A 57,339-nucleotide genomic window follows, 5' to 3' on the forward strand; every position below is an offset into this window, starting at 1 on the left:
TCGAACCCGCGACCCCCGGCGTGACAGGCCGGTATTCTAACCAACTGAACTACCGCTCCGCAGTGTCCAAAACAGGCCAAATGGTAAGGTGGCCTGCAGTGCGGTGCGAATATTACGAGCGCGCCTGATTGCCGTCAACCTTTTTTTGCAGTATTTACTTCGTTTGCTTGAATTGTGAACAAAAGGCTACTGCCAAAGTGCTTGTTGGATGATTTTCAAGCGTTCGGCATGGGCTTGCTGCTCTTGGTCATCGGCCCGAATAACGCGTAATGTGGGCTTCTGAGTGATAGGTGTCCAACCGTTATGGCTGGCGCCGCTTTGATTGGCGCTGTGACTGGCTAACGCTAACTTGGTTTGGCCACCAGTCATAGCTAAATACACATCGGCTAATAATTCAGCATCGAGTAATGCACCGTGAAAATTACGGTTAGAGTTATCAATTCCGAATGCTCGACACAAGGCGTCGAGGTTATTTTTTTGCCCTGGGCGCAGGTCCCGCGCTAGTTTCAAGGTATCGAGTACCTTGCATATCTCGTGGGTCAGCGCCGCATCGGCTCGCCAGCGCTTGAACTCATGGTCCATAAAACCCACGTCAAACGCGGCATTGTGAATGACTAATTCGGCGCCTTCGATAAAATCGATGAATTTATCAGCCACTTGAGCAAATACCGGCTTGTCTTGCAAAAACTCGTTACTGATACCATGCACCGCAATGGCTTCTTGCTCGACCAAACGCTGCGGGTTCAAGTACACATGAAAGGTATTGCCGGTTAACTTGCGCCCAATCAGCTCCACCGCACCAATTTCAATGATGCGATGCCCTTGCGCCGGGTCTAATCCGGTGGTTTCAGTATCAAGTACAATTTGACGATGTTGATTCATGGGACATTGTTCGACTGGCTGCGATGGTGTAGCTTATCTTCACCGATCAGGTCAGATGATTCAACGGATACTGCAGTCAAATGTCAGAGAAAGTCGTACATATTTATACCGATGGTTCATGCCTTGGTAATCCTGGGCCAGGTGGCTATGGGGTCATTATTGAATATGGCAGCGTGCATAAAGAGCTGTCAGCTGGATTTCGCTTAACCACGAATAATCGCATGGAGCTGCTAGCGGTTATTGTCGGCTTAGAGGCGCTGAAACGCCCATGCAGCGTAGTGGTGACCTCAGATAGTGAATATATGCGCCAAGGCATCACCAGCTGGATCAAAGGCTGGCAACGCAATGGCTGGCGTACTGCAGCAAAAAAGCCGGTTAAAAATGCTGACTTATGGCAGCGCTTGTTGGCCGCAACCACACCCCATAGTATTCGCTGGGATTGGGTTAAAGGACATGCCGGGCACCCGCAAAACGAGCGCTGTGATGTGCTAGCGCGGCAAGCCGCAGAGCAATCACCAGCTACCGTCGACCAAGGCTATCAGGCTGAGAGTTAGTCCAGCCCTACCCCGTGGCTACTCGCTACCGGTAGCGTGGCACTATGATTGGTTTTCAGCGCACGACGCTGGCGCACCACGGTTAACGGATACTGGCGCTTACGCGCCACCAATACGTACATGCTACCGAGCTGCGGTAACAGCCGGTTTATCCGCGTCAGCCCCGCACTAGGGTTGGGTAGCGCATCAATCAGTAAACTTGGCGCGATATATTCGCTAGCAATCAGTTGGTAATTTAACAGTGATAACCAATCGCTAACTCGGGCGCGGGTAAAATAGCGCCCATTCCAAGGGTAGCTATCAATACGGCCTGGCCAAATACCAGTCAGCAACGCTGGGCTGATGGGGTTCATACCCACCACCAACAAATAACCATCGGCAATCAAACTGTGCGTGGCTTCACGTAATAATTGGTGTGGGTCGGTATCGAATTCAAGTTGATTGACCAGTAACACGGCGTCCAGACTGTGCTCGGCAAATGGCCAATGGTGCAAATCAGTGATAACCTCGGCAGGTGCTTGCGAATTGATACTAAACTGGTGTTTAACCCGCAATTCAGGCAAGGTTAAATCGGCTGCCAACGCCCCTACACGGGCCAAGTGATAGCCAAAAATTTTACTACAATGTGGCGCCAGGGCTTGGCTCACTTGCTGTCGTAGCCAGTGACCGTGAGGCAGCTGGCTCCAGTGTTGCGGTGCAGCAGGAATCAACTGCCGAAGCGCCGGTTTAATCATCATAATAACGAACAACTCACTCAGTGGTTGAGAACGCCAAGGGGCCTTATGCGTATAACTGCAATAGCTGCATTCGATGATAACTACATTTGGGCTATTCAGCCAGCGAAGCATCCGCACCAGGTGGTGTTAGTTGACCCAGGTGCTGCAGCCCCTTGTCAACAGTGGCTGGCACAGCAGCAGTGCCAACTGGCGGCGATACTGGTGACGCATCATCATTGGGATCACACCGATGGCATTGCCGAGTTGGTAGCGCAATGGCAATGCCCCGTTTATGGCCCAGCAACATCGCCATTTAGCGGTATCACCGAGCCGCTCCAGCATGGCGATACCCTTCGCTTAGGTGAACTGGATATACAGTTGCAGGTGTTAGCAACACCGGGTCATACCTTAGATCACATTAGTTATGTTGGGCATGATGCGTTGTTTTGTGGTGACACGCTCTTTCTCGCCGGCTGCGGGCGGATGTTTGAAGGCAGCCCGGAACAATTTCATCAGTCTTTACGTTTATTCACTGAACTCCCAGCCGCGACCAGCGTCTATGCAGCACATGAATATAGTTTAGCCAATTTACGTTTTGCCGCAGCAGCTATGCCGGATAACCAAGCGGTACGTGACGCCCAGCAACGAGTGCAGCAGTTACGCGAGCAAGGGTTGCCGTCGTTACCCAGTCGTTTGGCCGATGAACTTGCCATTAATCCGTTCTTACGAGCGCAATCAGTGGCGGAGTTCCGCCGCTTGCGAGAGTGGAAAGACCGCTTTTAAACACGTAAACTGCGCGAATAATTACCGCTAACATGATGTAGCTCATAGGAATGAATAGATGATTCGATGGTTTATTGTCGCCACCAGCGCTGTACTGTTATCAGCCTGCCAACTCACTCAGCCGCACAGCGCCGAGAGCGAAAGCGCTCACCCGGAGGCCAAAGTAGTGGCTGATTTAGGTAACGCAGAGAATAACGACAGTCTAACCGGGGAGACTGATGACACTGAACTGACCGTCACAGCGCCCGAATTAGTGGCCGCGTTGGGCGCAGAGCTACAACCCGAATTAGCAGCTCTCACTCCGCAACAAGAAGCCGACTTATGGGTCCGTATTCAGCGGCAACTAACCTTTGATGCGCCCGAACAACAACGGCTTATTTCACAACGTGATTGGTACTTGCGTAATCCGGCCTACATGGAACGCGTGGCCAAACGTGCGGCGCCGTTTATGCATTTAATTGTGGAAGAAATTGAACGGCGTAACATGCCACTAGAATTGGCCTTATTGCCTATTGTCGAAAGTGCCTTCGACCCGTTTGCCTATTCTCACGGTCGCGCCGCCGGTATTTGGCAATTTATTCCGGGTACAGCGCGGCATTATGGTCTTGATATTAATTGGTGGTATGACGGGCGCCGCGATGTACTCGCTAGCACCCATGCCGCCTTAGATTATCTCGATGCGCTGCAAAAGCGTTTTGACGGTGACTGGCTGCACGCACTAGCCGCCTACAATTCCGGTGAAGGCCGTGTAGAACGCGCTATTCGCGCCAATGCTCGGGCTGGCAAGCCAACCGATTTCTGGTCCTTAAGCTTGCCTCGCGAAACCCGCGCTTATGTGCCGAAGTTGCTCGCTTTGGCCGATATTTTGAAGCACCATGAGCAGTATCAATACAGCTGGACCGCCATTGACAACAAACCCTACTTGGCGGTGATAGAAGTGGCAAGCCAAATTGATTTAGCCACTGCCGCCGAACATGCCGGGCTGACTTTAAAACAGCTACACCATTACAACTCTGGCTACAACCGCTGGGCTACAGATCCCGAAGGTCCGCATCGCTTGCTATTACCGCTCGCTAACGCTGAGCAGTTACAACAATGGCTAAGTACCGCCGATCAGCGTGAATTTGTGCAATGGACACGGCACAAGGTGAAATCGGGTGAGAGTTTATTGGTGATTGCGAAACAATATCACACTACGGTTGATGCCATTCGCAGCGCCAATGCCATTAGCGGTAATTTAATTCGCGCCGGCGACTTTCTGCTGATCCCTGTCGCGACCCGCGATTTAGATGACTACAGCCTATCAGCAGACCAGCGCTTGGCGACCACCCAGGCCACCGAACGCGGCCAGTTCAAAATAGAGCATAAGGTAGTATCCGGCGACACACTGTGGGATATCAGCCGCAAATACAATGTCAATCTGCGTTCACTGGCGAGCTGGAATGGCATGGCACCGACCGACCCACTGCGGCCCGGCAAGCAGTTAGTGGTTTGGTTACCGCAACAGCGCACAGAAGGCGCAGTAATGCGCAGCATCCAGTATCAAGTGCGTGCTGGCGACTCACTGGCACGCATTGCCAGCCGCTATAATGTCACCATCACCGATATTGAAAAGTGGAATCAAATCAGTCGCAATAATTACTTGCAGCCGGGTCAGCGGCTGAAGTTATACATCGACGTGACCCGCATCAATTCGCAGAGTTAATACGCGAGAGTTAATCGGCGATAAGACGCGCCAAATCATCCTCGCTGAGAACCGCTACGCCGAGTTGCTCAGCTTTGGCCAGTTTTGAGCCGGCATTGTCGCCGGCAATCACCGCCGTGGTCTTAGCCGATACACTACCCGCCACTTTCGCGCCGCGTGCTTGCAGCGCTTGTTTAGCTTCATCACGCGTCATGCTCAGCAAAGTACCGGTGAGCACGTAAGTGTGCCCCGCAAGGGTTGCGGTTTGCGCACTGGCGGCAATAATTTCTGGCCACTCGATACCTAATTCCAGTAGCTCGGCAATGATCTGTTGATTGTGTGGTTCACGGAAAAATTGGTAAATATGGCTGGCCACCACCTGGCCAACATCTGGCACCTGTTCTAACTGCGCCATATCTGCCTGCTGTAAAGCCGGCAAATTGGTGAAGTGTTGCGCTAAATTGAGTGCCGTGGCCTCGCCAACTTCACGAATACCCAGGGCGTATAAAAATCGTGGCAAGGTGGTTTGCTTGCTGTTGGCGATAGCAGCAACAATGTTATCTGCTGATTTTTGTCCCATCCGCGGCAAATAGGCAAGTTCGCGGGCAGTCAACCGATACAGATCAGCCGGTGACTTCAGCCATTGCTTATCGACCAATTGCTCAATTAATTTGTCGCCTAGACCGTCGATATCCATCGCCTTACGCGCGGCAAAATGTTTTAACGCCTCTTTGCGTTGCGCGGCGCAAATTAAGCCGCCGGTACAGCGAGCCACTGCCTCGCCCTCAGCCCGCTCAACATGCGAGCCACACTCAGGGCAATGGCTAGGAAACTCAATAGCACTGGCATCATCAGGGCGGCGCTCTAGCACCACACTTACCACCTGGGGGATCACATCACCAGCCCGACGTATCACCACGGTGTCGCCAATTTTAACCTGCAGCCGGGCAATTTCATCGGCATTATGCAAGGTGGCATTTGCGACCACTACGCCTGCCACGGCCACCGGCGCCAGCCGTGCTACGGGAGTAATGGCACCGGTACGACCGACTTGAAAATCAACTCCGAGCAACTGTGTCAGTTCTTCTTGGGCTGGGAATTTCCAAGCGATTGCCCAGCGCGGCGCCCGCGCAACGAAACCTAAATCAGCCTGTAATTTCAGCGCATCGACTTTTAACACCACGCCATCAATTTCATAGCGTAGCTGCTGACGACGGTCGAGAATATCGCGATAGTAGCCCTGGCATTCGCTGGCTGATGCCACCCGCTGCACTTCATCACTGATCGGCAAACCCCACTGCTTGAGTTGTTGCAAACGTTGGTAATGGCTGTCAGCTAATTGTGCATCGGCACTGACACTTCCCATGCCATAGGCATAAAAATGCAGCGGCCGCTTGGCGGTAATGCTGGAATCGAGTTGTCGTAAACTACCGGCGGCAGCATTGCGTGGGTTCGCGAACACTTTGTCACCGTTTGCCAGAGCTTGCTCATTGTATTGGTTAAACGCGTGCACTGGCATAAACACTTCACCACGCACTTCAAGGCGTTGTGGAAAATCGCCCTGCAATTGCAGCGGTAAATTGCGAATAGTACGCACATTTTCAGTGATATCTTCGCCGGTTTGACCGTCGCCACGCGTCGCCCCACGAACCAATTCACCGCGCTCGTATAGCAAACTCACCGCGGCACCGTCGAGCTTCGGCTCGCAGCAAAAGGCGATAGCTTGATCAGTATCTAAACGACTACCAATACGTTCAACAAATGCGTCAAATTCGCTGTCGGCAAAGGCATTATCGAGCGACAACATCGGCGTTTCATGCTCAACTTGGGTGAATGCGCTCAGCGCTTTACCACCTACTTTTTGCGTTGGTGAACTATGACTACGCAATGACGGATGCTGTTGTTCCAGCTGCTGTAACTCGCGAAACAACCGATCATACTCAGCATCGGGTACCGAGGGTTGGTCCAGCTCGTAGTATTCTTGATTGTAACGGGTGAGCAATTCGCGCAGCTCAGCCACCCTTGCTGCGACAAATAAATCAGACATCGTGACGACAACTCCACTAAGAATGGCGAATCAAACGCTTGCGTTCATACTCGCGAATACGTTGATGAATATGCTGCAGCGCTTGGCGGGTCAAGGGGTTGCGATGTTCATCCAACACCTGCCCTTTTCCAATGGCATTGCTAAGCTTCACCGCGGCATTGTGCATCATGGTGAAGGCTTGTAATGAATTACTCTTGATCGGTAAGGCTAAAAACAGTGCAACACCATCGGTTTGAAAGGTTTCAATCTGTTCTATATCAAAACTGCCGGGGTTGAACATATTGGCTAAACTAAATAGCACCGGGCCGTTTCCGGCGGTATCAACATGGCGGTGGAAGATATCAAACTCACCAAACTTGAAGCCTAGCTCGGTCATTTGCTGCAGCAGAATAGTGCCTTGGAGCTCACCGACCACATGCAGCACGATCACTTCATCAGGGGCGTCATTGAGCAGCGGCTCATCGGCGCCCCGCTCAACCGGTAAATCCATACTTTGTTGTGCCGGTGGCGCCTGCTCGGCTTTACTTGCTGCCTTGTCGGCCTTACTCGGCGCTGTGTTCGATACTGTGTTCGATACTGTGTTAGATATTGTGTTCGGCTTAGTTTCAGGGCTAATGGTTCGACGCTCATCCGCGGGTACACTCATGGAGGGCACCTCCAGCTCAGCGCTATCGGCGTCAATCTTGACCGCTATTGGATCAGCCTCTGCAGCCTGACTAGGGGTTGCTGACGTTCGTTTGGCAATCACCCGTACTTCACCCACGCCGTCATCTAAACTGGTGACCTGCTGGCGTTTTAATTCCATATCTTTGGCGCGTTGGCGCTGCCGCTGTTCGTTCTTGCGTAACGTCCACATGCCATGGCCGACAATTGCCACGATTGCAACAAAACCGATGATACTGAACACTATTTGCATCGTACTCATGTGAGGCTATCCATTGTTTTAGGACGCTTCGGTCAGCGCCACAGCTGCATCGATATCAACGGCAACTAACCGCGACACCCCAGGTTCTTGCATGGTTACACCGGCCAAATGAGAGGCCATCTCCATGGCCACTTTGTTATGACTAATGTAGATGAATTGCACGCTTGCCGACATTTCTTCAACCAACCGGCAAAAACGCCCGACGTTGGCGTCATCCAGTGGCGCATCCACTTCATCTAACAAACAAAATGGTGCCGGATTTAAGCGAAAAATTGCAAACACCAATGATAAAGCGGTCAACGCCTTTTCACCACCAGAAAGCAAATGAATTGTACTATTTTTCTTACCGGGTGGCCGCGCCATAATAGTGACACCGGTTTCGAGCAAATCTGTATCGGTTAAATCTAAATAAGCGCTGCCGCCGCCAAACACTTTTGGAAATAGCTCCTGCAAGCCCTCATTTACCGCGTCAAAGGTAGTTTTGAAGCGCTGCCGAGTTTCTTTATCGATGGTCCGAATCGCGCTTTCGAGGGTTTCTAAAGAAGCCGATAAATCAGTATGTTGCTGATCAAGGTAATCTTTGCGCTCAGCCAATACGTCAGCTTCGTCAATCGCTGCCAAGTTAATCGCCCCCAGCCGAGAAATCGCCCCTTGTAAGCGCTCAAGCTCCACCTGCCAAGCCTTCTCATTGGCCGCTTCGGGCAAACTCTCGAGTACCGGCTTGAGCGGCTGCTGCATGTCCTGCAGCACCGCCAACACAGTGCGGCTGCGCTCCTGTAGCGCCGCCAATTCTAACTGTACACTCTGCACCTTGTTGCGCGCTCGCTCGAGCTGACTATCCACCGATTGCGCACCACTACTCAAGTCACGCAACTGCTGCTCCAGTTCACTGACCTGATTGCTCAAACTGCGCCGTAGTTCGTCTACCTCGGCGCGCTGTTCTATATGTTCGTGTAGTTGCAGCGCGGTAAGTTCCTGCTGTTCCTGTAATTCGACGTCAGGTTGGCGTAATTGTTCAAGTTGTTGGGTTAATTGCTGCGCTTGTTGCTGACTGCGTTGCTGTAACACCTGCAGTTGTTGTATTTGCGCCTGCCGCTGCTGACGCAATTGCTGCAATTGTTGCAGCTGCTGTTGCTGCAGTTGCTGCTGCTCGCGCAGGCGCTGACGTTGCTGCTGTAGTTCAGTGCGACGCTGCTGCCAACTGCCATCATCAATATATTGGTCAAGCTGGTGTTGCGCCTCCGTTAGCTGCTGCTGCGAAGCCTCCAGCTGGTCATTGAGTTGCGTTTGCTGCTGCAGCAGCTGCTGCTGACGCTGTTGCAACTGTTCAACCCGCTGCTGCAGCTGCTGGTGTTGCTGTAACTGCCATTGTTGCTGTTGCAATAACACGCGGTGCTGGGCCTGTTGCTCATGCAATTGTGGCCGTTGCTCGGCCAGTTGTTGCTGGCACTGCTGACATTGCTGCCGCAACTGCTGGTGCTGCTGGTCTAGCTGCGCCAGGGTTTGACTCACTTGTTCCAGCTCTGATTGGCAGTGCTGCAAACTTTGTTGCTGCTGTAATTCACTATCGGCAGCTGCAATCGCTGCGGCTTGATAGCCGGCCGCCGACCATAGCTGACCTTGCGGCGTTAATACCAAGTGCCATTGACCACTGGCAAGCAGCTGCTGAGCCTGCTGCTGGCAAGCGGCTAAGCCAATCTGTTGTAGCAACGGCCACTGTTGCAATGGCGCCGCAACCTGCTCAGCTAATGAACCTTGTGGCGCTGGCTGTGACTGCAACAGCACCAACCGTGCGCCCAGTTGCAATGGCCAGTCGGTTGGCGGCTCCGCCAGTACCCACGCCGACAGCCACGGCGCCAAAATTTGCTCTGCGGCCAATTGCCAAGCCGTGTTGATCTGCAACAAGTGCCGCACTTGACCACTACTTTTCAGCCCTTGTTGGGCTAACCACGTAGCTACTGCTTCAGGCCAGCTGGCGGCCTGACTGGCGGCTAATAGTTGTTGCAGCGAACTGATACGGCCCTGCAGTTGCTGACGCTCGGTTTGTTGTTCATCACGTTGTTGTTGCAGCTGTTCGCTGTGCTGTTGCCAGTCATGTAATTGCTGTTGTTGCTGCTCAAATTGTTGTTCAGTGTGCGCTAATGCCGCTTCACTGGAACTCACTTGGGCGGCAAAATCGCTGTTATCCAGCTGCATGAGTTGCTGTTGCAGTTGCTCCAATTCGTGGCTTAGGGAATCCTGCTCGTGATCACATTGGCGCAATTGCAAACCAAGCTGTTGTTGCTGTAATTGCACCTGTTGCACGCCCTGCTGAGCCTGCTGTTGCAGCTGTAAAAATTGCTGATAATCATCTTGCCAAGCAAGGTATTCCTGCTCGACCTGTTCCACTTGCTCAGCCACCAACAGTGCTTGCTGCTCAGCCTCGTGGTAATCGGGCTGCAATTGCTGCTGTTGCCACTCCAATTCTTCGGCTTGCTGTTGGTCCTGCTGCTGCGTCTGCGCCAGTTGTTCAAGCTCATGCTGAACTTGCTGCAAGCGCTGTTGGCGTTGGCTCAATTGCTGCTGCCCCTGCTGCAGTTGCGCTTCAAAGCGGGTGATTTGGTTACCCAGTTGGTAATACTGCTGTTGTACCTGGTCAAGTTGTTGCTTAGCAGTAGCCACTTGCTCACGCAGTTCAATGCTGCCGCGCTCGCTTCCCCGCTGCTGCGCTTGCCACTTTTCCAATTCATTCTGGTGCTCAGCCAGCTGACTTCGCAGTTGCTGCGCATGTTGTTCATGAGCTAGCCAGCGCAACGCTTGCAATTGCGCCTTATACTGGCGCTCCTGGGCCTTCAGTTCTTTGTAACGCCGCGCTGCGGCAGCTTGGCGCAGCAGTTTATCCAGTTGGCTGCCTAACTCTTGACGCACATCGTTCAGCCGATCCAGGTTATCGCGGGTATGCTGCATACGGGTTTCAGTCTCGCGTCGCCGCTCTTTATATTTCGAAATACCCGCAGCTTCTTCAATAAAAACCCGCAATTCTTGCGGCTTAGACTCAATCAGACGCGAAATCATGCCCTGTTCAATAATGGCGTAACTACGCGGACCAAGACCGGTTCCAAGAAACAAATCGGTGATATCGCGGCGCCGACATTTACTATTATTGAGGAAATAGTTGGACTGGCCGTCACGGGTTACCTGGCGTTTGACCGAGATTTCGGCATAATCGGCAAACTCACCTTGAATACGCCCGGCGCTGTTGTCAAAGACCAGCTCGACACTAGCCTGCGACACCGGTTTACGCGCGCTGGAGCCGTTGAAAATAACATCAGTCATGGCATCGCCACGGAGGTTTTTGGCCGAACTCTCGCCCAATACCCAACGTACCGCGTCAATGACGTTGGATTTGCCACAGCCATTCGGCCCAACAACGCAGGTCATTTGATGTGGAAATGGTACTTTGGTTGGGTCAACAAAAGATTTAAAGCCGACCAACTTGATGTATTTTAAGCGCATAACAGAATTGTACGATCGCTAGTTGTCATCGTTATAATGCTTGCCACAATAACAGATAATGCAGGAATGTGAATATGCCTACCACCACCTCGCAAAGTAACTTTGCTCCAGATTATCTGATCTATGGTTGGCACATCATGTGGCAAAAAGGTCTTCGCCGTTACGCCCTGATGCCATTACTGATTAACTTAGTGCTATTTAGTGCTGGTGTGGTTTGGGTTGTGCAATCAGCGCCTGAATGGGTCGCTGCTATCATGACCATGTTGCCGAGCTATTTGCAGTTCTTAGAATGGCTGCTGTGGCCGCTGCTGGTGATCACTATTATTCTGGTGTTTGCACTGAGCTTTACCACCCTCGCTACTATTATTGCCGCACCATTTAATAGTCTGTTAGCCGAGCAAGTGGTGTTTCGTCGCAGTGGCCTACCACCGCGAGCTATGACGGCGCTCGGGTTACTGAAAGAATTACCGCGGGTACTTAGCCGTGAATTGCAAAAGCTGCTGTATTTACTGCCGCGGCTACTCATTGTCGGGCTGTTGGCATTGCTGCTGCCAGTGGTCGGGCAAGTACTATGGTTGCTCTTCAGCGGCTGGATGATGACCATTCAATATCTCGACTATCCATTTGATAACCAACATATTTCATTTCGACAAATGCGGCGTTCATTGGCCCAACAACGCGGTAAAAGCCTGACCTTTGGCTTAACCATTGCGCTCCTCGCCAGTCTGCCCTTAGTGAACCTATTAATTATGCCGGTGGCGGTATGCGGAGCCAGTGCGTTATGGGTAGATCATTTTCATCAACCCCGTTATGCTAATTCAACGCCGATAAAATAATCGCTTGGAGCGTTAGGGATGATGCTGAATACCCTTACCACAGTCATAACACTGGCCTTCGCCAATATCTCACAAGTCAGTCAAGCTGAAACAAAGACGGTACTGTGGGCTCTCAATGAAGCACCGCCTTTTCATATGGCCGCTGGGCCTGAGCGTGGTCAAGGCTTCTGCGAAAAATTAGTCGCCGCTGCCATTCGAGCGACGCCAGAATTAACCCATGAGGTACAATATTTACCCAACTTGCGGGTTGAAATGCTCTGGCAGAATAATCAAAACTTGTGCTTCCCCTGCATGATTCATAGCAAGCAACCGCAATCAGAAATCATTCATACCAAGATTACGCATAATTATCCTCCCCATGGCATTATCACGCGCTCAACAACAGCCGCTAGTATGATTGCTGAATTTGGCAATCCGCTCAATTTAGCCGCCTTGAGTCAAGCCGCTAAGTACCGTTTTGTGCAACCAGCCGGTCGCGGCTATGGCATCTTACAGCCGTTGGTTACCGAACATGTTCTTAGTGATTTAAATACCACGGTATTGACCGGTGACCACGGTACCGCCAGCATGTTCGCCATGATTGCTAGCGGACGCGTTGATTACACCATCGATTATCCGTTTGTCATGGATTACTTTGCCGCTGCCCATCAAGGCGAATTTCAATTTGTCCCGATTGAACAAAATTATCAGCAGCAGCTGGCGGGCGCGATGGCATGCACCGATAACCCGTGGGGGCGTCAAGTAATCGGCTTACTCAACCAACGTATTGATGAAATTCGCTATGATCCCGAGTTTATTCATGCGCTTGATCGGTGGTTACCAACCCGACCAAAACTCACCGAAACACAGGAGTAATTGCCGCGCCCTAGCGAGCAGCGCTATACTATGCAGCCTTAAGCCCTTTTTACTGATCTGATTGAGTGCATGCATGAGCGTAGAGACCTACCAACCGAATCCAACCAGCCCTGAAAGCAGCCATCGTATTGGCTTTGTTAGCCTGGGTTGCCCTAAAAACCTAGTGGATTCAGAACGGATCTTGACCCAGTTGCGCACCGAAGGGTACGAAATATCCAATAGTTACGATAATGCTGACATGGTCATCGTCAATACCTGCGGCTTTATTGATAGCGCCGTGCAAGAGTCACTGGATGCCATTGGTGAGGCCTTAGCTGAAAACGGCAAAGTGATTGTCACTGGCTGCTTGGGCGCAAAAGATAACGAGATCAGAGAAGTGCACCCGAATGTACTGGCGATTACTGGCCCGCATTCGTACGAAGCGGTTATGGGGCATGTGCATGAGCATTTACCTAAGCCGGCATCAATTCCGTTTACCAATTTGGTACCCGATACCGGCGTTAAACTGACACCGCGGCACTTTGCCTACCTGAAAATCTCCGAAGGCTGCAACCACCGCTGCACCTTTTGTATCATTCCATCAATGCGCGGTGACTTAGATAGCCGCCCTATTGGCAACGTCATTGATGAAGCGCGCCGCCTCGTCAACGCGGGGGTTAAAGAGTTATTAGTGATTTCACAAGATACCAGTGCTTATGGCGTTGATGTGAAACATAAACTCGGTTTCAGCGACGGTAAACCGGTTAAAACCAGTATGCTGGGCCTGTGTGAAGCACTGGGCGAGCTCGGGGTTTGGGTGCGCTTACACTATGTTTACCCGTATCCATCAGTCGATGATGTGATTCCGTTGATGGCGGCAGGTAAGATCCTGCCCTACCTCGATATCCCCATGCAGCATGCCAATAAGCGCATTTTGCGATTGATGAAACGCCCAGGCTCAGCCGAGCGTACCCTTGAGCGCATCCGTAGCTGGCGGTCTATTTGCCCCGATTTGACTATTCGCAGCACCTTTATTGTCGGCTTCCCCGGTGAAACTGAGGAAGAATTTGAGGAATTGCTGCAATTCTTGCGTGATGCAGAGCTCGATCGGGTCGGTTGCTTTGCCTACTCGCCGGTTGACGGTGCCGCCGCCAATGAATTACCTGACCCGGTACCAGAAGCCGTTAAACAACAACGCTACGAACGCTTCATGCAAGTGCAGCAAGAAATCAGCGCCAAACGCTTGCAAGCCAAAGTGGGTCGTACCCTGCAGGTATTGATTGATGAAGTCGATGAAGAAGGAGCGATTGGCCGCAGTTATGCTGATGCACCAGAAATTGACGGTTTAGTCTACTTAAACGGTGAAACCGCCGTTAAACCAGGTGACCAAGTGATGGTGCAGATTGAACACGCAGACGAATATGATTTGTGGGGTTCAGTGGTTCGCACCAGTTAGTTGCCAACCGTATCACTGTCGGCGTCGTCGCTATCGTCGTTGTCATCGTGCAGTAATTTGGGGTCAATGCGTTTTGCCGCTTGCACCCCGAGTTTGCGGAAGTTCTCAACCCGCGTCACCAAATTGCCCTTACCGGTCGATAACTTATTCAATGCGCCGTCATAGTGCTTGCGCGCGCCATCAAGGGCATTACCGACCTTCTGCAAGTCATCTAAAAAGCCAACAAACTTATCGTAGAGCTTAGCCGCATCTGAGGCGATACGTTGGGCATTTTGATTCTGATATTCGTACTGCCAAATATTATATACCGTGCGCAGCGCCACCATTAAGTTGGTCGGGCTCACTAACATGATGTTGTTATCAAGCGCTAAACCAATCAGTTCTGGGTCACGGTCAACCGCCAACAAAAAGGCCGGCTCAATAGGAATAAATAGCAGCACATAATCGAGGGTGCGCACACTATCTAGTTGCTGATAGTTCTTTTTGCCTAAGCCTTTAATGTGATTACGCAGCGATAGCACATGTTCAGCCAGCGCTTGTTCGCGTTGCTCATCATCACTGCTATTAAAATAACGCTCGTACGCCACCAACGACACTTTCGAATCCACTACGACGTCTTTATCGTGAGGTAGATGCACGATGACGTCAGGCTTGAAGGCTTTACCGTCTTCATCACGATGATGACTTTGGGTGTCGTACTCATAGCCCTCGCGCAGCCCCGACTGGGTCAGAATACGTTCAAGCACCACTTCACCCCAGTTGCCCTGCGCTTTGGTATCGCCTTTTAAGGCGCGCGTCAGAGCTTCCGCTTCAGCAGCCATTTGCTTATTCAAATCGCGCAGCATCGACACTTGTGTGTTGAGCTGCTCACGCTGCTTCAGTTCTTCAGTATGTTGCTGGGTGACTTGTAACTTAAAGGCATCAAGCTGTTGTTTAAACGGCGCCAGGGTATGCTCCAAACTTTGCTTACTGGCTTGCTGTAAGCGCTCTGATTTTTGCTCAAAAATTTGCTGCGCTAAGCGCTCAAACTCTTGCTTCAGGCGCTCTTCACTGGCGACTAAGATGGCTTGCTTCTCATCGGCTGCTTTGAGGCTTTCACGTAGGGTAACTTGTGCTTCGGTGTAGCTATTTTGCAGCTGCTGATAGCGGCTTTGCAGGTCGGTGAGGGCCTGTTCGCTCTGCAGCAAACGCTGCTCGAGTTGCTGCCGAGCGGACAGCTGATGTTGTTCGGCTTGCGCCTGTAGTTGCTGTTGCTGGCGACCACCAAGGCGCAGACCCAGCAGCAAGCCAATCACCGCACCAAGCGCTAAGCTTATGCTCAGCCCGATTGCAATCTGCCATAGCGCAAGTGACATCAGCGTTCCCTCTTCTAGTACTGGTTTACGTTAGCCGTTTAGCTTAACTTTCCAAATAGCCGGGCCAATTTCATGCGCATTGGCACCGCTGCTATCCACCGCAACGGTAACCGGCATGTCTTCCACCTCAAACTCATAAATAGCTTCCATACCAAGGTCCGCAAAGCCCACTACTTTGGCTTTCTTGATGGCTTTGGCGACCAAATAGGCAGCTCCACCCACCGCCATCAGATACACTGCTTTATGCTGCTTGATACTGGCAACCGTGGCTGGGCCGCGCTCGGCTTTACCGATCATGCCGAGAATCCCGGTTTGGTCCAACATCATATCAGTGAACTTGTCCATGCGTGTCGCAGTGGTTGGCCCAGCTGGTCCTACCACCTCATCACCGACCGGGTCGACCGGGCCCACGTAATAAATAAACTTGTTGCGAAAATCCACTGGCAGCTCTTGGCCGGCATCGAGCATGTCTTTAATGCGTTTGTGTGCGGCGTCACGACCGGTCAATAACTTACCATTCAACAGCACCGTTTCACCGGTTTTCCACGTTTCAATGTCGGCTTGGGTAATGGTATCGAGGTTCACCCGGCGCACGTTGTCACCGAGTTCAAAGGTGATATCCGGCCAGTCTTCTAACTTCGGTGGCTGCAGATCAGCAGGGCCACTGCCATCAAGGTGGAAATGCACGTGGCGAGTGGCGGCACAGTTCGGGATCAAGGTCACCGGCTTCGACGCTGCGTGGGTCGGGACTGACTTGATTTTGACATCCATCACCGTGGTAACACCACCGAGGCCTTGAGCGCCAATACCTAGTTTATTGACCCGCTCATAAATTTCTAAGCGTAGTTTTTCTTCCGCCGTTTCTGCACCACGGGCAATCAGCTCATGAATATCTACTGGGTCCATCAGTGACTCTTTGGCTAATACTGCAGATTTTTCAGCAGTGCCACCAATACCCAAACCAATCATGCCTGGCGGACACCAGCCAGCGCCCAACTTCGGCATGGTTTCAACCACCCAATCAGCAATGTTATCGCTGGGGTTAAGCATCACCATTTTCGATTTATTCTCGGAGCCGCCGCCCTTGGCCGCAATCATCACTTCAACATGGTCACCTGGCACCATATCGATATGGACTACTGCTGGGGTATTATCGCCAGTGTTTTTGCGACTACCCGCCGGATCAGCCACAATTGAGGCGCGCAACGGGTTATCGGCATTCAGATAGGCGCGACGAGTGCCCTCATCAACCATTTGTTGCACCGTCATATCGGTTTTGTCCCATTGCACCGCCATACCAATTTTAACGAAACAGGTGACTATGCCGGTATCTTGGCAGATCGGTCGATGCCCTTGGGCCGACATGCGCGAGTTGGTCAGCACTTGCGCAATCGCATTCTTAGCGGCCTCACTTTGTTCTAGGTGATAGGCTTTTTCCAGCGCTTGCACAAAATCCAGCGGATGGTAATAAGAAATGTACTGCAACGCGTCTTCAATACTGGCGATAAAGTCAGCCTGACGGATAATGGCCATAGTTACCTCAAAAATTGGTTGGACAATTGAACAAACAATTGAACGGACAATTGAATTGACTCAGTGCCGCTATGATAACGGTTTGCACCTTCACTGACCAGTTATGCTATGCTTCTGGCACGTTGTTTTTAGAAGTTTTGGCTGAGGAATTGCGGTGACTCTAACTGCCATTGAAATCCCCTTGCATAGCCCTTTTGCTGAGCTGTTTGCGCGTTGCGCACAGGAGCCCTGGGCATTGCTGCTGGATAGCTGTGACCATCCGCATGGTCGCTATGATTTTATCTTTCGTCAACCGGTTGCCGTGATCACCCAAAGTCAGGCCTGGCCACAGCAGCTGCAGGCTGCTCTAGCAGGCGTTCCCAGCTATCAAGGCCCTGCCGAGGTTCCGTTTCAAGGTGGCCTCGCTGGTGCCTTTAGTTACGATGCTGGGCGTGCCCTGGAGCAGTTACCAAGCCATGCACAAGCCGATATTGAGCTGCCCGATTTAGCCGTTGGGGTTTATCATCAAGCATTGATTCGTCGGCGTCAGGACGGCGTGACTTGGCTGTTAGCAGAGACTGAGCAATTGCCCGAGCTCGAACAGTTTTGGTTAAGCCCCGCCAGCACCAACCATCAGCTGGAATTCACCCTTACTAGTGCTTGGCAAAGTAACCTTTCGGCGACCGATTACCAGCAACGTTTTGCGCGAATTCAAGCCTATTTACAGGCTGGCGACTGCTATCAAATTAATCTGGCGCAACGATTTTCCGCCAGCTATCGTGGCGACCCATGGCAGGCTTACTTGCGCTTACGGCAACATAACAACGCCCCGTTCTCAGGGTTTTTCCGCCTCGATCACGGCGCTCTGCTGTCCCATTCACCGGAGCGCTTTTTACACGTATCGGCCATTGGACTGGTCGAGACCAAGCCGATTAAAGGCACCCGTCCGCGCAGCAGCGACCCTCAGCAAGACCAAGCCAATGCCGAACAATTGGCGCATTCCAGTAAAGATCGCGCCGAAAATGTGATGATTGTGGATCTATTGCGCAATGATTTAAGCCGCTGTTGCCAACCTGGCAGTGTCACGGTACCCAAGTTGTTTGCCATCGAAAGTTATCCGGCGGTGCATCACTTAGTCAGCACGGTAACCGGGCAATTGACCCCACAACACAATGCCCTTGATTTAATCGCGGCGTGCTTTCCCGGTGGCTCCATTACTGGCGCGCCAAAGATCCGCGCCATGGAAATTATTGATGAACTCGAACCACATCGGCGCAGTTATTATTGCGGCAGTTTGGCCTACTTTTCCAAGCATGGTGCGGCCGACAGCAGCATCGCCATTCGTACCCTCGTCGCGCAACAACAACAGTTGTACTGCTGGGCTGGCGGTGGCATTGTGGCTGACTCTGAGGGCGCCAGCGAGTATCAGGAAACCCTCGACAAAGTCGCCAAAATAGTCCCCTTATTGGCCGAGCTATCATGACCCGTGATGAATTTATTCGGCGCTTTCATTTTCATCAGCGCCCTTTAGTGACCCGCCCGCTGCTCAAACGCATGCGTCCAGCTGCGGTGCTGATCGCCTTGCTGGAGCAAGACGGTGAGCTGCAGGTGATTTTGACTCAACGCCAAGCTGGCCTGCGCCACCATGCTGGGCAAATTAGCTTTCCTGGCGGCAGCCAAGAGCCAGATGATCACGACTTGCTACACACCGCATTGCGCGAAGCTCAAGAAGAAATTGGTCTAAACCCTGCTGACGTGCAACTGATCGGCCAGCTACAAGACTACCCAGTAATCAGTAATTTCATCGTCCGGCCCTTTGTGGCACTGGTCACACCACGCGCGCCGCTGCGACCGCAGCAGTCTGAAGTTGCTGAAATATTTACAGTTCCGTTGAAACATGTATTGCATCAGCGCCATCACTACGCGTATAAGCTACAGCGTTTTATCTACGATCGGGTATACTTCATACCCTATCAGCAACGCAATATTTGGGGCGCAACCGCAGGCATGCTGCGTGAATTAGCCGACCATATCCATCCCGAATATTGCCGGTTCTATCAGCCACTAAATGAATGAGTCGCTATGATCAGTGTTTTTGACATATTTAAAGTAGGTATTGGCCCATCCAGTTCCCACACAGTAGGCCCTATGCGTGCCGCCAAGGAATTTTTACTCGCCGCTGACAAGGCTATTGCCCTAACCAGCATTGATGCCATTGAAGTTGAGCTATTTGGCTCACTTGGCCAGACCGGTAAAGGCCATGGTACCGGTAAAGCAGTGATTCTCGGGTTAGCCGGTGAAAGCCCAGAGACCGTTGATACCACGATGGTCGATCAATTTCTGCAAAGCACACATGATAGCGAGCAATTAGCCTTATTAGGGCAATACAATGTGCCCTTCCCGCGGGAAGGCGCGATTATCTTCCATCGTCGTAAAACTATGCCACGCCATGCCAACGCTATGGAGCTGCGGCTGCTGCGCCAAGGAGAGGTAGTCTACCGCGACCTGTACTACTCGATTGGTGGCGGTTTTATCGTGCGCGATGCTGATTTCGATGACAACCTCGAAGAAGCTATTGAGCAGTCGAGCAAGCCCATTCCGTTCCCATTTGATAGCTGCAATGACTTACTCAAACACTGTAAAGAGCACGGTAAACGCATGAGCTCAGTGATGCTCGCCAACGAAAAAGTGTTTCGTAGTGAAGCTGAGATCCGCAGTGGTCTGATGCATATTTGGAACACCATGGATAGCTGCATCAGCCGTGGTATCGCTACCGAAGGTATATTGCCGGGTGGTTTACGCGTACAGCGCCGCGCCCCAGGGTTATATCAGCGCTTACGCAATGAAAAAACCAGTGACCCAATGCAGGCTATGGACTGGGTCAATTTATTTGCCCTAGCGGTGAACGAAGAAAACGCCGCAGGCGGCCGTGTGGTCACTGCACCAACCAACGGTGCGGCGGGTATTATTCCGGCGGTGATGAAATATGCCGACCGTTATATTGCGCCGCTCGACGAAGAAGCGGTAGTGCGGTTTTTACTGACCGCTGCAGCAATAGGCATTTTGTATAAGAAAAACGCCTCCATATCTGGCGCTGAAGTAGGTTGCCAAGGTGAAGTTGGCGTAGCCTGTTCGATGGCCGCCGGTGCTCTGGCTGAATTGATGGGAGGCAGCGCCAGCCACGTTGAAAATGCTGCCGAAATCGGTATGGAACACAATCTGGGCCTTACCTGTGACCCAGTTGGTGGCTTGGTTCAAGTGCCCTGTATCGAGCGTAATGCCATGGGTGCCATTAAAGCAATTAATGCTGCACGGCTCGCTTTACGTGGTTCTGGTGATCACAAAGTGTCGCTCGACAAAGTCATCAAAACCATGTGGGATACCGGTAATGATATGAAAAGTAAATATAAAGAGACCGCTCGTGGCGGTCTCGCGGTGAACATTATCGAATGTTAAGGGTTACCACAGTGGTAAGTCGATGCCCTTAAACAGGGCATCGACATCATCTTGAGTACGACATGCCATCGCTTGCTCCACCCGTGAGCGGGTCAAATGCGGCGCAAATCCTTCAATAAAATCATACATATAACTACGTAAAAACGAGCCTTTGCGGAAGCCTATCTTGGTCGTGCTGGCAGCAAATAAGTGCTCAGCAGGTATCGCTACTAAGTCAGCATCACTAACTTGGTCGTAAGCCATCGTCGCAATCACGCCTACCCCTAAGCCCATTTTGACATAGGTTTTAATGACATCGGCATCAGTGGCGGTGAACACCACATTGGGTTTGAGGCCGGCGCGATTAAAAGCCTTATCCAGCTCTGAGCGGCCGGTAAAACCATGAACATAGGTCACGATAGGATGTTTCGCTAAGTCGGCGATGGTTATTTTGGCGGCACTCGCTAAGGGGTGACCCCGTGGCACAATGATCGAACGATTCCAGTGATAACACGGCAACATCACTAAGTCTTGGTACAAATGCAAGGCTTCGGTGGCTATGGCAAAGTCGGCGCGGCCTTTGGCGGTAGCTTCACTAATATGTTCAGGCGAGCCTTGATGCATATGTAAAGTAACTTTCGGATAGCGCTGCTTAAACGCGGTAATAACGGTTGGTAACACGTATCGCGCTTGGGTGTGTGTGGTGGCAATACTGAGCCGCCCTTGCTCGGGTTGATTGTACTCAGCCGCTACCGCTTTGATGGCATCCACTTGCGCTAAAATTTGATTGGCAATGGCAATGACCTCTTCACCAGCTGGCGTCACTTGGGTTAAGTGCTTACCACTGCGAGCAAAAATCTGCACCCCAAGCTCGTCTTCAAGCATCCGCACTTGCTTGCTGATACCAGGCTGTGAGGTAAATAGACTCTCAGCGGTCGATGAGACATTTAAATTGTGATTTAATACTTCAACGATGTAACGCAACTGCTGTAATTTCATAGGGCGACCTTTGCGGAATTACTTATAAGAAAAATATATAACACGATCCCTATTTATTCCAAGTTTAAAATTGAGGTTGCGGTGAGTGACTTATTTGAACAGTTAAAAAATCTCGGCTTTAATCGCCTACCCGATAGCGAGCAAGCAGCGCCTGAACAACAGCCGTTGAGTATTGATACCTCGCAGCCGGTGAAGATTCAGCGCCAAACTAAAGGGCGCAATGGCAAGGGCGTGACGGTGATCATGCAACTCCCTGACAACGTCGAGTTACTGGAAAATTACGCCAAACAATTGCGTAAACAGTTAAGCGTTGGTGGTGCAGTAAAAGATGGCACTATTGAACTGCAAGGCGACCAGCGTCAAGCAGCCAAGTCATGGCTTGAGCAGCAGGGGTTTAGGGTAAAATTAGCTGGCGGTTAAAGCTGATAAATAAAGTTGATCTGGCGGCCATTTTGTTGCCATTGCACTTGTTTGGTCAGCTGCTTCAATAGGTCTAAACCACGACCATGAGGGTGTGCTGTACGACTGCCGCGTGCACTTGTGGTAAAGCCGTCGCCACTATCGGTGATGGTAAATTCGAGCTGCTGCTGCTGGTCGTCGTAACTCACCTCTATAGTAATTTCGCCGCGAGCTAATTGCGCCAAGCGCTGGCTGCGCAATAAGTAATACTGGGCGAAGCCATCAGGGCTATCTTTTAAACTTGAATCGAGTTTTAACAAACCGTGCTCTAGCGCATTGTTGTAAGCTTCAGCCAATAACAGATAAATAGTGGTACGGTGGGCTCGTAAACGCGGTAACTGGCTCACCGCGTTTAATACATAACTTATTGGATCAATAGTTTGCAATTGTTCTACCCGTAAGCAGGTAGAAAAGCGAAATGCCATACCGCGATCATCAGCAACTGCCTTTGCTTCGTTAAGTTCGGTGGGTCGACAACGAAGCAAAGCTAGCGATAGGTCATCATGCAATGGTTGTTCGCCGCGAAATAATTCCAGTTCTTCCACTAAGGCTGGAAATTCAGCGTCGGTGGGGTGACGGCGCAACAAGGCTTCTAAGGCATCAATGCCCAAAAATTCGAGTTTGGAACCTAGTAATTCAATGACCCCATCGGTATAGGTCACCACAAAACTCTCAGGCGGTACCCGCAATGTTGTCACTCGGCTATCAAAATCATCATCATCAAGCACACCAAGTGCCATGTGCTGTGCCGTTAAACGCTTAATGATTTGACCGCTAGCGTCACACACCAAAGCCGGCGGCATTCCGCCATTCCAAAAGGTGATACGTTCGCCATTGGCGGATAGCTCTAGCAGCAAACCAGCACAGAACATATCATCAGGTAATAAGCGATTAAGGCGGAAATTAAACTCGGTGACCATTTCCGCGATTGAAACACCACGGTCGGCCATGGCAAAAAATGCCTGTGATAACGGCAAGGCACCGGTTGCTGGGGCTAAGCCGTGCCCGGTAAAATCGGCCATCAATAAGTACACATTACCCAGCGGCCCCGGTGCCACCAAACATAAATCACCATTAAACTTAGAGACTGGCGTTAAATAAGTTTGGATATTCGGATAATCGAGAAAGTTGCGGCTTAGGGCATTACGAAAAATATGCTCTACCAGCTGGTGTTCGCGGTCATTACGGGTATCGTGCCATACCAAGGCATCACGTACACGCGCTAATTCAGAACGACACCAATACCAATGTTGTAACAACCGAATGCGCGTGGCGAGCATCTCAAGCGGCTGTGGCCATAGCAGCACATCATCAAATTGCTCGGCACAGCCGTCCAAAATGTCGGCGTTATCGGTAATCAATAACACAAACGCAGGCGGACCTGACGTGGGCATAACACGCTGATGTAGTTGCGGTAATAAGCTGGTTAACGCGTCTTTGTTGGTGGCAATCAGCAACCATAATGGAATGACTTTGAGGTCAGCAGGAAGCTTGTGAATTAATTCAACGACGTGCTCAGCCAGCGCCGAATCGTCGTGAATAACCTGCAATAGCGCTTCGGCTGCTGCTCTGGGCATATCACTCGATCACAAACAATTTATCAAAACGCGAGATGTCAAGAATGCCACGCACTTCGGGACGGCAGTTAATGATGTGAATAGCGCGCACCGCCTTGCCCAATGATTTGCGCATATTGAGCAACATACCGAGTGCCGAACTATCGAGATATTCGGTTTCGCGCAGGTCGACAAACACCGTTGGCTGCTGATCGCCCACATCACTGTAGGCCTGGCGGAATTCTTGCACCAACGAAAAGTCAAACTTACCTTTGATTGCAATAATCAGCTCTTTTCCGTCATTGGAGAATTGTCGATGTAGCGGCATAGCGTACCTGCGTAGTGATCCTGTTTACTGGCATTGATAGTGCCAAGAGCTGAGTCATTAGACAACAGTTTGTTTGTAATTTGTAATACTTTGAAACAACAAAAAGCCGAGTTGTTGTCCAACTCGGCTTTTTTAACAGACTTCAGGTGTGGTCGTTACGGTTTTTGCCGATACTTCTGATACAACTGGTTATGGCGGTTGTTCAGATCAACGAGGCGACCATCAATAAATAACCATGTTACTTTTTGTCCTAATTGATCCATTAGGTCACCATTCGATACTACCAACGAGGCTTGCTTACCCACCTCAAGTGAGCCGAGTTTATCGTCAACGCCCATCACTTGTGCCGGTTTCAGTGTGATAGCAGCTAACGCTTGATCGCGATCAAGGCCGTAGGCAACGGCATTACCCGCAGCAAAGGCTAGGTTACGGATGTCCCAATAACCCGGGTAGCTGATGGCGAAATTAACGCCGGCAGCAGCCAGTTGGCTTGGTGTGGCATAGGCTTGATCATAGGGCTCATCCAGACGACTTGGTAAGCCATACGGCGCGCCGTAAACAACGGTAATGTTCTGCGCGGCTAAACGCTCAGCAATACGCCAGGCATCGCGCGCGCCCATTAGTACCATATCGAAGCCATACTCGGCGGAAAAGTCGATGGCTTGCTCAATTTGGCGTTGATCATCAGCATGAATAAACAACTTGCTGGTTTGATCAAACAGTCCCAGCATAGCTTCCCAGCGTTGATCCGTTGCCGTTAACACGCCTGCTTGCTTGGCATCGTAATAGGCTTTAGCCTGCACAAAGGCACGCTCCAGATTGTTCCGAGCTTCGGCATTGGCCTTACGCTGCTCAGCCGGACTGCGGCGCTCCCACCATGCGTTATTCAAGCCAACCCGCGGCCAACTGACATGCACGCCAACATTCAATGCTTCAGCGCCATCTTCAAAGGTCCACGAATCGGTCTTCAGTAAGCTTGAACGGCCACGTATCAAATTACCTTGGGGCACAATTTGCGCGTGAGTGATACCGTTGAAACGTACCGTTGGGATGATTTCCGAATCTGGATTGAAGCCAATATGACCACTCACTTCTGGCGTGATCATACCGGTTTCTTGTTGGTCATCGGTAGCGCGAACAGCTTCAATTTCTACCAATCCCAAGGTCGTGTCTAAGGCGATTAGGCCTGGGTAAACATGCTGACCTGAAATATCCAGAACTTCAGTATTAGGCGGTAACGGAATATTGTTGCCAATAGCAATAATCTGACCATTTTCGAACAACAGGTCGGTATTGGCTAAGGTGCCATTAGTGACCGTGTGTAAAGTGCCACCTTGCAATAAAATTGGTTGGCTTTGCGGTGCGCCGGGCACCATGTCATGCGCTGCGGCCGATAGCGACAGGGCAGCCGTAAAAACGGCAGTCATTAATCGTTTCATTAGTGCTGTCCTCCATGTTGTGCATGGCTATGATCGCTATAAACCTGCCACCAAACATCGTGGTTATCCTCACAATGCCAAGTCGGCTGTTGTTTCTTATAGGCCTGCTCGGCGCCCATACGGTCGCCTTCTGGTGCCGCTAATAGCTTCTGCATTAAAGCCTGCTTTTCAGCTTCTACGGCCACTCGCATTTGTTGATCGAGCTCGCGGTCAAAGTATTTACGGCCGTTGATCCAAGTTTGTTGTGGTTGCGCATACGCACTCAGCGGATTGCTATTCCACAATACAAAGTCAGCATGCTTACCAGCACTGATGCTACCGACATATTGTTCTACTTTGAGCTGCTTCGCTGGATTCAAGGTGACCATTTTCAGTGCTTCATGTGGGTCCATCCCACAGTAAGTCACCGACTTGGCCGCTTCAGTATTAAGGCGACGTTGTAGGTCGTTACTATCCGAGTTGATACTGGTTAAAACGCCCTTCTCTGCCATTAAACAGGCATTTTGCGGAATCGCATCATAGACCTCGAACTTGTAAGCCCACCAATCGGCAAACGATGACGCACCAGCTCCGTGTTTAGCCATTTCTGAGGCCACTTTGTAGCCCTCTAAAATGTGCGTAAACGCAGTGATGGTGAAATCAAATTCCTCAGCCAAGCGTAACAGCATCAGAATTTCTGATTGCACGTACGAATGTGCGTGAACAAAACGCTTCGAATCAAGGATTTCGAGTAAGGTATTGAGGCGGTAATCAGGCCGCGGCGGTGCCACTTTAGCCTTCTCTGAGCGGCTTAGTTTGTTGTAAGCGGCTAACCGTTGTTGATACTCGATGGCGGCAGTAAAGCCATCACGCATGACGGTTTCGACACCCATCCGTGTTTGCGGATAACGAATGCTAAAGTTACTTCCCCAATTACTTTGTTTGACGTTTTCGCCGAGCGCAAATTTGATGCTCGGCGGTGCAGCATCAAATTTCAGCTCACTACCGGTAGCGCCCCAGCGCAATTTAATCACTTGCGCTTGGCCGCCGATCGGGTTGGCTGAACCGTGCAGCAATTGCGCAATGGTGGTACCGCCAGCAAGCGAACGATAAATATGGATATCATCGGGGTTAATGACGTCACCAATACGAACTTCAGCGGTAATCGCCTCTGAACCCTCGTTAACACCGCGATCAATGGCAATGTGCGAGTGTTCATCGATTAAGCCCGGTGTGACATGCAGCCCCGTCGCATCGATCACTTCATAACCTGATGGCGTACGTAAATCGGTACCGATCCGCTCAAAATTACCATTACGCACCAAGATATCAGCGTTTTCTAAAATACCTTGCTCATCGGCAGTCCAAATAGTCGCATTTTTAATATGAAGGTTTTGCCGCGCCGGCAATCCATCCAAGCCAAAGGCAACGTTCGGGAAAGTAACTTTACTGACATACTCAACTGTCGGTAATGGCTTATCCTTGCGTTCAGCTGGTTTCGTCATAGTAGCGCTAAACGCCAGCTGCTGACCATTCGGTGCCACAGCAACCCCGGCATAACCCTCTACTGTTTGTTGCTGCAGCCGCATGCGCCAGGCACCAGCGACACCATTAAAGTCGCCATCAACAACGAATTGTAAGGTTTCGTCATCACGCTGGGCATCACGAATTTTGGCGCTCTGCTCGCCCCGTTTTAGTTCACCACTAATACGTTTACCATCATTGATGGTCAATACCGCCTCTTGCTCAGCAATAGTCACGGTAAATTGGCCATCAAATGCCGCCCGACGCAATGGTTCAAGCTCAACCTCTTGGCCCTGTAACCAAACCGACTTGATGCGGCCATTGGTAAACAGATCACCGTCCGCAATGACAAAGTCAGCCATGAAACCTGGAGCAATTTTACCAGCCCGATCGGCCACACCAGCAATACTTGCAGGCACAGTAGTCAGTGCTGCTAGTGCACGGTCTTTATCTAAACCATGTTGAATAGCTTTACGAAGGTTGGGCCAAAACTCCTCGGCCTTTTTCAACTCATGCAAGGTAAACGAGAAATCTATATCTGCGCTGGCTAATGCTGCGGCATTACCTGGAGCACGCTCCCAATGGCGCAAATCAGCTAAACTGACATCAAGATGGTCATCGATACCGGCAACCTCAGGTGCAGCTGGAAAATTCAAGGGTAAGATCACGCGCGATTGCGTCGCCTTGATAGCATCTAGACGGGAATATTCATAACCTGACCCAACATAAGTCACTGGCACATCGAAAGCGCTAAAAACATCATGAGCGCGCAGCAATGACTTGTCATCAGTCACTTTAAACACCACCCCTTCTTGCTCAATAGAGCTCAAGTTGGCCAATGCCGCATTATACTCTACCGGACCATTATGGGCCTCTTTGCCAAAGGCCTGCTGATACCAATTAGCATCCGACAGGGTTTGCCGAATTAGCGCAATAGAACCCATCAGCGACGACGGGTACTGTTGTACCGAACTGCCTTTGTCAAACGAGCCAAAATGCCGCGCTTGGGCATTGTAGACGGTGTCATTAGCAATTCTATCAGCCAGCGATACGGTGACTGCCTGACCTTGAAAGATGCCATCTAAACGCGCACTTTGTACGGCTGTAAAACCCTGACTGATATAATCGCGCGCAGCTTTAGCATCGGTAGCGAGAGTGTCTACCCAATGGCGTTGTGCATGAATTGCGTCATTAGCGGCATTGCCACCTTCACGCTTATTGTTGTACACCGGTGGTGCGCTGCGTGGGCCACGACGAGCACCCTCAGCCGCTGCGGTGACGCCATAATTACTATAGGCATCAATAAAGCCCGGATAGATTACATGGCCACTCACATCAATAACCCGCGCACCCTCGGGGGCTTGGTTGTTGCGCTCAATGGCAACAATGCGCCCATTGCGAATGACTAATGTTGCGTTATTCAATTGTTTGCCAGGCTCGGTCACGATAGTTGCATTCTGTAACGCCACAAATGTGGACGAATTATCCTGCAACCCTTGCACTGGCGTAGTTTGCGACGCCATAACGGCTGCCGGTAAGGCAGCGGCGAGCGCTAACGCCAACTTGCTGAGGCGATTGCTACGGTTCATCTGGTTCCCCTTGTCAGGTTTAGCTTTTAGAATTAATACCCGTTATCATCGACTACAGTAAAGCCAGATGGCGCTTCGGTGCAATCTGTTTGGGGATGAAAAGCGTATTGCAATCGGTAAATAGCGTAAAACCTCTTTTTTCAGCAGGAGAAACGGAATGAAACAACACAAAATGGTGGTTATTGCAGCTGCGGTCAGTGTTTTAGTGAGTGCCGCAGTGTCTGCACAGAATGCCTTTAATGATGCCGATAAAGCGGTTGAATATCGGCAAAAAGCATTTTCGGTGATGCAAAATAACTTTGCTGCAATGGGTGATATGGTGCGCGGCGATGCCCCTTTCGATGCGGCAATTTTCGCGGCTCGGGCTGCCGATTTCGCCGCTATGACAACAATTCCATGGCCAGCATTTGATACTGCCGGTGCGCAACCAGGCAATAATTCTGACGCGCTGGCAGCCATTTGGTCCAATCGAGACGATTTTAATCAGCGTGCCGTAAAACTGCAGGCCGATGCCAAGGCTTTAGCTGAAATAGCTGCCGCGGGGGTCGAAGCCGATTCACGTAAAGCCTTTATGACGGCTGCGCGCAACTGCAAAGCCTGTCATGACCAATATAAAGATTAATTAATCCAGATAAATAATGCGTAGGCAGCTACGGCTGCCAACGCTATTCCAAGTAAACCATGGCGTAACTTGACCGAGCTAACGTCATGTCTGTAGCCATGAATCATAGTGCCGACTAAGGCAATACCGCGAAGTCGATACAGCACAATAGCCAACAGGTGAATCGCCACAGCTATCACTAACAGCTCAAAAATGAGTTCATGCACATCAACCATTTGCTCGGCGACATCACTACCCACAAGCGCTGCTAAGGGGCCAGCATAAAAGAACCCATCAGACGCCAGTAAACCACTTACAAACTGCGCCAACACTAGCAGCAACAGGATGACAACCGCCCAACCGCCTGCGGGATTATGACCGTTGCTGGCCTGATAGTGACCGCTCCGAAGTTCTTTTAAGTGCGCCATAACTGCTTTCGGGCCACGCACAAAGTGGCGAAAACGAGCCGACTCACTACCGAACACCCCCCACAAAATACGGCTGATCACTAAACCACCAAGTACCGGTGCCAAGCGCAGATGCCACTCCATGTAGTCGTTTTCAGCGGTCCACCACATGGCGACTAATAAAATCACCATCAGCCAATGGCTTAACCGCACAAAACCATCCCAAATTTTCACGCGTTGCATGCTTTCTCCGCTTTTGTTAGGGTGTCGTCGATAGCATAGACGAGGTCGCTAGCATGACTCAAGCGCAAGCCAACATTCTCATTGTCGAAGATGATTTTATCTCGCGCGAGGTACTTAAGGCGATGTTAACCTGCTATGAGGTTACCGTTCATTGTGCTGAAAACGCCCATCAAGCCATAACCATGGCTGCACAGCAGCAATTTGCCTTAGCGCTACTCGATCATGAACTCCCTGATAGCACAGGTATTGCTTTGTACCAACAACTGACGACCTATCAACCAGGTCTAGTGGCCGCGCTAGTTAGTTCGCACCCAGCGGAGCAACTGGCTCATGCAGCCACCGCGGTGGGTATCACCAAGGTACTCAGTAAGCCCCTCGACCCGCAGCAGTTAGCTGATTTGCTTGGCGTCGCCGGCTGCATCTAATAGACGCTGGGAATCTTCGAGGAAACGCTGGGAAAAATCGCCGAAATAGGCTTTAACTTCAGCGAACTTCGCAATAAATGCCGATTTATCGCCCGCTTGTAGTCGGCTCAAAATAGTTTCGAAACTACGTACATAGTCATTCATCATGGCAAAGGTATGCGGCTGCGATAAAATAATGTCGGCATAGAGCTCTGGATTTTGTGCAAATAAGCGCCCAACCATCATCAACTCTAAGCGATAAATAGGCGAACTTAAGCTCACTAACTGGGCCAAATCGACCTGTTGTTCGGCCAAATGTGCGCCATATACAAAGGTCGACAAGTGCCGCAGTACTTGAATAAAGCCCATAGCTTCATCATGTTCCGTGGCCGATATGTCACGAATATGTGCACCCCAACGAATGATACTATCAAGCAACCATTGATACTGCTCACGTTGACGGCCATGGCAGACAATCACTAATTGTTTCGCTAAGGTGGCTTGTTGTGGTCCAAACATTGGATGTAAACCAACCACTGGACCATTATGCTTGGCCAACATGGCCGCTAAAGGCTGCCCTTTGATACTGGTCAAGTCAGCGAGGATACAGTGCGCGGGTAACGCCGGCAGCCGTTCAATGAGAGCCACTGTAAGAGTAATAGGTACGGCAAACAGCACTAAATCAGCATCAGCACAGATAGTCTCAGCCTGATCCCAATCATTACGATCTAAACTCTGTACCTTGGCACCTGCTGATGAAAATAGTCGTACAAATAACCGTCCTAGGGCTCCTTCACCACCCACCACAACGATATTTTTGTGCTGTAAATGAACATCGGCAGCCTGCTGTTGCTGATAGGATTCACGGATCACTCGGCGCAACACATCTTCAATCAAATCCGCCGATAAACCAGCCTGTTGGGCTTGCTGGCGACGTAATTCAAGCATCTGCTGTTCACGCTCAGGCACGTACAGCGGCTGTCCGGCAGCACGTTTGATCACACCGACTTGTGCCACTAACTCACGTCGCCGTAACAGTAATTGCACCAGCTCACTATCAGCAGCATCGATTTGCTGCCGCAACTGTTGCAACTGCTCGCTTAACTGCGCCATACCCACTCCTCAAAACCGCCGCGTAAAGTGCTATTGTGCCTGAATTTTGCCATAAAAAAACCCGCCACATAATGAGGCGGGTTTTGCTGTAGCTTATGGCGAGATAATCGCTTTGGCTTACGACAACTTCTCGCGGATACGCGCAGATTTGCCTGAACGCTCGCGCAGGTAGTAAAGCTTGGCTTTACGTACGTCACCTTTGCGTTTCACAACGATGCTTTCAATAATTGGGCTGTGCACTTGGAATGAGCGCTCAACGCCTTCACCGTTAGAAATTTTACGTACCGTTACTGCTGAGTGCAGGCCACGGTTGCGCTTGCCAATAACCACGCCTTCAAATGCCTGAACGCGCTCGCGGTTACCTTCTTTAACCTTAACATTTACGACCACTGTATCGCCCGGAGCATAAGCCGGAAGGTCGGTTTTTAATTGCTCGTCTTCGATCGCTTTGATCAAATTTTGACTTACTTTTGCCATAATAGCCTCACTAATCTAGATTAACTGCCCGAGTCTGAATCAGCGGCGTGATACTGGGCGATAAACTCGCTTAACAAACGCTGCTGCTCGTCAGTCAGAGCTAGCTGATTTAACAATTCGGGGCGTCGTAGCCAGGTTCGACCTAACGACTGTTGTAACCGCCACCGACGTATTTGTTCATGGTTACCACTCAGTAATACCGGTGGCACCGCCTCACCATCTAAAACTTCTGGTCGTGTGTAGTGTGGACAATCCAATAAACCGCTAGCAAAAGAATCTTCACTGGCTGAATCTTGGTGCCCGAGAACCCCGGGTATTAATCGTGCTACTGCATCAATCAACACCATAGCAGGTAACTCACCGCCACTTAACACGTAATCACCTATCGACCATTCCTCATCAACGTGGCGTTTAATGACGCGTTCATCGATGCCTTCATAGCGACCGGCGATTAAGATCAAGCGCTCATGCTGCGCTAAATAAGCCGCTCCAGCATGGTCTAACTGGCGCCCTTGCGGTGATAAATAAATCACCTTGGTCTGTTGCCCGAGCTGTTGCTTGGCGGCGGCAATCGCATCAGTAAGCGGTTGCACCATCATCAACATTCCCGGACCACCACCATAGGGGCGATCATCCACAGTGCGATGGCGATCATGGGTAAAGTCGCGCGGGTTGGTTACCTGAATCGATAACAGCCCATCACGAACCGCCCTGCCTGTCACACCGTTGTCGGTAATTGCTTGGAACATCTCAGGAAAAAGGCTTATCACCCCAACCTGTAGCTGCTTAGCCATTAAAAATCCGACGGCCAGTCAACAGTGATACGTTTTGCTGCGCGGTCAACTGCAACCACATACAGACTTTGGATAAACGGAACTAACCGCTCCGAACGCCCAAACGCATCATTGCTATTCGCTTTCACTACCATCACATCATTCGATGCTGTGGCCATTAATTGGTCAACCACCCCCATGTCATAACCTTCGGTATTCACCACGGTCATGCCAATCAGGTCGCGCCAATAAAATTCATCCGCTGGCAATTCAGGTAGTTGGTCAGCGGCAATCACAATATCAGCACCAGTCATTAACTGAGCTTGGTCACGATCATCCACACCAACTAACTTCACAATCAGGCTTTTATTATGTCGACGCCATTCCTCGACTTGCGCTGTTTGTGCTTTACCCTGTCTTACGACATGCCACGGTTGATAATTAAAAATGGCGTCCGCATCATCGGTGTAACTTTGCACTTTCAACCAGCCTTTCACCCCATAAACAGCGCCAATTTGGCCTAATATGACGGTTTCAGATGTTGTTGTGCTCATTGCCACCACGTGCGTCTCGATAAAATCTATTAAGCCGCGCTGCGCGCGTCTTTAACTAGCTTAGCTACACGCTCAGACAGACCAGCGCCGTTAGCCACCCAGTGGTCAACACGGTCTAAATCAACACGTAACTTTTCTTCCTGGCCGCGAGCGACTGGGTTGAAGAAGCCTACATTTTCAATAAAACGACCATCGCGGGCATTGCGACTGTCGGTCACTACCATCTGGTAGAAGGGGCGTTTTTTCGCGCCACCACGTTGTAAACGAATGGTTACCATTACGTTCCTCGATACAGTTTTTAATGTTAAGTAAATAAAAATGCCTCCGACTAGACGACGTCTGAGCCAGAGAGCCCGGCAATTCTACTGATTTTTCGCTTGAATGCAAGTAAATCCTAGCGTTTCGGGAACATCCCAGGCGGCATTTTGCCACCCATGCCACCGAGGCTGCGCAGCATTTTTGCCATCCCGCCGCCCTTCATTTTTTTCATCATTTTTTGCATTTGCATAAATTGCTTAAGCAACTTATTAACATCTTGCACTTGCGTGCCTGAACCCGCAGCAATGCGCCGCTTACGCGAACCTTTAATTAAATCAGGGTGGCTACGCTCTTTCATGGTCATTGAGCTTATGATGGCTTCCATACGCACGGTCATTTTGTCGTCCATTTGGCCTTTCATCTGGCCACTCATTTGGCTCATGCCAGGGAGTTTATCCATTAGCCCCATCATGCCGCCCATAGAGCGCATTTGGGCTAATTGGTCACGAAAGTCATCGAGCGAAAACTGGCCATCTTTCATCACTCGTTTGGCGACTTGCTCGGCTTTTTGCCGGTCAATCTTACTTTCGAGTTCATCAATTAACGACAGTACATCACCCATACCGAGGATACGGGAAGCAATTCGCTCGGGATGAAATGGCTCCAACGCGGTGGTCTTTTCACCTACCCCAAGAAACTTAATCGGTTGACCGGTAATATGACGAATCGACAGCGCTGCACCACCCCGCGCATCACCATCGGTCTTGGTCAGAATTACCCCGGTTAACGGCAATGCTTCACTGAATGCCTTGGCGGTGTTTGCGGCATCTTGGCCGGTCATGGCATCGACCACAAACAGTGTTTCAATTGGCTTCACCGCCGCATGCAGCTGTTTGATTTCGGCCATCATTTGGTCATCAATGGCGGTACGGCCAGCGGTATCCACCAGCACCACGTCAAAGAATTTCTTGCGGGCAAAATCGATTGCTGCATTAGCTATGGCGACCGGTTGTTGTTCGGTAGACGACGGGAAGAATTCAACCTCAACTTCAGCAGCAAGGGTTTGCAACTGCTTAATAGCGGCCGGACGATACACGTCGGCGCTCACCACTAAGACCTTTTTCTTTAATTTCTCGCGCAAGTAGCGCGCCAACTTAGCTACGCTGGTGGTTTTACCCGCACCTTGTAAACCCGCCATCAGTACCACGGCCGGTGGTTGGGTGGATAAATTAATCGGTACATTGGCCGCGCCCATGGCTTGCTCGAGCTCTTGCTGAACAATTTTCACGAACACTTGACCCGGCGTTAGACTCTTATTAACTTCAGCCCCGACCGCTCGGGTTTTGACCCGCTCAATAAATTCACGCACCACAGGTAAGGCGACGTCAGCCTCAAGCAGGGCCATCCGCACTTCACGTAAGGTATCTTTAATATTTTCTTCGGTTAAGCGACCGCGACCACCAATATTACGGAGCGACTGCGTCAGCCGTTGGCTTAGATTTTCGAACATGCAATGACTCTCATTGACTGCAATTAAGTAATTTAATGGTGCCGAGTATATCGCAATTCAAGCAAAGTTTCCTGTTGCTATTGGGTTTAGCGTGAATCCTGCATATACTGCATGCATGCAATAATAAAGGTGTTCTCATGCTTAGCTTGCTTGTTCTCACTGTTGCGCTTTATGGCGCTAGCTCAGTGTTGTTATGGCGTCAGTTACGACAGCCGAAAGTAGCGCCTACGCTGCTTTGGGTATTACCAGCTATGGCCCTGGCTGGGCATGCGTATCTGTTGTGGAATCACCTCGAACTCGACCACTTTGATCATTTTAATATCACCACCAGTCTGAGTACTGTTGCCTTTATGGTGGCCTTACTATCCTTGCTGCGTAGCGGTCGCAGCGGTGGTTTATTATTACGCCCTGTGATTTATATTTTTGCCGCCGCCAGTGTGGTGTTGATGTACTACAGCCCAACCAACTGGGGCGCACAAGTCAGTCATCAACAAGGGCTAATTTTGCACATCATCCTATCGTTAGTCGCCTATGCTATCTTGGTGATGGCCACCTTATACGCTATACAATTGCTGTATTTAAATTATTTGCTAAAACATCATCGCGCCACCTTAGTCAGTCATCAATTACCGCCATTGATGACTGTTGAACGCTACTTTTTTCGGCTGCTCACCACTGGCACATTAGTGCTCTTTGTCGCCCTAGCAACTGGTTTCGTCTTCCTCAATGATATGTTCGCGCAAGGCCAAGCACATAAAACGATATTAAGCCTGATAGCCGCTACACTGTATTTGATTGTGGTGGTGTGTCACGGGCTGCTGCACATTCGTGGCCGCCTGCTGGTTATGACCAGTGTCATAGCAGGGGCGGTGCTTACTCTGGCCTATTTTGGCAGCCGTTTTGTAAAAGACGTGTTACTTTCCGCTTGACTTGGTTTACCAGCCCATTAGAGTAGTCAACTAGACTTCCAATACAGGATTATTTCTTGGACCAGATCACCACTTCCACCCTGCTCATCATTCTGGGTGTATTGTTGTTCATGTCGGCCTATTTCTCCGGCTCCGAAACTAGCATGATGTCAGTCAACCGTTACCGCCTGCGGCACTTAGCGCAACAAGGTAATGCCGGGGCCAAGCGCGTTCAATTTTTACTCGACCGCCCAGACCGCCTGATTAGTCTCATCCTCATTGGTAACAACTTAGTAAATATTGCCGCATCCGCCATTGCGACCATCATCTGTTTACGCTGGTTTGGTGACGCCGGCATCGTGGTCGCTACTTTTGGTTTGACCCTGATCGTACTGATCTTTGCCGAAGTAACCCCAAAAACCATTGCCGCGCTGCATCCAGAGCGTATTGCCTTCCCCAGCTCGATGATCCTAAAGCCACTACTACGGATCATGCACCCATTGGTGCTTGCAGTGAACTTTTTCACCAACGGTGTAATGCGCCTACTCGGCATTAATCCCAATAAAACCAATGGCCAAGACGCGCTGAGCTCAGAAGAATTGCGTACCGTAGTGAACGAAGCTAAATCAATGATCCCATCCGGTCATGCGGATATGTTACTGAGTATTCTCGATTTAGAAAAAGTGACAGTTGAGGATGTGATGATTCCACGATCTGAAATCAGCGGTATTGATGCGCAAGACGACATGCGCACCATCATCAAACAGCTATCACAAGCCCAGCATACCCGTATCTTGCTCTATCGTGGTGAAATTGATGATGCCATAGGCTTCCTCCACGCCCGCGATATCATGCAAATGATCAGCAAAAGTAACGACCTCGACAAGAGTGAACTGATCCGCTCAGCACGCGACATTTACTATGTGCCCGAAGGCACCGCATTAAACGTGCAACTGCTCAAGTTCCAGCGCAACAAAGAACGTATTGGCCTAGTGGTTGACGAATATGGCGATATTCAGGGCTTGGTCACTCTGGAAGATATTTTGGAAGAAATTGTTGGTGACTTTACCACCAATATTGCCCCAGAACCCAGCGAAACGGTGCAGCGCTTGAGCGATGGTTCGGTGATCGTTGAAGGCGCCGCCAACATTCGCGACTTAAATAAAGAAATGAAATGGAAGTTACCCACCGATGGCCCGAAAACCCTGAGCGGCTTGGTGATTGAGCAATTAGGCGATATCCCGCGTAGTCAATTGTGTTTACAAATTGTCGGCCACCGCATTGAAGTTTTAGAAAGCAGCGAGAATATGGTCAAACGGGTGAAGTTTCTGCCCACGGGTAAAGCCAAAGCCAAGAAAAAATAAACCATTAGAACAGTAGACGCCAAAACCACCCGCGTTTTAAATCATCTTCACAGGTTTTTAGTTGTGCCGCGTAGGTTTTTGCGCGACTATCGACCCGTTTAGCGGTACTGATTAACCATTGCTTCTGCAGATAGGTTTTACGCTTATAACCGCCCCAACCCTCGTGATAATTTAAATACTGACCATATGCGTCCCACTTCGATACACCGTTGACGCTATGGCTTTTACTGATAAACCAACCCATAAAATCAATCGCATCATCAAAATCACTGCGTGATGCCCAGCTGCGTCCGGTTTCGCGTTGATAGTCGTCCCAGGTTGGCGTTTTGGCTTGCGAATAGCCATAAGCACTGCTCACCCGCCCCCACGGAATAATCCATAAAATGTAATCTTTCGGTGGTTTCGCATCGTGTTTAAACGAGCTCTCTTGATACATCATTGCCATGGGGACGTGGATGGGTACACCCCAACTGTCGCGCATTGCCGCGGCAGCATCGTACCAATCACGTTTTTCGTAGAAGATCTCGCAGATATTATCGGGCTGCTCGGGCGGCGAAGTGCTACAGCCCGCCAGCGTCAATAACGTCACTGCGACGAACAGAATGCTGGGCTTGCTTATGCCGGTCGCCATGCGTCACGACACTCCGGGCTAGCACAGCAGGCTTTACGGAAATAATCCTGCAAATAATCATCGAAACTGGTGTTTTGATCCTGCGCTTCACGCTGCTGTTGCTGCGCCCAGGATTGCTGACTCCATTGCTCAAATTGCTCGATGCTGTAGAAACTCAGTGGTTTTTGCAACTGCTGACGATAGTGCCGCGCCAGCTGCATACCAAAGCGGCCGTTATCGATATTCTGCTCAGTAAGAATACGCATCACTTGGCCAGATAGCGTCAATTCAGGATTCAGCACCGCACGATATTGTTCCGCAATCACTTGCTGATAAGCGTCACCGCCATGCGCCTGATCAAGCACTTGAGCGATAGCTTGAAAATCGGCAAATAACTCTTCTAACCAATCGGCCAGTGGCCGTTCATGGTCATTGTGCAGCAGGGTTAAGCGTGGATTGCGGCCATCTAATACCACTCGATTAAAGTTACGTTCGGTTTGCTGCTGCTCAGCCTTGGACATGTCTGGGCTCGGTTGCAGCAGACAATACAGCAGCAACATATCCAGCAGGCGAATTTGATCGGCGGTAATACCAATCGGACTAAACGGGTTGACGTCTAACGCACGTACCTCAATGTACTCAATGCCACCGCGCTCTAATGCTTGGGTTGGCGTTTCGCCGCCTTGGCTCACGCGCTTGGGCCGAATGGTTGAGTAAAACTCGTTTTCGATTTGCAGAATATTGCTATTGAGCTGATGGTATTCACCATCCACTTTCACGCCAATCGAGGCAAACTGTTTGGATGGTGTAGAAATAGCGCTGCGTAAGCCGGCAACATACTCGCTGATCGAGTTATAACTGATAGCTAAGTCGGCCTGCTCTTTATTGGTATAGCCCAAATCGCTCATACGCAGCGATGTACCATAAGGACGATAAAGTGTGCCGGTGGCATGTTTTTCTAGTGCAATGGTGCCTTCAGTGTGCTGTAAAAATGACTGACACAAGGCGGGTGAAGCGCCAAATAGATAAGGAATCAACCAACATACCCGCTTGTAGTTACGGATCAAGCCGAGGTATCCCGCCGAAATAAAGGTAGTATCGGCGCTTTGTTGCTGTTGCGCGGCGAGGCTTTGCCACAGCTGAGTCGGTAATGAGAAGTTATAGTGCACACCGGCAATAATTTGCATGGCGCCGCCGTAACGATAGGTCAGCCCGCGCCGATACAAAGTTTTCATACGGCCACTATGCGAGCTACCGTAGCGAGCAATTTGAATATCTTCCGCGGCACCCACTACACAAGGCATGCTCAGCGGCCACAACAGCTCATCACCGAGGTGCTGATACGTGTAACTATGAATGTCGGTCAACTGCGCCAAGGTTTGCTCAATACTGTGAGCAACCGGGGTGATAAATTCTAATAAGTTTTCGGCGTAATCGGTGGTGATGTACGGGTGGGTCAAGGTTGCGCCAAGCGCCTCTGGGTGCCCAGTCTGAGCCAAGTGACCATTCGCGGTGATACGCAAGCCCTCGCGCTCAATGCCGCGACTAAGCTGCGTTAAGGCATTCTGGTTGGCTGGTTGCGCGAGCTGCTGCAAAGCGTGTTGAAAAGCTGACTGCAAAATTGAACCCTACTTGTCATTTTGATGGCCATGATGACCGCAAGCTTACTTGGGAAAGCTCGCTCCGTCTAGGTTAGCGCACCGAAATCTGGCTATTTACTGTCTTGGCGCAAGCCTTCAGTCGTGGCATGATAACAACTCACTTCGCTTACCTTGGATTGCCATCATGAACGCTAAGCCAAGCTTAAATCAGCAGCTACAACAAATGCAGCAAGCTATTGCTGAAGCTGAGCAAGCCAATCAAGCGAAAAGTGAATTTCTGGCTAACATTAGTCATGAAATACGAACTCCGATCAATGCTATTTTAGGAATGACGCAATTAACCCTAAAAACAGCGCTTGATGACAAGCAATATGGCTACCTGAAATCTATCGAAAGCTCCTCGAAAATCTTGCTTGGTATCATTAATGACCTGCTCGACTTCGCCAAGCTAGAGGCCGACAAACTCAGTATCGAGAAGATCCCTTTTGACCTTGAAGAGGTACTCGGTAATTTGGCCGACATGTTCGCCTTTCGTGCCTATGATAAAAATCTCGAATTTATTATTAACCTACCCACCAATATTCCAACGCGACTCATTGGCGACCCGCTGCGCATTAATCAAGTACTGGTCAATTTAGTCAGCAATGCCATCAAATTTACTGAGCACGGCGAAATTGTGGTGTCAGCAACATTGCTTGACCTGACCGAGCAAGAAGTCTATTTACGACTTTCGGTGACCGATACCGGCATTGGTATGGACGAAGCACAACGAGCAAAATTATTTCAGGCCTTTAGTCAAGCTGATAGCTCCACCACCCGCAAATATGGTGGCACTGGGCTTGGCTTAGCCATCAGCCAACGCATCGTTAAGCTCATGAATCAACATGGTATGGGCGTGACCAGTAGCGTCGGTCAAGGTACCACGTTTTTTCTTGAACTAACCTTGCCACTGCAGCCACAGCCAGATTCTGATGCACGCTTATTGCTGTTACCGCGGCTAGCAGGTCAACACGTGTTAGTGATTGAGGATAACCTGACCACTCGCGAAATGGTCACCGAGTTGCTGCGTAGCTTTGAAGTGAATGTACGCACCTGCCGTAGCGCCGAAGAAGCGTTATTATTGGCGCAACAACAAAACTTCGACGCGATTTTGGTCGATTGGCAGTTACCCGGTATGAGCGGTCTGGAATTCTGTCAGGATATGCTGGCACACCAAAATAGTGCCAAACTAATTTTAGCAACCAGCTACCATGCGCATGAATTATTAGCTGAAGCGCGACAGCTCGGAGTGCATGAACACATCGTCAAGCCTTACACCAGCTTAGCCTTGATTCAAGTGCTGTGCTCTGCTTTGGCACTGACTAAAGCCCCGGCGAACGCACTTACAGAGCACCCTGATCAAGCCTTGCAGGGGCTCCCGGTGCTGTTGGTCGAAGACAATGATATAAACGCCTTGATTGCCCGAGAAATGCTGCAACACGCCGGCTTAGTGGTGGATCTTGCCCACCATGGTGAAGAAGCTATCACCATGGTCGATAGCAAAGACTACGCTTTGGTACTCATGGACATTCAAATGCCGGTTATGGATGGCCTAACCGCCGCAGAGCATATCCGCAGTAAGTTTTCCTACCAGCAATTACCGTTAATTGCCATGACCGCTAACAGTAGCACCGATGATATTGAACGTTCCCTGGCGGCCGGTATGCAGGACCACATCAGTAAACCAATTGACGAAAAAATATTACTACAAACAGTGCAAAAATGGGCCTTGCGCAGCAGTTACAATGGTGCCAATGATAATCCCGACAGCCACGCCAATCATCGCCATGAGCGGCCCAGTTATCCGCGTCACCGCGATATCGACTTCAACACCGCGCTTGAGCGTTTGCAGCACAATATTGGTTTGTACGTAAACTTGATTGATCGTTTACAACAGGATTATCAACATGCACCGCAGCAAGTGGTTGACTTGTTGGCAAAAGGTCAACACCAACAAGCGCAACGCTTCTTTCATTCGCTTAAAGGTGCCGCCGCTAATCTCGGCTTAACCCGGTTGCATGTGGTAGCTGGGCAACTAGAACAGCTGATGGCCGCGGGCGAATTAGATTTATTAGCAGACCTTATCACCAAACTCGATCCGCTCCTCAATCAGGCACAATCCGCTGCCGCCGACTTAGTGCTGTGGCATCAACGCATCCAGAAACAAGGTAATCACGCATCATGACACGATTTTTATTTGTTATTCCGCTGCTACTCAGTATCGCTTGGCTACTATATCTGCGCCTCAACGGTTGGAGCTTACGCCAAGGCCTACGTGGCTTTATCTATATTGCAGTAGTTAGCGGCTTTATTGCATTGGCTTATACCTTGTTGTGGTGGTTAACCAATCAACGCTAGTAAGATCCCCGCCGCTACCGCTGAACCAAGCACCCCAGCTACATTTGGACCCATAGCATGCATCAATAGGTAGTTATTCGCATTAGCCTCTAAACCTACCTTATTCACCACTCGCGCAGCCATCGGTACCGCCGATACGCCGGCGGCACCAATAAGCGGGTTGATGGGCTGGCTACTGAGTTTATTCATCAATTTTGCCATCAATACGCCAGCTGCAGTGCCAATCGAAAAGGCCACAGCGCCTAGCACCAAGATACCTACCGTCTGCAGTGATAAAAACTCATCAGCCGATAGCTTTGAACCGACCGCTAGACCAAGGAAAATGGTCACAATATTAATTAATTCGTTTTGCGCGGTTTTGCTTAAACGGTCAACCACCCCGGCTTCGCGCATTAAGTTGCCGAAACAGAACATACCGACCAACGGTGTCGCCGTGGGTAAAAATAGCAATGTCAGCGCCAGCACGGCCAACGGGAACAGAATTTTTTCACGGCGCTCTACCGGGCGAAGCTGCTGCATGGTGATACTACGCTCTGAAGCAGTGGTCAGTAATTTCATAATGGGCGGCTGAATAATGGGCACCAACGCCATATACGAGTATGCCGCCACCGCTATCGCACCAAGCAATTCAGGAGCTAACTTGGAGGCTAAAAAAATTGCCGTAGGGCCATCAGCACCGCCGATAATTGCAATTGCAGCGGCATCGGCTAAGGTGAATTCAAAGCCTGGCAAGGCATTGAGGGCTATAGCACCCAAGAGCGTGGCGAAAATTCCGAATTGCGCCGCGCCGCCCAGCAGTAAGGTGCGTGGATTGGCTAATAACGGGCCGAAATCCGTCATCGCTCCCACCCCCATAAAAATTAGTAGTGGGAATACGCCGGTTTCAATACCAACCGCATAAATCGCATAGAGAATGCCACCGGGATCAGCTAAACCAGCGCCCGGTATGTTAGCCAAAATGGCACCAAAGCCAATGGGCAGTAGCAATAACGGTTCAAACTTTTTATGAATAGCCAGGTACAAGAGTAACGCACCGACCGCCATCATGATCGCGGCACCCCAGGTCATTGCCGCCAGACCGGTGCTTTGCCATAAAATGATCAGGCGCTCCATAATTAGCCTGCCACACTTAACATGACATCGCCTACCGCTACGCTATCACCTTCGCGCACATGAATATGGCTGACCTCGCCGCTATGCTGGGCTTTGATATCGGTTTCCATTTTCATCGCTTCAAGAATCATCACTACTTCACCGGCTTGTACCTGTTGACCGGCTTTCACCAGTACCTTAAAGACATTACCTGCTAGCGGTGCAGTTACGTCGCTACTAGAACCCGACGGAGCTGCTGCTGGCGTGGCTGATTGAGCTTTAGTCGCCGGCGTTTTAACGTTTTGCGCTGCAATGCGCAAACTATCCCGCGGGCCTACCTCAACCTGGTAGACCACGCCATCGACTTTCACCGCATAGCTTTCGATGGCTGTATCTGCGCTTGTTTGTGGTGGCGCGACTGGGGCGCTGTCCGCTGCCGCAGATGGCTCCGGCTCAAAGGCACTGGCATCGCCGCGGTGTTGCAAAAACTTCAGACCAATTTGCGGAAATAAGGCGTAGGTCAATACATCATCGACTTCAGCCTCGGCCAGAGTAAATGACTTTTCTTTGGCATGTTTTTTCAGTTCTGCCGTTAAACGCTCGAGCTCGGGCTCTAATAAATCGGCTGGACGTACGGTAATGGGTTCATCGCCCTGCAAAACTTGCTGTTGTAGCTCTTTATTCACCGCCGCTGCAGTTGCGCCATACTCACCCCGAAGTACCCCGCGGGTTTCCTTCGATAACGAGCTATAGCGCTTGCCACTGAGGACATTTAAAACCGCTTGAGTACCGACAATTTGTGAGGTCGGTGTAACCAATGGAATAAAGCCTAAATCTTCCCGTACACGCGGTATTTCAGCCAGCACCTCATCAAACTTATCCAATGCTCCCTGCTCTTTCAGCTGATTCTCCATATTCGTCAACATGCCGCCGGGTACTTGTGCAGTTAAAATACGCGCGTCAACGCCTTTGAGCGAGCCCTCGAACTGGGCATATTTTTTCCGCACAGCACGAAAGTGATCAGCAATAGGCTGCAACGCAGTCAGGTCTAAACCACTGTCGCGATCCGTGCCTTCGGTCATGGCGACCAATGTCTCAGTGGCAGTGTGGCCATAGGTCATGCTCATGGAAGAAATAGCGGTATCAAGAATATCGATGCCCGCTTCAATAGCCTTTTGGTAAGTGGCGGTGCTCAAGCCGGTGGTGGCATGACATTGCATGGCGATAGGAACCGCCACCGTTTGTTTCAGCGCGGTGATCAGTTCAAACGCCGCTTGTGGCCGCAACAACCCAGCCATATCTTTAATACAAATAGAATCACTGCCCATGTCTTCTAAGCGCTTCGCCATATCTAACCAGGTTTGCAGGGTATGGACTGGGCTTACGGTATACGACAAAGTACCCTGCGCATGACCGTCAACAGCTTTTGCCGCTTTGATTGCGGTGGCAAGGTTACGTACATCGTTCATGGCATCAAAAATTCGAAATACATCAACGCCATTTGTTTTAGCGCGTTCAACAAAGCGCATCACCACATCGTCAGCATAATGTCGATAACCGAGTAAATTCTGACCACGTAAAAGCATCTGCTGAGGGGTTTTTGGCATAGCTTTTTTCAGCTCGCGAATACGCTCCCATGGGTCTTCACCTAAATAGCGAATAGCAGCATCAAAGGTCGCACCGCCCCAAGATTCCATTGACCAATAGCCAATATCATCAAGTGCTGCAGCCATCGGCAACATATCATCTAAACGGAAACGGGTGGCCAATAAAGATTGATGCGCATCGCGGAGCACTAATTCAGTGAGTTTAATCGGTGTGGTCATCCTTTGACTCCTTATTATTTGTGATTGCTGCGATAGCGTTTCACAGCGGCGCTTATTGCCGCTATGTGAGCAGCAGGCGGAGAATTTGGTGCTGTTACTGAGGCTGCCGCAGCAGCTGGCTTGGCCGCAGTTAGGTAGCTTAATAGTTGCATAGCAACCAACAACAGCACTAAGAACACGAACACCGCGCCCATACCAGTAATCATGATCATGAATGCTTCAACGAAAGCTGCGCTCATTGGTGTTCTCGCTTGTGTAAGTTTTGTTAAAATTGACACTGCGACCAAGCATAGCACATGCACTTTGCCCGATGCGAATAGGCATCGTTATAGAGACTATTGATGGATTAAATAATGGGGCAACGCTTACTACAGACTATGGGATTTAAATCTAGCAGGCTAATGGCGCACTCGGGAGGGCTCGAACCTCCAACCGCTCGGTTCGTAGCCGAGTACTCTATCCAGTTGAGCTACGAGTGCATATTAGGTTGGTAACGACGTGGCGCACTCGGGAGGGCTCGAACCTCCAACCGCTCGGTTCGTAGCCGAGTACTCTATCCAGTTGAGCTACGAGTGCGTTGTCGTGTTGTGCACAAATGGCGGTGAGGGAGGGATTCGAACCCTCGATAGGGCTATAAACCCTATACTCCCTTAGCAGGGGAGCGCCTTCAGCCGCTCGGCCACCTCACCACTTGTTTGTGGCGTTGAATGATAGCGGCACTGGCAATAATGTCAAACGATTTTTTCTGAATTGCCGTGCGTTTGTGGGAATTTTGAACATCTCGCTTAAAATAACCGCACAACGCCTCATTTTCATCGAACTGCGCCAACTAAGGTGAACTGGCGCACAGACAAAAAAGCTGACCACTATGGGTCAGCTTTTGCTTACTGAAGGCTCAGCTATTGTTCTGCTTGTCACCATCATCATGTTCAGCTTGGATGCGGTTATAGATTTCTTCGCGATGAACAGAGACTGTTTTTGGTGCATTGACGCCGATCCGAACTTGGTTGCCTTTCACACCCAAAACCGTGACCGTAACCTCATCACCAATCATCAAGGTCTCACCCACTCGACGGGTTAAGATCAACATTGTCTGACTCCTTCAATACATCTCTCAATGCCCGCTGTCGTTGATAAAAATTACCACAACAACGGACCGCTAAAGGGCAATCGTGTTACGCATTCACCGATATCACGATTGTTATAGTAAACCGCTTAGGTCTTGCGCACAAGACCAGTTCATACCAAGAGCACAAATATTTTAGTGCGTGCCAAACTGCTGTTCGAGGTAGTCACGGGCCGCTTGCAACGCCGCGTCAATTCGCCCAGTATCGGTACCGCCAGCCTGAGCCAGGTCAGGTCGACCGCCGCCCTTACCACCGACTTCAGCAGCTGCTCGGCTAATGATATCACCAGCTTTAACCTGTGCTGTTAAGTCATTAGTGACACCAGCTATCAGTGCAACTTTGTCATTGCTGGCTACGGCTAATACCACAACACCGCTACCAATTTGATTTTTCAAATCGTCGACCATGCTACGTAGAGCCTTTTGATCTACGTCATGCAGTTGCGCCAAGATCACCTTGTGCTCGCCAAAGTGTAGTGCTTGTCCCACTAAATCGCCACCAGCTTGCGCGGCTAGCTTTTGTTGTAATTCAGCGATAGTCTTCTCTAGACCTTTACTGCGCTCAACCAAGGCGACCACACGTTCGGTCAGCTGTGCGGGATCAGCCTTAAACAACGCTGCTGCAGCGCGTAACTGCTGTTGCTGAGTCAAACTGTAGCGCGCCGCCTGCATACCGGTAACCGCCTCGATACGGCGCACACCAGAAGCAATACCAGACTCACTAACTATGCGGAACTGGCCAATATCGCCGGTACGCTCTACATGGGTACCGCCGCAGAGTTCTAAGGAATAGTCGCCCATGCGCACAACCCGCACTACATCATCATATTTTTCGCCAAACAGGGCCATCGCACCGGCTTGTTTGGCTTGTTCAATTGGCATGTAGTTGATATCAAGCACATGGTTATTGATAATTTCTTGGTTGACTTGGCGCTCAATAGCATCCAATTGCTCTGCGGTCACTGCCGAAAAATGAGCAAAGTCGAAACGCAAGCGCTCGGCACTGACCAGTGAGCCCTTCTGATTCACATGTTCACCAAGTAAATTACGCAACGCCGCATGCAATAAGTGCGTGGCGGAATGGTGACGCTTGATCGCTTCACGCCGCGCTTGATCAATTTCAGCAGCGACGCGGTCCCCCACTTTCAAGGCCACATCACTACGGCCATGGTGAGCAATCGCCTTACCGATGTATTGAGTATCTTCCACCACAAAAGCGCCGCCATTAGCGACTAATTTACCTTGGTCACCAATTTGGCCACCGCTCTCTGCATAAAATGGTGTACTCGCAAGTACCACGATACCTTGCTGACCGGCATCGAGTTGCGTTACCGCTTTACCATCAACAAACAATTCAACCACTTGGCTGCTGGCAGCTGTATCGGCGTAACCAACAAATTCACTGCGCTGCGACGATTTCAGGCGTTCGTTGTAATCCATACCAAATTGTGAGGCTTGCTGCGCACGTTGACGCTGTTGCTCCATTGCGGCTTGAAAACCGTCTTCATCAATGGTGAGTTGCTTTTCACGGGCGATATCAGCGGTTAAATCGAGCGGGAAGCCGTAGGTGTCATACAGCTTAAACACCACATCACCGGGGATCACGGTTCCGTCAAGCTGGCTCAATGCATCCTGTAAAATCCCCAAGCCACGCTCAAGGGTCTTACCAAACTGCTCTTCTTCGCGCGCTAATGCTTGTTCAATAATGGTGCGTTTGGTTACCAGCTCTGGATATGCTTGGCCCATCTGCGTGGCCAGCTCGGCCACCAGTTTATGGAAAAAACCAACCTGCGCGCCGAGCATGCTGCCATGACGCGCGGCGCGGCGAATAATACGGCGCAGCACATAACCACGGCCTTCATTCGATGGCATCACACCATCGGCAATTAAGAAACTGCATGAACGAATGTGGTCGGCAATAACCCGCAGCGATTTATTGCCCAAATCATCACAACCAATGATTTTAGCGGCCGCACGAATCAATGCATCAAAGGTATCAATTTCATAGTTGCTGTGCACATGTTGCAATACCGCAGCAATCCGTTCCAAGCCCATACCGGTATCTACCGAAGGTTTCGGTAATGGCAACAACGTGCCGTCGGCCTGACGGTTATATTGCATGAATACTAAGTTCCAGATCTCGATGTAGCGGTCACCGTCTTCTTCTGGGGTTCCTGGCGGGCCGCCCCATACCTCTGGACCATGATCGTAGAAAATTTCTGAACACGGACCACAAGGGCCAGTATCACCCATGGCCCAGAAGTTATCTTTGGCGCCTATGCGTGCGATACGATCGGTAGGGACACCAATTTCGTTGGCCCAAATGGCGTACGCTTCATCGTCTTCAGTGAATACCGTTACCCAAAGTTTCTCAGCGGGTAACTTGAGTACGCCGGTTAAGAACTCCCAGGCGTATTGAATGGCTTCACGCTTAAAGTAGTCGCCAAAGCTGAAATTACCGAGCATTTCGAAGAAGGTGTGGTGGCGGGCCGTGTAACCGACGTTTTCCAGGTCATTGTGTTTGCCACCGGCACGCAAGCAGCGTTGTGACGATACTGCACGGGTATAATCGCGCTTATCATCGCCTAAAAACACATCTTTAAATTGCACCATACCCGCGTTGGTGAATAACAGCGTTGGGTCGTTACCTGGTACCAATGAAGCCGATGCCACACGCTGGTGACCGCGCTCAGCAAAGTAATGTAAAAACGCTTCACGGATTTCCGCACTGCTCATAGTCATGCACAACACCCTAGTCATTCGGTTGAAATTATCAGCTTTGAATAGCGCCAAAGCCTACCATGAAAGGCGCCTTTCGACTAGTCAGATTGCGCAGCAGATTGACGTTCCAGCGCCTGTTTTATTTGCCCATAGGTGAAGCCCTGGCTGAGCAAATGGCGGATCATTTTGTCGCGTTGTTTGGGCTCTAGCGGTGGCTGCTGGCCAAAACGTTTGAGCAGACGCCGATAACAAGCGTCATCCCAATCGGGATCAGCTTGCTGCAAGGCTTCATCAATCAATTCGCGGGCAATGCCGCGTTGCTGTGCAGCAGCGCGAACTTTGCTAGCACCGTGACCTTTTTGCAAACAGTGACGCACCCACATTTCGGCGTAGCGTGTATCACTTTGCCAACCCCGTTCTGCCGCGCGGCTAATAGCAGCGCTGGCATCAGAGCTGGTAAAACCGCGCTGTAGCAATTTTTGCTGCAATTCATGGCGGCTGTGCTCGCGGCCAGCTAACAGCCGCACCACCACATCTAACGCTTGTTGCTGTTGTTCATCCATGCACTCAACGCCCCACTTTCAGGAAGATTCAAAGTTAAACAATGCGGCCCGCCACCGGCTTTGATAAATTCATCTGCCGCCACACCAAATACGCGCAACTTTGGGAAATGCTCGCGCATAGTTTGCACCGCATCTTGGTCAGTGGACACACCAAACTGTGGTAACAATAACAAGTCTGCCACGCGAATGAAATTCACATAGCTGGCTAGCAACGGGCGTTGCCCGCGCGCCAGTACCCCCTTACGGCGGCGCACGCTATGAAAGTCATGGCGGTTGGCGGCTATGGTTTGTGTCGGCGGTAGCGCCAGCCAACGCAGGGTCAGCCCCGCTGCGGTAACATCCTGTTGCAAACGACTAAGACACTGTGGCGATACACTATGGGCTATAGTTTGGCGATCAACAAATTGAACTTGGTTATCACTATGTCCGCCGGTCTCATCAGCTGGATGCGCTTCGTACAGCCAAAAAATATGCCGTAAGCCAAGCTGTCGCTTGAGTTGAGCAGCTATCTGTGACAATCGGAGGTGCGGATTATTGCGCTGCAGCGAGACAGCATGAGCAATGGCGATACCATCACCGTTGGTGCTGATCGCGCCGCCTTCTAAAACCATGTTGTGCTTAGCCAAAGGGCAAGCCAGCTGCCGCGTTAAGGCGCCGGCAAAACGCAGATCGGCTTGATAATCGGGGTATAAGCCCTGCCAAGCATGAAAATCAAATTGCAGCGCATGGCTACGATCAGACTCGGCGTTGTGCAGCCATAACGGCCCAAAGTCACGCGGCCAAGCATCGTTGTAAGGCAGTATAATGAGCGGAAATTCAGCACCGATTTGGCGCCGTACCGTTGCATATAACTGCGGCGGCACGGCCAGCATGACCGCATGGAAGGGGGCAATTGTTCGCAGTAGCTGCAACAGCTGTTGTTGGGCTGGGCGCCCTTGCAGCCGCCACACATCACTACGAAATGGCCACAGCGCTAACAGTGGCCCCGACAATTGCCAATCAGCGCGTACCTGCACGGGTTTTACCAATCGGCTTACTGCGCGGCTTGCTGCCGGTAGCTTTCGGTTTTGGTTTGCGCACCAGCTCTTTCGGGGCTTTGTCATTGAGCTTTTTACTACCCGGCTTGGCAGTGCTGGCTACTGCTTTGCCACCTTGCACACGGCTGCGTTGCTGATTGCGGCGAGCACGCGAATAGCGCTTTTGCCGTGTTTCTGATCGATTGGGGTCAATAAAGCTGCGGTCTTCAGGTGGTAATTGTACTAAGCTACGCAAATAATTCACTTGCTCAAGGGTTAACTCGCCCCAACCACTTTGTGGCAAGCCTTGTTCCAGTTTAATCGAGCCGTAGCGCACCCGTATCAGCCGCGATACCTGCACCCCTTGCGACTCCCACAAACGCCGTACTTCGCGATTACGGCCTTCAGTGAGCATCACGTTAAACCATTGGTTAATACCTTCACCACCACCGCGTTTAATTTCTTTAAACGAGGCGGGGCCATCTTCTAAGGTCACACCCTTGCTTAGGATTTTCAGCATCTCATCGGTGACTTCGCCGAACACTCGCACGGCATATTCGCGCTCAATTTGATGCGCTGGGTGCATCAGCCGATTGGCTAGCTCGCCATCGGTGGTGAATAACAACAACCCTGAGGTGTTTACATCTAAGCGGCCAACTGCTACCCAGCGGGCGCCTTGCATACGTGGTAAACGGTCATAAACAGTGGGACGACCTTCTGGGTCTTTGCGCGTACACAATTCTCCTTCGGGCTTGTGGTACATTAATACCCGGCACACCACATCTTCGAGTGGTTTAATATTCACTTCGTGACCATCAATGCGTACTTTGGCATCGGCTTCAATACGCTCACCTAAGGTGGCGACAACGCCATTGACACTAACGCGTCCGGCGGCAATTTTTGCCTCTAATTCACGGCGCGAGCCATGCCCCGAACGGGCTAAAATCTTTTGTAACTTTTCACTCATGGGTCACTTACTCTTGTTTAGGCGCTGTCTCAGCGATTGGTGATGCGGTTGCAGCTGCAGGGATATCCGGTAATTGGGATAAATCCTGCAAACCAAAATAATCTAAAAATTCAGCGGTCGTGGCGTAAAGCTGCGGGCGGCCCGGAACTTCCCGATGCCCTACCACTTTAATCCAGCCACGTTCTTGCAAGGTCTTGATGATCTGTGAACTCACACTGACGCCACGAATCGCCTCAATATCCCCTCGCGTGATGGGTTGCCGATAGGCGACTAGGGCGAGGGTCTCTAACAATGCTTGCGAATACCGCGGTGGCTTCTCTTGCCACAGTTGGCTGATTATACCACCCAACTCGGCGCGTGTCTGAAATCTATAACCGCTGGCTACTTTGCATAATTGTACCCCGCGCTCAGCATAGTCACTTTGCAATTCAGCCAGAATTTGCTGCAGCTGCTTGCGGCTCACCACATCAGCGCCCAAGCTATCACTAAAGTGCTGCAACAACTGCGCTTCGTTCAGTGGTTGCTCGGCGACAAATAGCAAGGCCTCAACGGTTTGTTTAAGTTGTTGTTGCTGCATCGTCTAACTCTTTGCTGGCAATATGAATTTCACTGTAAGCATCGACTTGCACCACGTCAATCAGAGCTTCTTTGACCAGCTCCAGTACAGCAAGAAAGCTAACCACCACGCCGGGGCGCCCCTCACTGACACTAAACAAATCAGCAAAGCGTAGCCGCTTTCGTTGCTGCAATAAATCTAGAATACGGCTCATACGCTCGCGGGTAGACAGCTTTTCACGCTGTACTTGGTGATGGTTAAGTAATTGTGCTTGGGCTAATGCCTGACTAAATGCCATAGCCAATTCTTGCAAGGCGATGTCAGGTAATTGCTGCTGTAGCCATTGCTTGGCATCAGTGCCGCTATGACCAATAAAATAGTCACGCCCTTGTTGTGGCAGCCCATCTAAATACTCAGCACCTTTACGAATCGCCTCATACTCTTGCAAACGGCGTACTAATTCAGCTCGCGGATCAAGCTCGTCATCCACCTCAGATGGTGGCTTGGGTAGCAGCAGTCGGCTTTTGATCTCGGTCAGCATAGCCGCCATCACCAAATAATCGGCGGCGAGTTCAAGCTTGAGATCTTTCATCATTTCCACGTAGGCCATGTACTGCTGAGTGATCGGCAGGATCGGTAAATCGACAATATCGAACTTCTGCCGTCGAATCAGATACAACAGCAGATCCATAGGGCCAGCAAAGCTCTCCAGAATAAGCTCGAGGGCATCAGGGGGAATGTAGAGATCTTCAGGGCGCTCCAGAACTGGCTCACCGCGCACAAAGCCAAGCGCTAAGGAGTGCTGTTGTGGGGTACTGATGCTCTCAGTCATAGTGCTAATCAGTCGTTAATAAAAGGACGTACATCGCCAGCACCTTCACGGACCACTATCACATCGTCATCAGCCATATCAATCACCGTGGTTGGCTCTTCGCCACGATGGTCACCATCGATAATGACATCAACCAAACGCCCTAAACGGCGTTTAATCTCTTCTGGGTCAGACTCAGCGAATTCGTTGCCATCGAGTACTAACGACGTTGACATCAATGGCTCACCGAGCACCTCTAGCAGCGCCATCGTAATAGGGTCATCTGATACCCGAATACCAATAGTTTTGCGTTTTTCGTTAAGCAAGCGACGCGGCACCTCTTTGGTGCCTTTTAAAATAAAGGTATAGGCGCCAGGCGTATTATTCTTCAGCAAGCGAAAGGCGCTGTTATCGACGCGCGCATAGGTGGCTAATTCTGAGAGGTCACGGCACATAAGCGTGAAATGGTGGTGCTTATCGATTTGCCGAATACGACAAATACGCTCCATGGCATTTTTCTCGCCAATACGGCAGCCAATGGCATAGCCGGAATCGGTAGGATACACCGCTACCCCGCCGCGCATAATAATTTGCGCGGCTTGCTCAATCAGCCGCAGCTGCGGGTTGTCACGATGAATTTCAAAATACTGGCTCATAAGGGCTTATTTGTTGTTAGCAGACCATTGCGTCCATATTGGCACACAGCTGGGCGGCAGACAAAGATTTTTGCCCAATTCACGCCAGCGTAAAGGCGCATGAAAATCGGAGCCGACCGATGCCGCCAAATTAAGATCGTTAGCCATCAAGGCGAGCGCCTCGCGTTGTCCAGGAGCCTGCGCACCAATGGCCACTTCAATGCCATCTAAACCCGCATCTTTACCTTCACTGAACAGCCGTCGTAGCCATTTATTGCTGAGTTGATAGGCATGTGGGTGGGCAATGATTGAGTAACCACCTGCAGCTTTAACCACTGCGATGGCCTGCTCCAACTCCACCCATTGAGCTTTGATATAGGCTAACTTGCCGGCGCCGAGATAACGCTGGAATGCCGCCTCAACGGAGCTCACTTTTCCTTGCTCCACTAACGCGTCTGCCAAGTGCTTGCGGGTGGGCATGGTCAGCTGCTGTACCGCCGGTGGGGTAATGGCTAAACCTAAATAATCTAAGCGCGCCACCATGGCTGCGTAGCGGTCACGGCGCTGCTGCTGCTGTTGTTCCAGTAATTGCACTAAGTCGGTGTGCTCAGGGTCAAAATTTAGTGCCACTAAATGTATTTCATGATTCTGCCAACGGCAGGTCAATTCCACCCCAGTAATCAACTGCAAAGCTAGCTGCTGCTCAGCAATTGCGGCCTGCGCTGGTGCTAGCGCGGCAATGGTGTCGTGGTCGGTGATCGCCAATTGCTGCACGCCAAAATGAGCGGCGCGCTGCACCAACTCGGCTGGGCTTAGGGCACCATCCGATAGGTTGGTATGGCAATGTAGATCGTACACCTGGTTCAAATGGCTACCGCCAGCTCTGCGGCTTGACGCATGGCGCGTTTGGCATCGAGCTCAGCGGCCACATCAGCACCACCAATCAAATGCACCGACTGCCCTGCGGCCTGCAAATCCTGCTGCAATTCGCGCAGCGGCAATTGCCCGGCACAAACAATAATGTGGTCGACTTCTAATACGCTGGTTTGGCCATTTACTTCAATCACTAAACCCTGCTCGGTCACCTCTTTGTAGGTGACCCCAGCTATCATTTGCACATTTTTCTGCTTCAGCGTAGCGCGATGCACCCAGCCCGAGGTTTTGCCTAAACCATCGCCTACTTTGCTGGTTTTACGCTGCAATAAGTACACCTCACGCGGATTATGTTCCTTACCTGGCTTGGTTAAACCGCCACGGTCAGTGTAGTTACTATCCACCCCCCAAATACGCGACCACTCGGTGACTGACAGCGACGGTGAGTGTTCGGTGGTAATTAATTCGGCAACATCAAAACCAATACCACCAGCGCCAATAATGGCGACACGTTGGCCGACGGGTTTACGATCACGCAGCACATCCAAATAGCTCAGCACTTTGCTTGATTCAATGCCAGGGAGCTCCAGTTTGCGCGGTACAATGCCGGTGGCCAGCACAACCTCATCAAACTGACCAGCGAGCAGACTGGCGGCGCTTTGGCGTTGATTCAAATGCACCGTAATACCGAGCTCTGTTATGCGCTGATTAAAATAGCGAATGGTTTCATGAAACTCTTCTTTGCCAGGGATCTGCTTGGCATAGTTAAATTGCCCGCCAATCTCTCCGGCGCTATCGAACAGCGCGACTTTATGCCCGCGTTCGGCCGCATAACAGGCGAAGGCTAAGCCCGCTGGGCCAGCACCAACCACAGCAATGTGCTTGGTTTTAGCGACGGGAGTAAGCTTTAGCTCAGCTTCATAACAAGCAAATGGGTTGACCAAACAGGTCGCCCGTTTGTTTTCGAACACATGATCTAAACAGCCTTGGTTACAGGCAATACAGGTGTTAATACGATGCGCTTGATTGGCGGCAGCCTTATTGACGAAGTCTGGGTCGGCCAGCAACGGGCGCGCCATCGACACCATATCGGCTTCACCTTTGGCGAGAATTTGCTCAGCGATTTCTGGCGTATTAATGCGGTTCACCGCCACCACCGGCACCGATAAATGCTCACGCACTTTTGCCGTGATCCAACTAAAGGCAGCTCGCGGTACCGAGGTGACAATGGTAGGCACCCGCGCCTCATGCCAGCCAATACCACTGTTAATAATATTTACGCCGAGTTCACTGACGGCTTTACCGAGCGCAATCACCTCGTCAAAAGTGTTGCCATCAGGCACCAGATCCAGCATCGATAAACGATAAATAATGATGAAATTTGGTCCTACTTCGGCGCGCACTGCTTTGATAATTTCACGCGCTAAGCGGGTGCGGTTTTCAAATGATCCACCCCATTGGTCACTGCGCTGATTGGTGCGCGGACAGATAAACTGGTTGATCAGGTAGCCTTCTGAACCCATCACCTCAACGCCATCGTAACCGGCCTTTTGCGCCAACCGTGCGGCACGGGCGAAATGCGCAATGGTGGTGCGAATTTGCCGTTCACTCATGGCTTTGGGGGTAAACGGCGTGATCGGTGATTTAATCTTGCTCGGTGCGACTGAGAATGGATGGTAGGCGTAGCGACCAGTATGCAGAATTTGCATACAAATCTTACTGTCGTGACGGTGGACAGCATCAGTAATCAAACGGTGCTTAGCAACCTGCCAAGGGCGACTGAGTTCACTACCAAATGGCGCCACGCGACCTCTAAAGTTAGGGCTAATACCACCGGTCACAATCAGGCCAACACCACCTTTAGCACGCGCCTCATAATACTCAGCTAATTTAGCAAAACCGCCCTTTTCTTCTTCTAAACCAGTATGCATAGAACCCATTAACACACGGTTCTTAATACTGGTAAAACCTAAATCAAGCGGCTGTAATAAATGTGGATACGCAGTCGACACAAGCACCTCAACTTAAACACGTGTTTGAATCATGCCACTTTACTGTGATTCAGCCGAGCAGACAAGCAGGCAAATAAAAACGGCGCCCCGAGGGACGCCGTTTCAGATAACTAGCTGAAGCTAATTAGATAACTTCTGCGCGCTCTACGATTTCAACTAATGCCCAACATTTGGTCTTAGAGACCGGGCGAGTTTCGCGAATAGTCACGAGGTCGCCAGTTTTGCATTCGTTGTTTTCGTCGTGTGCATGCAACTTGGTAGTACGAGTTAAGTACTTGCCATACACAGGGTGTTTTACCCGACGGGTAATTGCCACAGTGATCGACTTGTCCATTTTGTCGCTGGTCACACGGCCTTGCAGAGTCCGGATAGTTTGCTCAGACATTATGCACCTGCCTTCTGGGTCAATACAGTTTTAACACGTGCAATATCACGACGCACTTGCTTCAACATGTGTGTTTGATTCAGCTGGCCAGTTGCGGATTGCATGCGCAGATTAAACTGCTCACGACGCAAACCTAACAACTCTTCTTGCAGCTGCTCAACGGTTTTATCTTTCAGTTCGTTCGCTTTCATTACATCACCGTCCGAATCACAAAGGTGGTTTTGAATGGCAGCTTACGTGCAGCAAGATCAAACGCTTCACGCGCAGTTTCTTCTGATACACCGTCGATTTCATACAGGACGCGGCCTGGCTGAATCTGAGCTACCCAATACTCCACGCTACCCTTACCTTTACCCATACGCACTTCAAGTGGCTTATTGGTAATTGGCTTGTCTGGGAACACGCGGATCCAAATCTTACCTTGACGTTTCACGTGACGCGTCAAAGCACGACGAGCCGCTTCGATTTGACGTGCAGTCATACGACCACGGTCAACCGCTTTCAAACCGAAAGTACCGAAGCTGACTTTGTTACCAGACTGCGCGAGACCACGGTTACGGCCCTTAAAAACTTTACGGAATTTTGTACGCTTAGGTTGCAACATTTCGTCTCTCCTTACTTACGGCCTTTGGGGCGTTTAGCTGGAGCTGCCGCTGGTTTTTCTTCGGTAGGCATGCCACCAAGAACTTCACCACGGAAAACCCAAACTTTCACACCAATGATACCGTAGGTGGTACCTGCTTCTGCCGTTGCGTAGTCGATGTCCGCACGCAATGTGTGCAATGGAACGCGACCTTCACGGTACCATTCAGTACGAGCAATTTCAGCACCGCCTAAACGGCCGCTTACTTCTACTTTGATACCTTTGGCGCCAATACGCATAGCGTTTTGTACCGCGCGCTTCATAGCACGACGGAACATCACCCGACGCTCAAGCTGACCAGCGATGTTTTCAGCAACCAGCTGTGCATCCATTTCTGGCTTACGCACTTCTGAGATGTTGATTTGTGCTGGTACACCGGTCAATTTAGAAACGGCTTGACGAAGTTTTTCAACGTCTTCACCTTTCTTACCAATCACCACACCCGGACGGGCAGTGTGAATGGTGACACGGATGCTTTTTGCTGGACGCTCAATGACGATACGAGA

General features: G+C 50.7%; 54 protein-coding genes and 3 tRNA genes (1 of these 57 running past the window's edge). 16 read left to right on the top strand and 41 right to left on the bottom strand.

The genetic code is table 11. From position 1 onward, the window contains the following. Positions 1-186: 186 nt before the first annotated feature. Complete coding sequence (gene dnaQ / locus EFO84_RS05360; protein WP_127347037.1) at positions 187-882, bottom strand: DNA polymerase III subunit epsilon; 696 nt, start codon at positions 880-882, stop codon at positions 187-189. Between the two features lie 80 nt (positions 883-962). Between dnaQ and rnhA the strand changes: the two genes are divergently transcribed. Beyond that, positions 963-1,436 carry a ribonuclease HI gene (gene rnhA / locus EFO84_RS05365; protein ID WP_127347038.1) on the top strand — a complete coding sequence of 158 codons (474 nt, stop codon included), beginning with the start codon at positions 963-965 and terminating at the stop codon, positions 1,434-1,436. On the opposite strand, the gene EFO84_RS05370 is transcribed toward rnhA, so the two are convergent. Further along, complete coding sequence (locus tag EFO84_RS05370) at positions 1,433-2,173, bottom strand: class I SAM-dependent methyltransferase (protein WP_164742384.1); 741 nt, start codon at positions 2,171-2,173, stop codon at positions 1,433-1,435. The two genes, rnhA and EFO84_RS05370, sit on opposite strands and share 4 nt — an antisense overlap. A 45-nt stretch (positions 2,174-2,218) precedes the next feature. Between EFO84_RS05370 and gloB the strand changes: the two genes are divergently transcribed. Both gloB and EFO84_RS05380 read left to right on the top strand, forming a co-directional pair. Further along, positions 2,219-2,935, top strand: a complete 717-nt coding sequence (gloB, locus tag EFO84_RS05375) for a hydroxyacylglutathione hydrolase (RefSeq protein ID WP_127347040.1) — start codon at positions 2,219-2,221, stop codon at positions 2,933-2,935. Positions 2,936-2,993: 58 nt separating this feature from the next. Next, the gene (locus EFO84_RS05380; protein ID WP_127347041.1) at positions 2,994-4,640 is read left to right on the top strand and encodes a lytic transglycosylase; all 1,647 of its coding nucleotides are present in this window, start codon (positions 2,994-2,996) and stop codon (positions 4,638-4,640) included. Between the two features lie 10 nt (positions 4,641-4,650). Here EFO84_RS05380 and ligA read toward each other — a convergent pair whose 3' ends face one another. The 3 genes from ligA to smc are packed head-to-tail and all read right to left on the bottom strand — an operon-like array spanning position 4,651 to position 11,086. Then, positions 4,651-6,666, bottom strand: a complete 2,016-nt coding sequence (gene ligA, locus EFO84_RS05385) for an NAD-dependent DNA ligase LigA (protein ID WP_127347042.1) — start codon at positions 6,664-6,666, stop codon at positions 4,651-4,653. 16 nt (positions 6,667-6,682) lie between these two features. Beyond that, a complete protein-coding gene (zipA, locus tag EFO84_RS05390) occupies positions 6,683-7,591 on the bottom strand; it encodes a cell division protein ZipA (RefSeq protein ID WP_127347043.1) in 909 nt (302 codons plus the stop codon). 18 nt (positions 7,592-7,609) lie between these two features. Beyond that, on the bottom strand, positions 7,610-11,086 hold the full coding sequence (gene smc / locus EFO84_RS05395; protein WP_127347044.1) for a chromosome segregation protein SMC: 3,477 nt from the start codon (positions 11,084-11,086) through the stop codon (positions 7,610-7,612). A 74-nt stretch (positions 11,087-11,160) separates the two neighbouring features. Here smc and cysZ point away from each other — a divergent pair, with 74 nt between their 5' ends. From cysZ to rimO, 3 genes are all read left to right on the top strand, one after another. Next, a complete protein-coding gene (gene cysZ / locus EFO84_RS05400) occupies positions 11,161-11,922 on the top strand; it encodes a sulfate transporter CysZ (RefSeq protein ID WP_127347045.1) in 762 nt (253 codons plus the stop codon). 18 nt (positions 11,923-11,940) lie between these two features. Next, positions 11,941-12,777, top strand: a complete 837-nt coding sequence (locus EFO84_RS05405) for a hypothetical protein (protein WP_127347046.1) — start codon at positions 11,941-11,943, stop codon at positions 12,775-12,777. A gap of 73 nt (positions 12,778-12,850) precedes the next feature. Beyond that, the gene (gene rimO, locus EFO84_RS05410; protein WP_127347047.1) at positions 12,851-14,212 is read left to right on the top strand and encodes a 30S ribosomal protein S12 methylthiotransferase RimO; all 1,362 of its coding nucleotides are present in this window, start codon (positions 12,851-12,853) and stop codon (positions 14,210-14,212) included. Here the strand turns inward: rimO and EFO84_RS05415 are convergent. Together EFO84_RS05415 and EFO84_RS05420 are read right to left on the bottom strand one after the other, a co-directional pair. Continuing rightward, the gene (locus EFO84_RS05415) at positions 14,209-15,567 is read right to left on the bottom strand and encodes a DNA recombination protein RmuC (RefSeq protein ID WP_127347048.1); all 1,359 of its coding nucleotides are present in this window, start codon (positions 15,565-15,567) and stop codon (positions 14,209-14,211) included. The genes rimO and EFO84_RS05415 overlap by 4 nt on opposite strands. A 30-nt stretch (positions 15,568-15,597) precedes the next feature. Further along, a complete protein-coding gene (locus tag EFO84_RS05420; RefSeq protein ID WP_127347049.1) occupies positions 15,598-17,100 on the bottom strand; it encodes a fumarate hydratase in 1,503 nt (500 codons plus the stop codon). A 154-nt stretch (positions 17,101-17,254) separates the two neighbouring features. On the opposite strand from EFO84_RS05420, the gene pabB reads away from it, so the two are divergent. The 3 genes from pabB to EFO84_RS05435 are packed head-to-tail and all read left to right on the top strand — an operon-like array spanning position 17,255 to position 20,535. Then, the gene (pabB, locus tag EFO84_RS05425) at positions 17,255-18,562 is read left to right on the top strand and encodes an aminodeoxychorismate synthase component I (RefSeq protein ID WP_240642648.1); all 1,308 of its coding nucleotides are present in this window, start codon (positions 17,255-17,257) and stop codon (positions 18,560-18,562) included. Next, positions 18,559-19,155: a CoA pyrophosphatase gene (locus tag EFO84_RS05430; protein ID WP_127347051.1), complete on the top strand. Its 597-nt coding sequence runs from the start codon at positions 18,559-18,561 to the stop codon at positions 19,153-19,155. The genes pabB and EFO84_RS05430 overlap by 4 nt, the downstream gene beginning before the upstream one ends. 6 nt (positions 19,156-19,161) lie before the next feature. Beyond that, positions 19,162-20,535 (top strand): L-serine ammonia-lyase, encoded by a 1,374-nt coding sequence (locus EFO84_RS05435; RefSeq protein ID WP_127347052.1) that lies wholly within the window; start codon positions 19,162-19,164, stop codon positions 20,533-20,535. Between the two features lie 3 nt (positions 20,536-20,538). Here the strand turns inward: EFO84_RS05435 and cysB are convergent, their stop codons facing one another. Continuing rightward, positions 20,539-21,513: an HTH-type transcriptional regulator CysB gene (gene cysB / locus EFO84_RS05440; RefSeq protein ID WP_127347053.1), complete on the bottom strand. Its 975-nt coding sequence runs from the start codon at positions 21,511-21,513 to the stop codon at positions 20,539-20,541. Positions 21,514-21,594: 81 nt separating this feature from the next. Between cysB and EFO84_RS05445 the strand changes: the two genes are divergently transcribed. Beyond that, on the top strand, positions 21,595-21,933 hold the full coding sequence (locus EFO84_RS05445) for a translation initiation factor (protein ID WP_164742385.1): 339 nt from the start codon (positions 21,595-21,597) through the stop codon (positions 21,931-21,933). On the opposite strand, the gene EFO84_RS05450 is transcribed toward EFO84_RS05445, so the two are convergent. From EFO84_RS05450 to EFO84_RS05465, 4 genes are all read right to left on the bottom strand, one after another. Next, the gene (locus tag EFO84_RS05450) at positions 21,930-23,549 is read right to left on the bottom strand and encodes an ATP-binding SpoIIE family protein phosphatase (protein ID WP_127347055.1); all 1,620 of its coding nucleotides are present in this window, start codon (positions 23,547-23,549) and stop codon (positions 21,930-21,932) included. The two genes, EFO84_RS05445 and EFO84_RS05450, sit on opposite strands and share 4 nt — an antisense overlap. A 1-nt stretch (position 23,550) precedes the next feature. Continuing rightward, positions 23,551-23,856, bottom strand: coding sequence for an STAS domain-containing protein (locus EFO84_RS05455; RefSeq protein WP_127347056.1), 306 nt, complete (start codon positions 23,854-23,856; stop codon positions 23,551-23,553). A gap of 155 nt (positions 23,857-24,011) precedes the next feature. After that, positions 24,012-25,295 carry an amidohydrolase family protein gene (locus tag EFO84_RS05460; RefSeq protein ID WP_127347057.1) on the bottom strand — a complete coding sequence of 428 codons (1,284 nt, stop codon included), beginning with the start codon at positions 25,293-25,295 and terminating at the stop codon, positions 24,012-24,014. Continuing rightward, positions 25,295-28,387 (bottom strand): amidohydrolase family protein, encoded by a 3,093-nt coding sequence (locus EFO84_RS05465; protein ID WP_127347058.1) that lies wholly within the window; start codon positions 28,385-28,387, stop codon positions 25,295-25,297. The genes EFO84_RS05460 and EFO84_RS05465 overlap by 1 nt, the downstream gene beginning before the upstream one ends. Before the next feature lie 157 nt (positions 28,388-28,544). Here EFO84_RS05465 and EFO84_RS05470 point away from each other — a divergent pair, with 157 nt between their 5' ends. After that, positions 28,545-29,009 carry a c-type cytochrome gene (locus EFO84_RS05470; protein WP_127347059.1) on the top strand — a complete coding sequence of 155 codons (465 nt, stop codon included), beginning with the start codon at positions 28,545-28,547 and terminating at the stop codon, positions 29,007-29,009. Here EFO84_RS05470 and EFO84_RS05475 read toward each other — a convergent pair. Continuing rightward, a complete protein-coding gene (locus EFO84_RS05475; RefSeq protein WP_127347060.1) occupies positions 29,006-29,638 on the bottom strand; it encodes a cytochrome b/b6 domain-containing protein in 633 nt (210 codons plus the stop codon). The two genes, EFO84_RS05470 and EFO84_RS05475, sit on opposite strands and share 4 nt — an antisense overlap. Positions 29,639-29,691: 53 nt before the next feature. Here EFO84_RS05475 and EFO84_RS05480 point away from each other — a divergent pair, with 53 nt between their 5' ends. Continuing rightward, positions 29,692-30,063: a response regulator gene (locus EFO84_RS05480; protein ID WP_127347061.1), complete on the top strand. Its 372-nt coding sequence runs from the start codon at positions 29,692-29,694 to the stop codon at positions 30,061-30,063. Here EFO84_RS05480 and tyrA read toward each other — a convergent pair. The 6 genes from tyrA to ffh all read right to left on the bottom strand — a co-directional run bounded on the left by tyrA (position 30,028) and on the right by ffh (position 34,727). Then, positions 30,028-31,155 carry a bifunctional chorismate mutase/prephenate dehydrogenase gene (gene tyrA / locus EFO84_RS05485; protein ID WP_127347062.1) on the bottom strand — a complete coding sequence of 376 codons (1,128 nt, stop codon included), beginning with the start codon at positions 31,153-31,155 and terminating at the stop codon, positions 30,028-30,030. The genes EFO84_RS05480 and tyrA overlap by 36 nt on opposite strands. Before the next feature lie 117 nt (positions 31,156-31,272). Beyond that, positions 31,273-31,632 (bottom strand): 50S ribosomal protein L19, encoded by a 360-nt coding sequence (gene rplS, locus EFO84_RS05490; RefSeq protein ID WP_127347063.1) that lies wholly within the window; start codon positions 31,630-31,632, stop codon positions 31,273-31,275. A gap of 20 nt (positions 31,633-31,652) precedes the next feature. Beyond that, positions 31,653-32,426, bottom strand: a complete 774-nt coding sequence (trmD, locus tag EFO84_RS05495) for a tRNA (guanosine(37)-N1)-methyltransferase TrmD (protein ID WP_127347064.1) — start codon at positions 32,424-32,426, stop codon at positions 31,653-31,655. After that, positions 32,426-32,959, bottom strand: a complete 534-nt coding sequence (gene rimM, locus EFO84_RS05500; protein WP_127347065.1) for a ribosome maturation factor RimM — start codon at positions 32,957-32,959, stop codon at positions 32,426-32,428. Before rimM ends, trmD begins: the two co-directional genes overlap by 1 nt. 29 nt (positions 32,960-32,988) lie before the next feature. Then, a complete protein-coding gene (rpsP, locus tag EFO84_RS05505) occupies positions 32,989-33,237 on the bottom strand; it encodes a 30S ribosomal protein S16 (protein ID WP_127347066.1) in 249 nt (82 codons plus the stop codon). A gap of 116 nt (positions 33,238-33,353) precedes the next feature. Next, complete coding sequence (gene ffh, locus EFO84_RS05510; protein WP_127347067.1) at positions 33,354-34,727, bottom strand: signal recognition particle protein; 1,374 nt, start codon at positions 34,725-34,727, stop codon at positions 33,354-33,356. 137 nt (positions 34,728-34,864) lie between these two features. Between ffh and EFO84_RS05515 the strand changes: the two genes are divergently transcribed. Both EFO84_RS05515 and EFO84_RS05520 read left to right on the top strand, forming a co-directional pair. Continuing rightward, positions 34,865-35,656, top strand: a complete 792-nt coding sequence (locus EFO84_RS05515; RefSeq protein WP_127347068.1) for a cytochrome C assembly family protein — start codon at positions 34,865-34,867, stop codon at positions 35,654-35,656. 56 nt (positions 35,657-35,712) lie between these two features. Further along, on the top strand, positions 35,713-36,999 hold the full coding sequence (locus EFO84_RS05520; protein WP_127347069.1) for an HlyC/CorC family transporter: 1,287 nt from the start codon (positions 35,713-35,715) through the stop codon (positions 36,997-36,999). 4 nt (positions 37,000-37,003) lie between these two features. Here the strand turns inward: EFO84_RS05520 and EFO84_RS05525 are convergent, their stop codons facing one another. After that, entirely contained in the window at positions 37,004-37,630 is a 627-nt protein-coding gene (locus EFO84_RS05525; RefSeq protein WP_127347070.1) for a transglycosylase SLT domain-containing protein, read from the bottom strand. Next, positions 37,615-39,228, bottom strand: a complete 1,614-nt coding sequence (gene gshA / locus EFO84_RS05530; RefSeq protein ID WP_127347071.1) for a glutamate--cysteine ligase — start codon at positions 39,226-39,228, stop codon at positions 37,615-37,617. Before gshA ends, EFO84_RS05525 begins: the two co-directional genes overlap by 16 nt. 166 nt (positions 39,229-39,394) lie before the next feature. On the opposite strand from gshA, the gene EFO84_RS05535 reads away from it, so the two are divergent. Both EFO84_RS05535 and EFO84_RS11690 read left to right on the top strand, forming a co-directional pair. After that, positions 39,395-41,434: a hybrid sensor histidine kinase/response regulator gene (locus EFO84_RS05535; protein WP_127347072.1), complete on the top strand. Its 2,040-nt coding sequence runs from the start codon at positions 39,395-39,397 to the stop codon at positions 41,432-41,434. Next, on the top strand, positions 41,431-41,607 hold the full coding sequence (locus EFO84_RS11690) for a hypothetical protein (RefSeq protein ID WP_164742386.1): 177 nt from the start codon (positions 41,431-41,433) through the stop codon (positions 41,605-41,607). The genes EFO84_RS05535 and EFO84_RS11690 overlap by 4 nt, the downstream gene beginning before the upstream one ends. On the opposite strand, the gene EFO84_RS05540 is transcribed toward EFO84_RS11690, so the two are convergent. The 20 genes from EFO84_RS05540 to rpsC all read right to left on the bottom strand — a co-directional run. Then, complete coding sequence (locus EFO84_RS05540; protein WP_127347073.1) at positions 41,590-42,720, bottom strand: sodium ion-translocating decarboxylase subunit beta; 1,131 nt, start codon at positions 42,718-42,720, stop codon at positions 41,590-41,592. The two genes, EFO84_RS11690 and EFO84_RS05540, sit on opposite strands and share 18 nt — an antisense overlap. Positions 42,721-42,722: 2 nt before the next feature. Then, a complete protein-coding gene (gene oadA, locus EFO84_RS05545) occupies positions 42,723-44,525 on the bottom strand; it encodes a sodium-extruding oxaloacetate decarboxylase subunit alpha (RefSeq protein ID WP_127347074.1) in 1,803 nt (600 codons plus the stop codon). A gap of 14 nt (positions 44,526-44,539) precedes the next feature. Beyond that, positions 44,540-44,764: an OadG family transporter subunit gene (locus tag EFO84_RS05550; RefSeq protein WP_127347075.1), complete on the bottom strand. Its 225-nt coding sequence runs from the start codon at positions 44,762-44,764 to the stop codon at positions 44,540-44,542. 163 nt (positions 44,765-44,927) lie between these two features. Beyond that, positions 44,928-45,004, bottom strand: a tRNA-Arg gene (locus tag EFO84_RS05555). A 20-nt stretch (positions 45,005-45,024) separates the two neighbouring features. Continuing rightward, positions 45,025-45,101: transfer RNA gene (locus EFO84_RS05560), tRNA-Arg, on the bottom strand. A 20-nt stretch (positions 45,102-45,121) separates the two neighbouring features. Continuing rightward, positions 45,122-45,214 (bottom strand) — tRNA-Ser (locus tag EFO84_RS05565). A 206-nt stretch (positions 45,215-45,420) separates the two neighbouring features. Continuing rightward, a complete protein-coding gene (gene csrA, locus EFO84_RS05570; protein ID WP_127347076.1) occupies positions 45,421-45,615 on the bottom strand; it encodes a carbon storage regulator CsrA in 195 nt (64 codons plus the stop codon). Between the two features lie 171 nt (positions 45,616-45,786). Next, positions 45,787-48,393, bottom strand: a complete 2,607-nt coding sequence (alaS, locus tag EFO84_RS05575) for an alanine--tRNA ligase (RefSeq protein ID WP_127347077.1) — start codon at positions 48,391-48,393, stop codon at positions 45,787-45,789. Positions 48,394-48,470: 77 nt separating this feature from the next. Further along, entirely contained in the window at positions 48,471-48,935 is a 465-nt protein-coding gene (locus EFO84_RS05580; RefSeq protein WP_127347078.1) for a regulatory protein RecX, read from the bottom strand. After that, positions 48,908-49,951 (bottom strand): agmatine deiminase family protein, encoded by a 1,044-nt coding sequence (locus tag EFO84_RS05585; protein WP_164742387.1) that lies wholly within the window; start codon positions 49,949-49,951, stop codon positions 48,908-48,910. The genes EFO84_RS05580 and EFO84_RS05585 overlap by 28 nt, the downstream gene beginning before the upstream one ends. Continuing rightward, complete coding sequence (gene rluB, locus EFO84_RS05590) at positions 49,935-50,918, bottom strand: 23S rRNA pseudouridine(2605) synthase RluB (RefSeq protein ID WP_127347080.1); 984 nt, start codon at positions 50,916-50,918, stop codon at positions 49,935-49,937. Before rluB ends, EFO84_RS05585 begins: the two co-directional genes overlap by 17 nt. Positions 50,919-50,925: 7 nt before the next feature. Continuing rightward, on the bottom strand, positions 50,926-51,495 hold the full coding sequence (scpB, locus tag EFO84_RS05595) for an SMC-Scp complex subunit ScpB (RefSeq protein ID WP_127347081.1): 570 nt from the start codon (positions 51,493-51,495) through the stop codon (positions 50,926-50,928). Then, positions 51,476-52,306, bottom strand: coding sequence for a segregation and condensation protein A (locus EFO84_RS05600; RefSeq protein ID WP_127347082.1), 831 nt, complete (start codon positions 52,304-52,306; stop codon positions 51,476-51,478). The genes scpB and EFO84_RS05600 overlap by 20 nt, the downstream gene beginning before the upstream one ends. Positions 52,307-52,314: 8 nt before the next feature. Beyond that, positions 52,315-52,941, bottom strand: a complete 627-nt coding sequence (locus EFO84_RS05605; protein WP_127347083.1) for an L-threonylcarbamoyladenylate synthase — start codon at positions 52,939-52,941, stop codon at positions 52,315-52,317. A 6-nt stretch (positions 52,942-52,947) separates the two neighbouring features. After that, positions 52,948-53,778: a PHP domain-containing protein gene (locus EFO84_RS05610; protein ID WP_127347084.1), complete on the bottom strand. Its 831-nt coding sequence runs from the start codon at positions 53,776-53,778 to the stop codon at positions 52,948-52,950. Between the two features lie 5 nt (positions 53,779-53,783). Then, on the bottom strand, positions 53,784-55,805 hold the full coding sequence (locus EFO84_RS05615; protein ID WP_127347085.1) for an NADPH-dependent 2,4-dienoyl-CoA reductase: 2,022 nt from the start codon (positions 55,803-55,805) through the stop codon (positions 53,784-53,786). A gap of 124 nt (positions 55,806-55,929) precedes the next feature. After that, positions 55,930-56,190, bottom strand: coding sequence for a 30S ribosomal protein S17 (rpsQ, locus tag EFO84_RS05620; RefSeq protein ID WP_127347086.1), 261 nt, complete (start codon positions 56,188-56,190; stop codon positions 55,930-55,932). After that, positions 56,190-56,381 carry a 50S ribosomal protein L29 gene (gene rpmC / locus EFO84_RS05625; protein ID WP_127347087.1) on the bottom strand — a complete coding sequence of 64 codons (192 nt, stop codon included), beginning with the start codon at positions 56,379-56,381 and terminating at the stop codon, positions 56,190-56,192. The genes rpsQ and rpmC overlap by 1 nt, the downstream gene beginning before the upstream one ends. Further along, a complete protein-coding gene (gene rplP / locus EFO84_RS05630) occupies positions 56,381-56,794 on the bottom strand; it encodes a 50S ribosomal protein L16 (protein WP_127347088.1) in 414 nt (137 codons plus the stop codon). Before rplP ends, rpmC begins: the two co-directional genes overlap by 1 nt. 11 nt (positions 56,795-56,805) lie before the next feature. After that, on the bottom strand, positions 56,806-57,339 hold the 3' portion of the coding sequence (gene rpsC / locus EFO84_RS05635; RefSeq protein ID WP_127347089.1) for a 30S ribosomal protein S3. Its footprint extends 156 nt past the window's final position; only the last 534 of its 690 coding nucleotides appear in the window; its start codon lies off the right edge, out of view; it ends in the stop codon at positions 56,806-56,808.

The sequence above is a fragment of the Pseudidiomarina mangrovi genome, assembly GCF_003999375.1.
Classification (GTDB): Bacteria; Pseudomonadota; Gammaproteobacteria; order Enterobacterales; family Alteromonadaceae; genus Pseudidiomarina; species Pseudidiomarina mangrovi.

What these genes read in the sequence shown, in the direction of transcription:
- dnaQ (WP_127347037.1), bottom strand. Translation starts at nt 882, where the DNA reads ATGAATCAACATCGTCAAATTGTACTTGATACTGAAACCACCGGATTA.
- rnhA (WP_127347038.1), top strand. Translation starts at nt 963, where the DNA reads ATGTCAGAGAAAGTCGTACATATTTATACCGATGGTTCATGCCTTGGT.
- EFO84_RS05370 (WP_164742384.1), bottom strand. Translation starts at nt 2,173, where the DNA reads ATGATGATTAAACCGGCGCTTCGGCAGTTGATTCCTGCTGCACCGCAA.
- gloB (WP_127347040.1), top strand. Translation starts at nt 2,219, where the DNA reads ATGCGTATAACTGCAATAGCTGCATTCGATGATAACTACATTTGGGCT.
- EFO84_RS05380 (WP_127347041.1), top strand. Translation starts at nt 2,994, where the DNA reads ATGATTCGATGGTTTATTGTCGCCACCAGCGCTGTACTGTTATCAGCC.
- ligA (WP_127347042.1), bottom strand. Translation starts at nt 6,666, where the DNA reads ATGTCTGATTTATTTGTCGCAGCAAGGGTGGCTGAGCTGCGCGAATTG.
- zipA (WP_127347043.1), bottom strand. Translation starts at nt 7,591, where the DNA reads ATGAGTACGATGCAAATAGTGTTCAGTATCATCGGTTTTGTTGCAATC.
- smc (WP_127347044.1), bottom strand. Translation starts at nt 11,086, where the DNA reads ATGCGCTTAAAATACATCAAGTTGGTCGGCTTTAAATCTTTTGTTGAC.
- cysZ (WP_127347045.1), top strand. Translation starts at nt 11,161, where the DNA reads ATGCCTACCACCACCTCGCAAAGTAACTTTGCTCCAGATTATCTGATC.
- EFO84_RS05405 (WP_127347046.1), top strand. Translation starts at nt 11,941, where the DNA reads ATGATGCTGAATACCCTTACCACAGTCATAACACTGGCCTTCGCCAAT.
- rimO (WP_127347047.1), top strand. Translation starts at nt 12,851, where the DNA reads ATGAGCGTAGAGACCTACCAACCGAATCCAACCAGCCCTGAAAGCAGC.
- EFO84_RS05415 (WP_127347048.1), bottom strand. Translation starts at nt 15,567, where the DNA reads ATGTCACTTGCGCTATGGCAGATTGCAATCGGGCTGAGCATAAGCTTA.
- EFO84_RS05420 (WP_127347049.1), bottom strand. Translation starts at nt 17,100, where the DNA reads ATGGCCATTATCCGTCAGGCTGACTTTATCGCCAGTATTGAAGACGCG.
- EFO84_RS05430 (WP_127347051.1), top strand. Translation starts at nt 18,559, where the DNA reads ATGACCCGTGATGAATTTATTCGGCGCTTTCATTTTCATCAGCGCCCT.
- EFO84_RS05435 (WP_127347052.1), top strand. Translation starts at nt 19,162, where the DNA reads ATGATCAGTGTTTTTGACATATTTAAAGTAGGTATTGGCCCATCCAGT.
- cysB (WP_127347053.1), bottom strand. Translation starts at nt 21,513, where the DNA reads ATGAAATTACAGCAGTTGCGTTACATCGTTGAAGTATTAAATCACAAT.
- EFO84_RS05450 (WP_127347055.1), bottom strand. Translation starts at nt 23,549, where the DNA reads ATGCCCAGAGCAGCAGCCGAAGCGCTATTGCAGGTTATTCACGACGAT.
- EFO84_RS05455 (WP_127347056.1), bottom strand. Translation starts at nt 23,856, where the DNA reads ATGCCGCTACATCGACAATTCTCCAATGACGGAAAAGAGCTGATTATT.
- EFO84_RS05460 (WP_127347057.1), bottom strand. Translation starts at nt 25,295, where the DNA reads ATGAAACGATTAATGACTGCCGTTTTTACGGCTGCCCTGTCGCTATCG.
- EFO84_RS05465 (WP_127347058.1), bottom strand. Translation starts at nt 28,387, where the DNA reads ATGAACCGTAGCAATCGCCTCAGCAAGTTGGCGTTAGCGCTCGCCGCT.
- EFO84_RS05470 (WP_127347059.1), top strand. Translation starts at nt 28,545, where the DNA reads ATGAAACAACACAAAATGGTGGTTATTGCAGCTGCGGTCAGTGTTTTA.
- EFO84_RS05475 (WP_127347060.1), bottom strand. Translation starts at nt 29,638, where the DNA reads ATGCAACGCGTGAAAATTTGGGATGGTTTTGTGCGGTTAAGCCATTGG.
- EFO84_RS05480 (WP_127347061.1), top strand. Translation starts at nt 29,692, where the DNA reads ATGACTCAAGCGCAAGCCAACATTCTCATTGTCGAAGATGATTTTATC.
- tyrA (WP_127347062.1), bottom strand. Translation starts at nt 31,155, where the DNA reads ATGGCGCAGTTAAGCGAGCAGTTGCAACAGTTGCGGCAGCAAATCGAT.
- rplS (WP_127347063.1), bottom strand. Translation starts at nt 31,632, where the DNA reads ATGGCAAAAGTAAGTCAAAATTTGATCAAAGCGATCGAAGACGAGCAA.
- trmD (WP_127347064.1), bottom strand. Translation starts at nt 32,426, where the DNA reads ATGGCTAAGCAGCTACAGGTTGGGGTGATAAGCCTTTTTCCTGAGATG.
- rimM (WP_127347065.1), bottom strand. Translation starts at nt 32,959, where the DNA reads ATGAGCACAACAACATCTGAAACCGTCATATTAGGCCAAATTGGCGCT.
- rpsP (WP_127347066.1), bottom strand. Translation starts at nt 33,237, where the DNA reads ATGGTAACCATTCGTTTACAACGTGGTGGCGCGAAAAAACGCCCCTTC.
- ffh (WP_127347067.1), bottom strand. Translation starts at nt 34,727, where the DNA reads ATGTTCGAAAATCTAAGCCAACGGCTGACGCAGTCGCTCCGTAATATT.
- EFO84_RS05515 (WP_127347068.1), top strand. Translation starts at nt 34,865, where the DNA reads ATGCTTAGCTTGCTTGTTCTCACTGTTGCGCTTTATGGCGCTAGCTCA.
- EFO84_RS05525 (WP_127347070.1), bottom strand. Translation starts at nt 37,630, where the DNA reads ATGGCGACCGGCATAAGCAAGCCCAGCATTCTGTTCGTCGCAGTGACG.
- EFO84_RS05535 (WP_127347072.1), top strand. Translation starts at nt 39,395, where the DNA reads ATGAACGCTAAGCCAAGCTTAAATCAGCAGCTACAACAAATGCAGCAA.
- EFO84_RS11690 (WP_164742386.1), top strand. Translation starts at nt 41,431, where the DNA reads ATGACACGATTTTTATTTGTTATTCCGCTGCTACTCAGTATCGCTTGG.
- EFO84_RS05540 (WP_127347073.1), bottom strand. Translation starts at nt 42,720, where the DNA reads ATGGAGCGCCTGATCATTTTATGGCAAAGCACCGGTCTGGCGGCAATG.
- oadA (WP_127347074.1), bottom strand. Translation starts at nt 44,525, where the DNA reads ATGACCACACCGATTAAACTCACTGAATTAGTGCTCCGCGATGCGCAT.
- EFO84_RS05550 (WP_127347075.1), bottom strand. Translation starts at nt 44,764, where the DNA reads ATGAGCGCAGCTTTCGTTGAAGCATTCATGATCATGATTACTGGTATG.
- csrA (WP_127347076.1), bottom strand. Translation starts at nt 45,615, where the DNA reads ATGTTGATCTTAACCCGTCGAGTGGGTGAGACCTTGATGATTGGTGAT.
- alaS (WP_127347077.1), bottom strand. Translation starts at nt 48,393, where the DNA reads ATGACTATGAGCAGTGCGGAAATCCGTGAAGCGTTTTTACATTACTTT.
- EFO84_RS05580 (WP_127347078.1), bottom strand. Translation starts at nt 48,935, where the DNA reads ATGGATGAACAACAGCAACAAGCGTTAGATGTGGTGGTGCGGCTGTTA.
- rluB (WP_127347080.1), bottom strand. Translation starts at nt 50,918, where the DNA reads ATGAGTGAAAAGTTACAAAAGATTTTAGCCCGTTCGGGGCATGGCTCG.
- scpB (WP_127347081.1), bottom strand. Translation starts at nt 51,495, where the DNA reads ATGCAGCAACAACAACTTAAACAAACCGTTGAGGCCTTGCTATTTGTC.
- EFO84_RS05600 (WP_127347082.1), bottom strand. Translation starts at nt 52,306, where the DNA reads ATGACTGAGAGCATCAGTACCCCACAACAGCACTCCTTAGCGCTTGGC.
- EFO84_RS05605 (WP_127347083.1), bottom strand. Translation starts at nt 52,941, where the DNA reads ATGAGCCAGTATTTTGAAATTCATCGTGACAACCCGCAGCTGCGGCTG.
- rpsQ (WP_127347086.1), bottom strand. Translation starts at nt 56,190, where the DNA reads ATGTCTGAGCAAACTATCCGGACTCTGCAAGGCCGTGTGACCAGCGAC.
- rpmC (WP_127347087.1), bottom strand. Translation starts at nt 56,381, where the DNA reads ATGAAAGCGAACGAACTGAAAGATAAAACCGTTGAGCAGCTGCAAGAA.
- rplP (WP_127347088.1), bottom strand. Translation starts at nt 56,794, where the DNA reads ATGTTGCAACCTAAGCGTACAAAATTCCGTAAAGTTTTTAAGGGCCGT.